The 42,479-nt window shown below is 57.0% G+C and carries 43 protein-coding genes and 1 tRNA gene (1 of these 44 only partly in view); 20 read left to right on the top strand and 24 right to left on the bottom strand.

All coding sequences use genetic code 11. From position 1 onward, the window contains the following. Positions 1-57: 57 nt before the first annotated feature. The gene (locus BN1117_RS04525; protein WP_040095178.1) at positions 58-1,950 is read right to left on the bottom strand and encodes a methyl-accepting chemotaxis protein; all 1,893 of its coding nucleotides are present in this window, start codon (positions 1,948-1,950) and stop codon (positions 58-60) included. A gap of 246 nt (positions 1,951-2,196) precedes the next feature. Continuing rightward, positions 2,197-2,273, bottom strand: a tRNA-Trp gene (locus tag BN1117_RS04520). 201 nt (positions 2,274-2,474) lie between these two features. Here BN1117_RS04520 and BN1117_RS04515 point away from each other — a divergent pair. From BN1117_RS04515 to BN1117_RS04500, 5 genes are all read left to right on the top strand, one after another. Beyond that, positions 2,475-3,017 (top strand): hypothetical protein, encoded by a 543-nt coding sequence (locus tag BN1117_RS04515; RefSeq protein ID WP_040095177.1) that lies wholly within the window; start codon positions 2,475-2,477, stop codon positions 3,015-3,017. Between the two features lie 99 nt (positions 3,018-3,116). Then, complete coding sequence (locus BN1117_RS19620) at positions 3,117-3,314, top strand: hypothetical protein (RefSeq protein WP_167334813.1); 198 nt, start codon at positions 3,117-3,119, stop codon at positions 3,312-3,314. Beyond that, positions 3,295-4,215, top strand: coding sequence for an aspartate carbamoyltransferase (gene pyrB, locus BN1117_RS04510; protein ID WP_040095175.1), 921 nt, complete (start codon positions 3,295-3,297; stop codon positions 4,213-4,215). Before BN1117_RS19620 ends, pyrB begins: the two co-directional genes overlap by 20 nt. Positions 4,216-4,231: 16 nt before the next feature. Further along, the gene (gene pyrI, locus BN1117_RS04505) at positions 4,232-4,696 is read left to right on the top strand and encodes an aspartate carbamoyltransferase regulatory subunit (protein ID WP_040095173.1); all 465 of its coding nucleotides are present in this window, start codon (positions 4,232-4,234) and stop codon (positions 4,694-4,696) included. 217 nt (positions 4,697-4,913) lie between these two features. Further along, a complete protein-coding gene (locus tag BN1117_RS04500) occupies positions 4,914-5,405 on the top strand; it encodes an arginine repressor (RefSeq protein WP_040095172.1) in 492 nt (163 codons plus the stop codon). Positions 5,406-5,535: 130 nt separating this feature from the next. Here the strand turns inward: BN1117_RS04500 and BN1117_RS04495 are convergent, their stop codons facing one another. The 4 genes from BN1117_RS04495 to arcA form a co-directional block, all read right to left on the bottom strand. Beyond that, positions 5,536-6,942: a YfcC family protein gene (locus tag BN1117_RS04495; RefSeq protein ID WP_040095170.1), complete on the bottom strand. Its 1,407-nt coding sequence runs from the start codon at positions 6,940-6,942 to the stop codon at positions 5,536-5,538. Between the two features lie 122 nt (positions 6,943-7,064). Then, positions 7,065-8,069, bottom strand: a complete 1,005-nt coding sequence (argF, locus tag BN1117_RS04490) for an ornithine carbamoyltransferase (protein ID WP_040095168.1) — start codon at positions 8,067-8,069, stop codon at positions 7,065-7,067. Between the two features lie 79 nt (positions 8,070-8,148). Continuing rightward, positions 8,149-9,075 carry a carbamate kinase gene (gene arcC, locus BN1117_RS04485; protein ID WP_040095166.1) on the bottom strand — a complete coding sequence of 309 codons (927 nt, stop codon included), beginning with the start codon at positions 9,073-9,075 and terminating at the stop codon, positions 8,149-8,151. Positions 9,076-9,137: 62 nt separating this feature from the next. Further along, positions 9,138-10,358, bottom strand: coding sequence for an arginine deiminase (gene arcA / locus BN1117_RS04480; protein WP_040095164.1), 1,221 nt, complete (start codon positions 10,356-10,358; stop codon positions 9,138-9,140). A gap of 747 nt (positions 10,359-11,105) precedes the next feature. Here arcA and BN1117_RS19615 point away from each other — a divergent pair. The 3 genes from BN1117_RS19615 to BN1117_RS04470 all read left to right on the top strand — a co-directional run bounded on the left by BN1117_RS19615 (position 11,106) and on the right by BN1117_RS04470 (position 12,397). Further along, positions 11,106-11,279 (top strand): hypothetical protein, encoded by a 174-nt coding sequence (locus tag BN1117_RS19615; protein ID WP_167334812.1) that lies wholly within the window; start codon positions 11,106-11,108, stop codon positions 11,277-11,279. Between the two features lie 100 nt (positions 11,280-11,379). Then, a complete protein-coding gene (locus BN1117_RS04475; protein ID WP_040095162.1) occupies positions 11,380-12,027 on the top strand; it encodes a nucleotide-binding protein in 648 nt (215 codons plus the stop codon). A gap of 1 nt (position 12,028) precedes the next feature. Further along, entirely contained in the window at positions 12,029-12,397 is a 369-nt protein-coding gene (locus tag BN1117_RS04470) for a hypothetical protein (protein ID WP_040095160.1), read from the top strand. A 721-nt stretch (positions 12,398-13,118) separates the two neighbouring features. Here the strand turns inward: BN1117_RS04470 and hemN are convergent. The 4 genes from hemN to BN1117_RS04450 form a co-directional block, all read right to left on the bottom strand. Then, entirely contained in the window at positions 13,119-14,492 is a 1,374-nt protein-coding gene (gene hemN, locus BN1117_RS04465; protein ID WP_040095158.1) for an oxygen-independent coproporphyrinogen III oxidase, read from the bottom strand. A 31-nt stretch (positions 14,493-14,523) separates the two neighbouring features. Then, a complete protein-coding gene (locus tag BN1117_RS04460; RefSeq protein ID WP_040095157.1) occupies positions 14,524-14,964 on the bottom strand; it encodes a DUF2489 domain-containing protein in 441 nt (146 codons plus the stop codon). Positions 14,965-14,975: 11 nt separating this feature from the next. Beyond that, positions 14,976-15,563 (bottom strand): Der GTPase-activating protein YihI, encoded by a 588-nt coding sequence (yihI, locus tag BN1117_RS04455; RefSeq protein WP_040095155.1) that lies wholly within the window; start codon positions 15,561-15,563, stop codon positions 14,976-14,978. An 837-nt stretch (positions 15,564-16,400) separates the two neighbouring features. Then, a complete protein-coding gene (locus BN1117_RS04450) occupies positions 16,401-17,018 on the bottom strand; it encodes a c-type cytochrome (RefSeq protein WP_040095153.1) in 618 nt (205 codons plus the stop codon). 142 nt (positions 17,019-17,160) lie between these two features. Here BN1117_RS04450 and yihA point away from each other — a divergent pair, with 142 nt between their 5' ends. Further along, positions 17,161-17,817, top strand: coding sequence for a ribosome biogenesis GTP-binding protein YihA/YsxC (gene yihA / locus BN1117_RS04445; RefSeq protein ID WP_040095151.1), 657 nt, complete (start codon positions 17,161-17,163; stop codon positions 17,815-17,817). 484 nt (positions 17,818-18,301) lie between these two features. On the opposite strand, the gene spfP is transcribed toward yihA, so the two are convergent. The 9 genes from spfP to BN1117_RS04405 all read right to left on the bottom strand — a co-directional run bounded on the left by spfP (position 18,302) and on the right by BN1117_RS04405 (position 24,690). After that, complete coding sequence (gene spfP / locus BN1117_RS20045; protein ID WP_462101308.1) at positions 18,302-18,349, bottom strand: small protein SpfP; 48 nt, start codon at positions 18,347-18,349, stop codon at positions 18,302-18,304. A gap of 243 nt (positions 18,350-18,592) precedes the next feature. Further along, complete coding sequence (locus BN1117_RS04440) at positions 18,593-18,853, bottom strand: DUF1488 family protein (protein WP_040095149.1); 261 nt, start codon at positions 18,851-18,853, stop codon at positions 18,593-18,595. Beyond that, positions 18,850-19,671 (bottom strand): shikimate dehydrogenase, encoded by an 822-nt coding sequence (gene aroE / locus BN1117_RS04435; protein ID WP_040095147.1) that lies wholly within the window; start codon positions 19,669-19,671, stop codon positions 18,850-18,852. Before aroE ends, BN1117_RS04440 begins: the two co-directional genes overlap by 4 nt. A 103-nt stretch (positions 19,672-19,774) precedes the next feature. Further along, entirely contained in the window at positions 19,775-20,683 is a 909-nt protein-coding gene (gene hemF, locus BN1117_RS04430; RefSeq protein ID WP_040095145.1) for an oxygen-dependent coproporphyrinogen oxidase, read from the bottom strand. 112 nt (positions 20,684-20,795) lie between these two features. Continuing rightward, the gene (gene tsaC / locus BN1117_RS04425) at positions 20,796-21,356 is read right to left on the bottom strand and encodes an L-threonylcarbamoyladenylate synthase type 1 TsaC (RefSeq protein ID WP_040095143.1); all 561 of its coding nucleotides are present in this window, start codon (positions 21,354-21,356) and stop codon (positions 20,796-20,798) included. Positions 21,357-21,405: 49 nt separating this feature from the next. Next, positions 21,406-21,963, bottom strand: coding sequence for a DNA topoisomerase family protein (locus BN1117_RS04420; protein WP_040095141.1), 558 nt, complete (start codon positions 21,961-21,963; stop codon positions 21,406-21,408). A gap of 55 nt (positions 21,964-22,018) precedes the next feature. Continuing rightward, positions 22,019-22,492: a DUF494 family protein gene (locus BN1117_RS04415; RefSeq protein ID WP_040095140.1), complete on the bottom strand. Its 474-nt coding sequence runs from the start codon at positions 22,490-22,492 to the stop codon at positions 22,019-22,021. Continuing rightward, positions 22,485-23,600, bottom strand: a complete 1,116-nt coding sequence (gene dprA, locus BN1117_RS04410; RefSeq protein ID WP_040095138.1) for a DNA-processing protein DprA — start codon at positions 23,598-23,600, stop codon at positions 22,485-22,487. Before dprA ends, BN1117_RS04415 begins: the two co-directional genes overlap by 8 nt. A gap of 1 nt (position 23,601) precedes the next feature. After that, the gene (locus BN1117_RS04405) at positions 23,602-24,690 is read right to left on the bottom strand and encodes a LysM peptidoglycan-binding domain-containing protein (RefSeq protein ID WP_040095136.1); all 1,089 of its coding nucleotides are present in this window, start codon (positions 24,688-24,690) and stop codon (positions 23,602-23,604) included. A gap of 107 nt (positions 24,691-24,797) precedes the next feature. Here BN1117_RS04405 and def point away from each other — a divergent pair, with 107 nt between their 5' ends. The 5 genes from def (at position 24,798) to BN1117_RS04380 (ending at position 30,623) form a co-directional block, all read left to right on the top strand. Next, positions 24,798-25,310 carry a peptide deformylase gene (def, locus tag BN1117_RS04400; RefSeq protein ID WP_040095134.1) on the top strand — a complete coding sequence of 171 codons (513 nt, stop codon included), beginning with the start codon at positions 24,798-24,800 and terminating at the stop codon, positions 25,308-25,310. A gap of 12 nt (positions 25,311-25,322) precedes the next feature. Next, the gene (gene fmt / locus BN1117_RS04395; protein ID WP_040095132.1) at positions 25,323-26,267 is read left to right on the top strand and encodes a methionyl-tRNA formyltransferase; all 945 of its coding nucleotides are present in this window, start codon (positions 25,323-25,325) and stop codon (positions 26,265-26,267) included. A 60-nt stretch (positions 26,268-26,327) separates the two neighbouring features. Next, positions 26,328-27,620 (top strand): 16S rRNA (cytosine(967)-C(5))-methyltransferase RsmB, encoded by a 1,293-nt coding sequence (rsmB, locus tag BN1117_RS04390; RefSeq protein WP_040095130.1) that lies wholly within the window; start codon positions 26,328-26,330, stop codon positions 27,618-27,620. 87 nt (positions 27,621-27,707) lie between these two features. Then, on the top strand, positions 27,708-29,084 hold the full coding sequence (trkA, locus tag BN1117_RS04385; RefSeq protein ID WP_040095128.1) for a Trk system potassium transporter TrkA: 1,377 nt from the start codon (positions 27,708-27,710) through the stop codon (positions 29,082-29,084). Between the two features lie 96 nt (positions 29,085-29,180). Continuing rightward, positions 29,181-30,623, top strand: coding sequence for a TrkH family potassium uptake protein (locus tag BN1117_RS04380; RefSeq protein WP_040095126.1), 1,443 nt, complete (start codon positions 29,181-29,183; stop codon positions 30,621-30,623). A gap of 224 nt (positions 30,624-30,847) precedes the next feature. Here the strand turns inward: BN1117_RS04380 and typA are convergent, their stop codons facing one another. After that, a complete protein-coding gene (gene typA, locus BN1117_RS04375) occupies positions 30,848-32,659 on the bottom strand; it encodes a translational GTPase TypA (RefSeq protein WP_040095124.1) in 1,812 nt (603 codons plus the stop codon). Positions 32,660-33,010: 351 nt separating this feature from the next. On the opposite strand from typA, the gene glnA reads away from it, so the two are divergent. The 5 genes from glnA to add all read left to right on the top strand — a co-directional run bounded on the left by glnA (position 33,011) and on the right by add (position 38,827). Next, a complete protein-coding gene (gene glnA, locus BN1117_RS04370) occupies positions 33,011-34,420 on the top strand; it encodes a glutamate--ammonia ligase (protein ID WP_040095122.1) in 1,410 nt (469 codons plus the stop codon). A gap of 115 nt (positions 34,421-34,535) precedes the next feature. Then, the gene (locus BN1117_RS04365; RefSeq protein WP_040095120.1) at positions 34,536-35,120 is read left to right on the top strand and encodes a DUF4124 domain-containing protein; all 585 of its coding nucleotides are present in this window, start codon (positions 34,536-34,538) and stop codon (positions 35,118-35,120) included. A gap of 80 nt (positions 35,121-35,200) precedes the next feature. After that, positions 35,201-36,256: a nitrogen regulation protein NR(II) gene (glnL, locus tag BN1117_RS04360; protein WP_040095117.1), complete on the top strand. Its 1,056-nt coding sequence runs from the start codon at positions 35,201-35,203 to the stop codon at positions 36,254-36,256. A 9-nt stretch (positions 36,257-36,265) separates the two neighbouring features. Further along, complete coding sequence (glnG, locus tag BN1117_RS04355; RefSeq protein ID WP_040095115.1) at positions 36,266-37,684, top strand: nitrogen regulation protein NR(I); 1,419 nt, start codon at positions 36,266-36,268, stop codon at positions 37,682-37,684. 141 nt (positions 37,685-37,825) lie between these two features. Further along, positions 37,826-38,827 (top strand): adenosine deaminase, encoded by a 1,002-nt coding sequence (gene add, locus BN1117_RS04350; RefSeq protein ID WP_040095114.1) that lies wholly within the window; start codon positions 37,826-37,828, stop codon positions 38,825-38,827. Positions 38,828-38,918: 91 nt separating this feature from the next. Here the strand turns inward: add and BN1117_RS04345 are convergent, their stop codons facing one another. From BN1117_RS04345 to BN1117_RS04335, 3 genes are all read right to left on the bottom strand, one after another. Beyond that, positions 38,919-39,953, bottom strand: coding sequence for a virulence RhuM family protein (locus BN1117_RS04345; RefSeq protein ID WP_040095112.1), 1,035 nt, complete (start codon positions 39,951-39,953; stop codon positions 38,919-38,921). A 205-nt stretch (positions 39,954-40,158) separates the two neighbouring features. Further along, positions 40,159-41,499, bottom strand: a complete 1,341-nt coding sequence (gene rmuC / locus BN1117_RS04340) for a DNA recombination protein RmuC (protein WP_052441411.1) — start codon at positions 41,497-41,499, stop codon at positions 40,159-40,161. After that, positions 41,496-41,711, bottom strand: coding sequence for a hypothetical protein (locus BN1117_RS04335; RefSeq protein ID WP_040095111.1), 216 nt, complete (start codon positions 41,709-41,711; stop codon positions 41,496-41,498). The genes rmuC and BN1117_RS04335 overlap by 4 nt, the downstream gene beginning before the upstream one ends. 140 nt (positions 41,712-41,851) lie before the next feature. Here BN1117_RS04335 and BN1117_RS04330 point away from each other — a divergent pair, with 140 nt between their 5' ends. Further along, positions 41,852-42,373 carry a ferredoxin-type protein NapF gene (locus BN1117_RS04330; protein ID WP_040095108.1) on the top strand — a complete coding sequence of 174 codons (522 nt, stop codon included), beginning with the start codon at positions 41,852-41,854 and terminating at the stop codon, positions 42,371-42,373. 72 nt (positions 42,374-42,445) lie between these two features. Here BN1117_RS04330 and BN1117_RS04325 read toward each other — a convergent pair whose 3' ends face one another. Next, positions 42,446-42,479, bottom strand: the end of a protein-coding gene (locus BN1117_RS04325; protein ID WP_040095107.1) for an Rrf2 family transcriptional regulator. Its footprint extends 419 nt past the window's final position; the window shows 34 of its 453 coding nt (coding positions 420-453); its start codon lies beyond the right edge, outside the window — the gene reads right to left on this strand; the stop codon is at positions 42,446-42,448.

Below are 42,479 nucleotides of genomic sequence, written 5' to 3'. Positions count from 1 at the left end.
GTTTGTCAGCAGTCTGAGCCCGCGGGCTGCCCTTTCTGTTGCCGGTGTGGCGGGATGTCAGAGCCGGAAGCGGCCGATCTCCTGCTCCAGCCGCTCGGTCAGCGACTTGAGTTCGGCCGCCTGCGCCGCCTCGTTGCCCGCCTGCTCGGCCAGCTCTTGGGAGACGTGGCGGATATTCTCGGTATTGCGGCTGATCTCGCCGGTCACCGAGGTCTGCTCTTCGGCCGCCGCCGCGATCTGGGTCGCCATGTCGCTGATGGCACCGATCGCTTCGTTGATCCGGGCCAGGCTCTGGTTGGCCGCTTCCGCATCTTCGACGCTGGTACCCGCCAGCTGACGACTGGTTTCCATGCCGCTCACCGCGCGGCGGGTGGTCTGCTGCAGGGTCTCGATCATCTGCTGGATCTCGTCAGTGGAGTCGTGAGTGCGGCGCGACAGCACCCGCACCTCGTCCGCCACTACCGCGAAACCACGGCCCTGCTCACCGGCCCGCGCCGCCTCGATGGCGGCGTTGAGCGCCAGCAGGTTGGTCTGCTCGGCGATGCCGCTGATGGTGGCCAGAATGCCGCTGATCTTCTGGGCGTGGGCATCCAGCTCCACAATGATCTGGCTGGCATCAGCCACCTCGTCTGCCAGCCCTGTGATGCTGTGCTGACTCTGGCCAACCTGGGATTGACCGGCGACTGCCAGTGCGACCGCATCGGTGGCTGTAGTGGCGGCAAACTCGGCATTGCCGGCGATCTCCTGGGTGGCAGAGGCCATTTCGGTCACCGCCGTCGCCACCATCACGATCTCGTCCTGTTGCTGGCGTACCCGCTGACTGCGTGAGTGGGCCCCGGCCGCCTGGGCACGGGACTGGGCCGCCAGCTCGACGGTCACATCCCGCAACCGACTGACGATGCCATGCAACCGCGCCACGAACTGGTTGAAGCTCTGGGCCAACTGACCCACCTCATCCTTGCTGTGGGTATTGATATGCACGGTGAGATCTCCCTCGCCGTGGGCAATGTCGTGCAGCGCGCCAGCCACCCGACCGAGATCGGCAAACAGGAACTTGAACATGGCGGTGAGCAGGGCGCTGAACACCAGCAGCAGCACCAGGGTCAGTCCCACCAGCTGCCACAGCAGGGAAGCGAGCGGCGCCTCCAGCACGTCGCGATACATCACCATGGCCAGCAGCCAGTCGGTGCCCGGCACTGGTTGCACCGCCAGCAGCACATCCCGCCCGTCGAGGGTGGCGGCGTGCAGCTCGCTGTTTTCGCGGCCCCACTGCTGGAAGGTGGCGGCAGAGAGTCCCGGCGCCAGCTCGGCGATGGGCTTGAGTGCCAGATCCTTTTGCGGGTGACCGACGATGAGGCCACTGCTGTCGAGCAGCATGGCGTAGCCCTCACCCTGCACCTTCATCGCCAGCACTTCGTCGATCAGCTTGTCGAGGGCCAGGTTGGCCCCCACGGCGCCAACCAGCTGACCCTGATGCCGCACCGGCTCGGAGAGCGTAACAACCAACTTCTGCATGGTGACGCTGACATAGGGAGCGGTAACGATCAGCTGCCCCGCTTTCACCGCATCCTGGTACCAGGGGCGCTCGCGCGGGTCATAGTTGCCGGTGTTGAGGGAGGGATCCTGGCGGGTCATCACCCCCTGCGCGGAGCCAAAATAGGTGAGCCCGAAGCCACCCGAGGTATAAGCCTGCTTGAGGTGCGGCACCAGCTCTGCCTGCGGATTGTCGGCAATCAAGTTGACCAGCGCATGCACTGCGTTCTTGCGGTCCGCCATCCAGTCACCGATAGCCGACGAATAAGCGTGACCATAGTTGACCGCCTCGCTCTGGATGGCGCTCATAGTGCGAGATTTGAGGGTGTGAAAGGCAACGATGCCAAGCAGTGATGCCATCAGCAGCACCACGCCAAGACTGGTGGCCAGCAGCTTGCCGCGTAAAGAGAGGGTCATGACGACGAATCCTTGTTGTTGTGACGGGGCAGGGAAAGACCCTAGTCTAGCAAAGGCTATCGGCCGCAAGATGAACAGACTTTAGTGAATCTGTATATTTTCCCATCGCACAACAACAGAACGCGCTATTAGTGTGAACCAGATCGCTATTCCATGCTATCCAACGGCGGAGTGATCAAAGAGAAGGAGAAATGGCGAACGCCGGAAATGCGAAAGGCCAGCTCAATGAGCTGGCCTTTCTAAAAATGGCAGGGGCGGCAGGACTCGAACCCGCAACCATCGGTTTTGGAGACCGCTGTTCTACCAATTGGAACTACGCCCCTGCAACAAACGAGGCGTAGTATACAAAGTGGAGATCAAAGGTAAAGGTTTTTTTTACGCTTTCGATGCGATTGCACAAATCCCGAACAAGTCGCGATTATTTGTGCAGCAAAGCGGGATAACTTGCTGTATTTGCAGCCCTGCCGGGGTAGGAATGGGACATAAATGGGGGTAGGGTGAAATCAGGTACCGGGAGGCCACTTATGCTCAATTACCGATTGCTCCAACAACTGGCGCCCCTCAATTTCAGGGATGAACGCAAAACAGAGCCCCTGCCCGCCTATCTTGAACGGGTCGCGCCGCTGGTGCCCTTTATTCCTGAAAATGTGCTCTCCCAGTGGATTTACCGTCATTGGCGCGGATTTGAGTCCAACTGGAGCTTTATCGATCTCGCCAGCCATCAGTTCACCTGTGAAAGCTGGCCCACCGCGCAGATTATCGGGCAGATCGACTCCCGCCATATAGAGGTGATCGAACGCTGGGGGGAGATGCTGCGCAGCAATCGCTATGTACGCCGCTCCTGGCTCGGCGAGAAAATGCTGAACGACGGCACCTGGCCGGAACCTGTCATCGTACTGGCACCGGAAGAAGGTGCCAGCTACCCGAACGGCCATCCCCTGCCGCAACCCTACTGCCTGCTGGAAGGGCACCACAGACTCGGTTATTTGCGGGCCATGGCTCGCGATGGGGAATCACTGCAAGAGACGCACAAGGTATGGATTTGTCGTCCTGTTCACATCATTTAAACGTTTTTCATGCTGAAATTGGCATCGGAAATAAAATTTTGACAATTAAAAAAGCGGCCCTATAATCTGTCCGGTTTTGAAAAAGGTCGGGATGAAACGATGCAGTTTTTGATTCAGAAAACAGCCTTTCAAACGGGTGGTACGCACCAGAGCGGCCCCGTTGTTTCCGGTTCCCACCTCAAAGATCTCCAGTTTTTTTTAAAAAAAGCCCCTGTTTCAGGGGCTTTTTTTTGTGCCCGAAAAACCTCCAATAATGATGTCAAAGGGAATGCAGACGATGACCAATCCACTCTATAAGAAACATGTCATCTCCATTTCGGACCTGACCCGGTCAGAAATGGAACTGGTAGTCTCAACCGCACAACGGTTGAAGGCTGAACCTGACACCAGCCTGTTGAAAGACAAGCTGGTTGCCAGCTGCTTCTTCGAAGCCTCCACCCGCACCCGCCTCTCGTTCGAGACCGCGGTCCAGCGCCTTGGCGGCAACATCATCGGCTTCGCCGACGGTGGCAACACCAGCGCCAAGAAGGGCGAGACGCTGGCTGACTCCATCAAGATCATCGGCTCCTACTCCGATGCTGTGGTGATGCGCCACCCGAAAGAGGGTGCCGCCCGTCTGGCCTCCGAGTTCTCCCGGGTACCGGTCATCAACGGCGGCGACGGCTCCAACCAGCATCCGACCCAAACCCTGCTCGACCTCTTCTCCATCCGGGAGACACAAGGCAGGCTGGACAACCTCAACGTCGCCTTCGTCGGTGATCTCAAGTACGGCCGCACCGTCCACTCGCTGGCCCAGGCTCTGAGCCTGTTCAACTGCCGCTTCTTCTTCATCTCCCCGGAAGCGCTGGCGATGCCGGACTACATCTGTGAAGAGCTGGAAGAGAAGGGCATCCAGTTCAGCGTGCATGAGACCATGGAAGAGGTGATGCCGGAGCTGGACATCCTCTACATGACCCGGGTCCAGAAAGAGCGCTTCGATGAGACCGAATACAAGCACATGGCTGCCAAGTTCGTACTGGAGTTGGCCACTCTGGAAGGGGCCAAGCCCAGCATGAAGATCCTGCATCCCCTGCCCCGCGTTGACGAGATCGATGTGGCGGTCGACAAGACCCAACATGCCTACTACTTCCAGCAGGCGGAAAACGGGGTCTATGCACGCCAGGCGCTGCTGGCACTGGTACTGAACGAAACTGTTTAAGGGAAAGGGGAATAACATGTCTGACAAGAACCAACTGCAAGTCGAAGCCATCCATCACGGCTCGGTCATCGACCACATCCCCGCCGGCCAGGGCATCAAGATCCTCAAGCTGTTCCAGCTGGTCGAAACCCAGGAGCGGATAACCGTCGGCTTCAACCTGAAATCCGGCGCGCTGGGCAAGAAGGATCTCATCAAGATTGAGAACACCCGCCTGACCGAGCAGCAGGCCAACCAGCTGGCGCTGTTCGCCCCGAAAGCGACCGTCAACATCATCGAAGACTTCAATGTGGTGAAGAAGCACCAACTGGAGCTGCCAGAGTTCATCGCCGGGGTGTTCCACTGCCCCAACTCCAACTGCATCTCCCACAACGAGCCGGTAGACAGCTACTTCCGGGTGCGCGAAGTGAAAGGGGTGGTGCGGATGAAGTGCAAATATTGCGAAAAGTCTTTCACTCAGGAGATCGTCAGCGAACGCTACTGATTTTCAGACACAAAGGAAATCCAAATGGGCCCCTCTGGGCCCATTTTTGAACCCTGTCACATCACCGAATTTCCAGTCAGCTATAATTTGCCATCCCAAGATGGTAATACCCGTTCATTGCCTGCATATAGATGGATTGTCAGTGTTTCTAGCTGATAACCGACCACTATGGCAGATATCGCGCGATTGCCGTCGATCATCATCAAAGGAATTCGCCGTGGTCAAAACCCTCAGTCGTCCCGTTGCCCAAGAGCCCGATCTGGCCCAGCTGGATGCCTGTCGCCAGATCATCGGTCAGCACTGCTACAGCACCCAGGAAGAGATCCGCCGCGAGCTGTCAGAACGCGGCTTTGCCGACATCAGCCAGTCCACCATCTCCCGCCTGCTGCGCCGCCTCGGCGTCGCCAAGGCCCAGAATGCCAACGGCAAGAAGGTCTACACCCTGGTCGACGAGCAGCTGGAACCCGCCGGCAGTACCCGCTCGATCCACGACATGGTGCGCGAAGTGGTACACAACCAGCAGATGGTGCTGATCCACACCACCCCGGGAGCAGCGACCGTGGTGGCCCGCCTGCTGGATCGCAACGCCCATCCGGAGGTCATGGGTGCCGTTGCGGGCAATGACGTGGTGCTGGTCGCGCCGCGCCATATCAGCCGCACCCGCCAAGCTCACGCCGCCGTGGTGCGCACCCTGGCGCAGGCCCGCTAACCCTCCCCCAAATGCATCGAGGCGACCCGCGGGTCGCCTTTTTGTTGCCTGCGATTTCCTACCCATCACTTCTTGCGTCCATAAAAAAACGGGAGCCTGCAGGCTCCCGCTTCATCTTGCTTGTTATACCTCAGGAGAGCAAAGCCCCCAGGCTCAAGCTGACCACGATCAGCACGGTCAGGATACCGAGCAGCGGGGCTACCCACTTCAGCCAGCGTACATAAGGCACTTTGGCGATAGCCAGACCTCCCATGACCACGGCGGAGGTTGGGGTCACCAGATTCACCAGACCGGAGGCAGACTGGTAAGCAGTCACCACCAGGTCGCGGCCCACGTTGGCGAAGTCGGCCAGCGGCGCCATGATTGGCATGGTCAACACGGCCAGACCGGAAGAGGAGGGCACCAGGAAGGAGAGCACCACTTCCAGCACGAACATCACGTTGATAAACACCACGGTGGAGAGGCCGGTCACGATCCCTTCTGCGCTGTGCAGTATGGTGTGGGTGATCATGCCGTTATCCATTACCACCACGATACCGCGGGCGATACCGATGATCAGCGCCACCCCCAGCAGGTCGCGGGCACCATCGATAAAGTTGGAGGTCAGCTCCTCTTCGCTCATGCGGGAGATAAGACCGACGATGATGGCGGCAGCCAGGAACACGCCGGAGATCTGCGCCATCCACCAGCCCAGCACGGCCACCCCGTAGATCATCACGGCGAAGGCAGCGACGAAGATACCCAGCACGATTTTACGGGTCAGGGTGAACTCCAGCATCTGGTCGCTCTTGTTGCCAAGGAAGTGGGCACGGTTCTCTTCCCACTTATCAGCCACCAGGGATTTGCTCGGATCGTTGCGCACCATCTTGGCGTAACGCATGACATAAGCCACACAGAGCAGCCAACCGGCGACCAGCATGGCGACGCGCAGCCAGATACCATCGGTGAAGGAGATACCGGCCGCGTTGGCCGCAATCACAGTCGCAAACGGGTTGATGGTGGAACCGAGAGTACCGATACCGGCGCCCAGCAACACGGTTGCCGCCGCCACCACAGGGTCGAAACGGGCGGCCATCATCACCGGTACCAACAGGGTGTAGAAGGGCAGCGACTCTTCAGCCATGCCGTAGATGGTGCCGCCTGCGGCGAACAGCGCCATCAGGATCGGGATCATCCACTCTTCCCGGCCACGCAGACGGTCGGTAACACGTTCAATACCGGCATCGATAGCGCCAGTCTTGGTCACAATGCCAAGAAAACCACCGATGATCAGGATAAAGAGGGAGACGTCAATGGCGCCCGCCTCGTAGGTCTCGTGATTGTAGAGGCCATCGATAGGTGCCAGCAGCACGTCGACAATCCCCTGGGGATTGGCCTCTACCTGCTTATAGGTCCCTGCCACCGGCACTTCTTTGCCGAGGGCTTCGTTCATGGTCATTTCGTATTTGCCGGCCGGCACTATCCAGCTCAGGGCGGCCACCAGGGCGATCAGCACAAACAGTATCGTGTAGGCTGACGGGAACTTGAATTTGGTCATGGTCCAGCTTCCTTCTGTGGGGTGGTATCCATGCAGGCTGCGGGTTGTAGGGTTGGAGGTATTATGCCGCTGTCACATGGTCGAAAAGCCGGGAGTCGCCCCCCGGCACCACTACTGCGACCTTAGTCGCCCAGCGTAGCAACCATCACTGCCTTGATGGTGTGCATCCGGTTTTCGGCCTCATCGAACACGATGCTGTGCTCGGATTCGAACACGTCCTCGGTCACTTCCAGGCCTTTCATGCCATATTTGTCAGCCACTTCCTTGCCCATGGTGGTCTCGTCGTTGTGGAACGCCGGCAGGCAGTGCATGAACTTCACATCCGGGTTCTTGGTGGCGTTGATGACATCCATGTTGACCTGATACGGGGTCATCAGTTTGACACGCTGATCCCAGGCTTCTTTCGCCTCACCCATGGATACCCAGACGTCGGTGTAGAGGAAGTCAGCACCCAGCACACCCTCTTTCACATCTTCGGTCAGGGTGATGCGTGCGCCGGTCTCTTCGGCGATCAGGCGGCACTTGGCAACCAGCTCCTCTTCCGGCCAGAAGGCTTTCGGCGCGACCAGACGGATATCCATGCCCATTTTGGCGGCGCCGACCATCAGGGAGTTACCCATGTTGTTGCGGGCATCACCCAGGTAGGCGAACTTGATTTGATCCAGACGCTTGCCCTTGCCGTGCTCCAGCATGGTCATGAAGTCGGCCAGGATCTGGGTCGGGTGGAATTCGTTGGTCAGGCCGTTCCAGACCGGAACACCGGCGTAGGCACCCAGCTCTTCCACGATCTCCTGACCGTAGCCGCGGTATTCGATACCGTCATACATGCGACCCAGCACACGGGCGGTGTCCTTCATAGACTCCTTATGACCGATTTGGGAACCGCTTGGGCCAAGGTAGGAGACTTGTGCCCCCTGGTCGAAGGCCGCCACTTCAAATGCACAACGGGTGCGGGTAGAGGTCTTCTCGAAAATCAGGGCGATGTTTTTGCCGGTCAGGTGTTTGCGCTCATAGCCACCGTATTTGGCTTTCTTCAGGTCGATGGCCAGGTCAATCATGTATTGGATTTCGCGCGGGGTGAAGTCCAGCAGTTTCAGGAAGTTACGGTTACGCAGATTAAAAGCCATGATGAGTTCTCTCTATATATGTTGCAGACCAATTTAGGCAGTAGTGTTGACTACGCATTCTCAGTACAGATATCGGTAATTACGCATGTACGGTGCGGGTAGCGACGATATTGGTGCCAGCTTCCCCCTTGAGGATGGCGAGACCATCTTCCAGCGAGCCGATGCCGACCATGCCGCCGGTCGCTTTGACAAATTCACAGGAGGCTTCGACTTTCGGCCCCATGGAGCCGGCATCGAACTTGACCCCGGCCAGCTCGTCCGGGCTGGTGATCCGCAGCGGGTGCTGGGTCGGTTTGCCCCAATCCAGATAGACGGCATCAGCGTCGGTCAGGATCAGCAGGGCGTCGGCCTTGATCTGCTTGGCCAGATAGGCGGCAGACATGTCTTTGTCGATGACGGCTTCGATGCCGGTCAGGCTCTGACCATCCCAAGTCACAGGGATGCCGCCACCACCGGTACAGATGATGAGGTGGCCCTGGGCAATCAGGGTTTCGATAGCATCACCCTCAACGATGCGCTGGGGCAGCGGGGAGGGCACGACGCGGCGGAAGAACTTGCCGTCAGCCTTGACCGCCCACTGTTTCTCGGCCGCCAGAGCGCGGGCTTCCGCCTCTTCATAGACGGGACCGATAAATTTGGTCGGGTTGGCGAAGGCAGGATCTTGCGGGTCGACCTGCACCTGAGTCAGCAGTGCGGTGACATTGCGACTCGGCATCAGGTTTTTCAGCTCCTGGATCAGCATGTAGCCGATCATGCCCTGAGACTCGGCACCCAGCACATCCAGCGGATAGGGGGATACCTTGGTGTAGGCGCTGTTTTGCAGAGCCAGCAAGCCGACCTGCGGGCCGTTGCCGTGTACCAGCACCACGTTGTAATCCTCCGCAATCCGGGCGATGGTCTTGGCGGCAGTTGCGATGTTCTTGCGCTGGATATCCGCCTCAAGGGGCTCACCACGACGGAGCAGAGCATTGCCACCCAGAGCGACGACGACAGTTGGTTTTTTCATAGTGGTTAATCTCGAGTTTGTTTCTGTGTGGCGCCAGCCTCTGCCGGCGCCACGCCCTGTTATCAGATGCCGTCACGTTCCATCGGGCAGCTCATGCAGCGGGCACCGCCGCGGCCGCGGCCCAGCTCTTCGCCCGGGATAGGCAGCACTGTGATACCGGCCTTGTCGTACTTCTCGTTGGTGTAGGTATTGCGCTCGTAACCCACCACCACACCGGGACGTACGGTCAGCACGTTGTTGGCGTCGTTCCACTGCTCCCGTTCGGCCTCGAAGCTGTCACCACCTGTGGTGATAAGCTTGAGCTGATCCACACCCAGTGCCTTCTCGATGGCGGTAACGAAGTAGCCCTCTTCCTTGATGTTCATACCGGTTGCGCCGCCCGGGGTCAGGCTCCAGCAGTTCACATCTTTGCGAATGACCTCCGGATAGACAGAGAAGGTGTCTATATCCATGTGAGTCATAACGGTATCCAGGTGCATGCAGCTGCGGTGCTTCGGCAGTTGCATGGCGATGACCTGCTTGGCCTGACCGTGTTTGAACAGACCGCGAGCCAGGTGCTCGACACCTTGCGGGGTGGTGCGCTCGGACATACCGATCAGCACGGCACCGCGGCCGATAACCAGGACGTCGCCCCCCTCGATGGTGGAGTTGTCGTAGTCACGCTCCTCGTCACCGAAGTACTTGATGAAGTCCTGACCGGCAAACTGCGGGTGCCAGCGGTAGATGGCCTTCACATGGTTGGTTTCGCGACGACGGGCCTGTTTGGCCATCGGGTTGATGGAGACGCCACCGTAGACCCAGCAGGAGGTGTCACGAGTGAAGAGATGGTTGGGCAGCGGCTCGATGATGAAGTCGGTCGGCGCATGCATGCCGACGACCATGTTGACGCCGCTGTAAGGCATTTCGGAGTAGGTCAGGCCGCCGGAGAGAATGCGCGCCAGCTCGCGGTGCGGCATGTCTGCCAGGAAGCAGCGCACGTCGTTGGCAAAAGAAGTACCGAGGCGATAATCAGAAACCTGATTTTGCAGCAGCCAGGCCTTGGCTTCCGGCACGTCGAGGGTCTCGGCCAACAGATTGGTCAGCAGGAAAACTTCGACATTTTGATCGCGCAGAACTTGAGCGAATTTGTCATGCTCCTGACCGGCACGTTCAACGGACAGGACGTCATCAAACAGCAGATCCTGACAGTTGGAAGGAGTCAGACGCTTCAGACTGAGGTTGGGGCGGTGCAACATGACGCGGCGCAATTGGCCAACTTCAGAACCTACATAAAATTTGCTCATGATTATATTCCGTCTAGCAGTGGTCCCTGCGAGTGATTGAATAGATTCCTTCTATTCATGCTCATGGCTAAGGCGGGATATTCTTTATGTAGGGTACTCAGCTTGTGTTCTATCCTGCCCTTGCCTTTCGAGACCGAGGTTAGACCTGCCAACCAACGAAAACCTAGATATTGATCACATTCACTCAGAACTGAATATATTCACCATTCAATCTATGACTCCAGTAGCAATTTACGCATTTCCACCCCAGCAAACCCTGAATATCCATGCAAAACGACCCCGATATGTTTCAGGTTGATTCAACTTTTATTCATGTAAGCTCACTGGCAAGATTAAATGCAAAAATAAAAAACACTTAAAAATCAAAATTATATATGCATCTCAAAATGAGATCTGAATATTGCGCCCTGCTTATTGAATACATCATCGTAACGAGAGGAACGCCAGGGGAATAAATACTCATATTGACCACATGCACTGCATAAATCTTTTCTTGTCCCAGATCATGGCATTGATGCCAACCCCATCAGGCCCAGCCTCATCAGCTACCACCTCTTTGTGCGGTTCAATTTAATATGCACAAAGTCCGCATCAAGGCTGGCAACCCGCCTCGTTCATCAGCACAACGCCTCTTGATACTTTTTTCATTAATTGAATTTATTCGTCTTACCTTGTGCTGCTGCCAACCTCGGCTTAACTCAGAAAGTGATCCAGATCACACAGGAATAGCACTACCAAGGAGTTGTTATGAAGATGAAACCCATGCTGTTGCTCGCGACTTTGCTGCTCTCTGCGCTTCCCACCCTCAGTCAGGCTGAAGGAGCCCCGGCCATACCCATGGTGGTATGCCATGTCGACAAGGCCCCTCAAATGCTGATGCCTGAGTATGTCTGCCGCTGGCAGGGAGGCCACGTTCATTAGTTGTTGAAGCGGCGAGAGGAGCGGCACTCCTCTCGCCTTGTGATGAGACTGGCCCCTCCTATACTGGAGTAAGCAGTTTTCTTATGGATAGGGGAACGTCATGATCTTGCTGGTCGGTGGAGAGAAGGGGGGAAGTGGCAAGAGCTGCCTGGCACAAAATCTGGCGGTCTACCTCAGATCCCGCTTTCAGGGGGAGGTATTACTGGTCGACTGCGATCCACAGCGTACCACCTCCGACTGGATCCAGGAGCGCAATGACAACCCGGACCTGCCCCAGATAAATTGCGTGCAGCTCTACGGCAATATCCGCAACGACCTGATCAGTCTGAAAAACCGCTACGACTACGTCATCGTCGATTGCGGCGGTCAAGATAACCGGGCACTGCGCTCCACCATGGCTGTCGCCACCCACGCCCTGATCCCGCTTCGCCCGAAACGGCGGGATCTCAAAACCCTGCCCCATATGGAAGATCTCATCACCACCTGCAAGATGGTCAATCCTACGCTCAATGCAGCAGTGGTGCTGACCCAGTGCCCCGCCCTGCCCAATCAGGTAAAACGCATTCTGGAGGCTAAAGAGGTCTGCTCCTCGTTCGGTGTCGATGTCCTGAATGCCATCACCTATGGCCGCAACATCTACGACGACAGCGAAGAGAAGGGGTTGTCGGTGATGGAGATCGAGCCGGATGGCAAATCCGCCGAAGAGATCCGGGCCATCGCCAAAGAGTTCCTGCAAGTGGGGGTGTGAGATGGGTCTGGCGGATCTGAAGAAAAAGCATCAGCTGCATCACCAGAAGAAGTTTACCGTTGACGAATTTATCGAAGATGCGGAGTTCTATGCCAAGGGCACACCCAAGGTGGTCAGCCTTGAGTTAAGTCTTCATAGGGATGAGTCCTTGTCGGCGCTAGCCTTTATCGAGAGTGGCGAGCACCTGAAGCCCAGCTTTAAAAAAGCGACCTTCTCCATGAGTACGGCCGCTATCGATGAGCTGGGTAATCTGACTCAGCAAGATGGCATGAACAAGTCCCTGTTGCTGCGCCTCTTTACCCACTACTTCTCTTCTCTCACCCCGGAAGAGCGCCAGACCATCTATGAACGCCTCAATCAGCGCTCATAGTCTCTCCATTCAGCCGCTCTTTTCCACCTCGCCCACCTACTCCGATTGACCATCATCAGAGCACTAAATTTGTTTCCAAAGCAACCAACATGCTACGTAAGAGATCTGCCATTCAATGTGTAAGCAAACAACCTGAAAGACCTCCGAGATAATCGGAAGATAAGGTCTTAAAATATGAAGGTGGTTCACTTAATGCCATGTTTATAAATGAATAAATCGAAACACACCACTTTCGAAACAGCTAATAAAAAAAACGTTTTCCAATCTGGCATTGTCGCCAGTTAGAAAATCCTTATAGTTACTCATGCACGGACGCAATGAAGTCGGTCAGGAAGACTGGCTGCCAGGGTTGGGCAAATGGACTCACCACAGGATGTGGTAAAGGACACCTCCCGGGATGGAGAAAGTGCGACGGGACAGGATGACTCGTCAGGCCAAGATGGCTAAAGGACACCCCAAAGGATTGGGAAGGGGAAACCTAAAGGAAGAGGTAAAAAGTCAGGGATTGCAGGGAGCAACTTCGTTCAAGGACCTGAGCGATATGACTACCGGGGGCGACGCAAGTCGCCCCCATCTTTTTATCTCCGCTTCACCACCTCATTGCTTGTCTCAGCCCCGCACCTTCTCGCCAGAATCTTACCGCCCGCGGCTTAAGCAAAAATAGATATGAAAAGGGCGCCAATATGACGCCCTTTGCAATTTCTACCGAGATAAACATCACTTATATCACGCGTGAGAACTGCTGCTGGCGCGCCTTGTTGCGCAGATAGACATCGAAGCACATGCAGATATTGCGGATCAGCAGCTGCCCCGTGGAGGAGACCTCCAGACCATCCTCCCTCATGCGCACCAGCCCATCGCTGATGAAGGTCTGCAGCAGCTTGAGATCCTCAGCGAAGTACTCTTTGAAGTTCAGACCAAATGCCTGCTCTATGGTCGTAAAATTCAAACGGAAATCACAGATAAGTCGCTTGATCACCTCACGGCGGATCAGATCATCCTGATTGAGCGAGCAGCCTTTCCACTGGGCATGACCCAGCTCTGCAACCTGTGCGTAGTAGGTCTTGAGCTCTTTCTGGTTCTGGGAGTAGGCATCACCAATCATGCTGATGGAGGAGACCCCCAGCCCCAGCAGATCACAATCTCCCTGAGTGGTGTAGCCCTGGAAGTTGCGGTGCAGCTTGCCCTCGCGCTGCGCCACCGCCAGTTCGTCATCGGGTTTGGCAAAATGGTCCATGCCGATGAACTGGTAGCCCTGACCGGTGAGGAAGGCGATAGTATCCTGCAGCATGGCCAGCTTCTCCTGCGGAGCAGGCATGTCGTCTTCTTTCAACTTGCGCTGGGCGGCAAAACGACTCGGCAGATGGGCATAGTTGAAGATGGAGAGCCGCGCCGGATCCATCTTGAGCACCTCTTCCAGCGTATGGTGGAAGCTGGCACGATCCTGATGCGGCAAACCGTAGATAAGGTCAAGGTTGGTCGATCGAAAGCCAAGGGCGCGGGCCCGCTCCAACATGGCTTTAATAAAGTCATTGTCCTGCTCGCGGTTAACCGCAACCTGCACATCCTTGTTGAAGTCCTGCACCCCGAGGCTGATGCGGTTAAAACCGACATCTCGCAGCACATCCAGCATGGTCATGGCGATCTCGCGCGGATCGACCTCGATGCTGAACTCCCCCTCTTCGGCGAAATGGAAGTGCTCACGCAGCATAGCCATCAAACGGCGCGTTTGTGCTTCATCCAGATAGGTGGGTGTACCGCCACCCCAGTGCAGCTGGGTGACCAGACGATGCTTGAAGAGCGGAGCCTGCGCCTTGACCTCCTGCTCAAGATAGTCGAGGTACTCGTCAGCCTTGTGCTGATGGCGGGTAATGACCTTGTTGCAGCCGCAGTAGTAGCAGAGCTTGTGACAGAAAGGGATATGTACATAGAGCGACAGATTGCGCTCGGGATACTGGCCGGTAGCGCGGACAAAATCCGGATAGCCGAAGCACTCGTTGAACTCCAGCGCAGTGGGATAGGAGGTGTATCGCGGGCCACTATAGTTATATTTCTCGATCAGGGCCTGATCCCACACAATCTGTTCTGCTTGCACGCTCGCTTCCTCTCTGGTTGTTATTGTTGGCTCACCGACCTAACTGAAAACCCTTAAGTTGGGCTACATCCTTGAGGATCTGTGCTTCCAGCTCCGCCTCGTAACCGCTGCGTTCGAGATCCATCTTCATCACTTCATTGCGCTTGAGGGCGCGCCTGGCCTCATGAGTCGGCATATCTTTCACCTTCTCATACAACCCGTACAGACCCGGAAACTCGGTAGCGAACGCCCGCCCTCCTTTGATCTGCAATGCATTTAGCAGATTGGTCAGCCGAATGGCACCTTCGGAGTAGTCACACTGCCCCTCCTGCACCGCATGGGCAATAACCCGCACACTCTCCAGAATGCGTTCATTGCGATCGGTTATCGCCTGCCACTGCATCGCTTGCTGTCGTCTCAGTCTGGCCAACAGCATGCCTGCGTAGATGGCCAACCCTGTCACAATCAGGCCGCCCAACAGGGCGGCCAGCATCCATCCACTCATCACTTTTTCTTCGGCTCAGGCTTGGGTTCAGGTTTGAAATCGACCTGGTTGAAACGATCCCACAACTCCTCTTCGGAGGCCGGTTTCTGCTCGTCAAACTCGGCGTCATCGCTATCATCAAACGGCAGCTCGTCATCTTCATCATCGTCGTTGTCGATGATGCCCAGCTCATCCATCAGCTCCTGATAACGGTCGACGCGCTGATCAACCCAGGCCTGCTCGGCCGCTTCCAGGGTTTCACCGGCATCGAGACGATCCAGCAGATCATTCAAGCGGTCATCGTTTTCGATAGAGGCCAGCTCCTGCTCTGGCGTCATCACCAGCTTCTTCTCTTTCACTGCCTTGGGTACGGCTGGCTTCTTCTGTGTGTCATCTACCACCAGAACTACCGGTTTGCGAGAACCGATACGCGGATCTTTAGACTGGCTGTTACCAGACTTGTTCTTCGGTTGTTCAACTTGCTGACGAGAACCCGCCTTCAGGCCCTTGCGCTTGGCAGCCCGTTTACGCTCACGACCTTCCTGAGCACTGACATCAGATTCTTTGCGCTTGCCAGTAGGCTTGCGAGTGGGTTGTTTAGCAGACATGAATGGCTAACTCCGAAAAATAACTGGATTGACCCGTACCCGGGATGATCTCACCCGGTGGGATACGATACGAGGAACAGTAAGGCTGGAACAAGAGCTGGATCCCGCACCAATTCAGCCCAATCAGGCCACTGAACACCGCAGGATCGGTATCCTCTGGGCATGTTGCTGGTATTTTGACACAGAATGGCTAATCGGGTTAATGACCCAAAAGAAAAAAGGCAGCCGAAGCTGCCTTGATATGTTCATGCGTGCGCCATCCTGAATGGCAAAACAATCTGTTTCGTCCTCTCCGTGACAACTTGTCGCCGCATCATATCGTTGTGTGGTCATCCTGACCTTTATTGGTCGTTCCTGAATGTGCGTGTGCCTGTTTGACCCGTCTAGACCGCATCCTGCCATCGTGCCGGGGAGTCTGCATCCCGCAACCCCATCCCACTCCCGAGATGGTCACCATCCTGATCCTTCAATCCTTTGCCAGCTCATCCGAGCCCATGGCATCCCACCATGCCTGCCATCCTCTGCTCACAACACCCTGTCGTGAAACCGTTACCCAATCCGTGGCTGAATCCATTGAGACTACTCTATCAACTCTATAAGATCGCTCAATCCCCCCAAAATCTTCTCAACATACCAAAAAACATCAGAGCGAATATAAGCGACTGATAATAAAGATCTTTTTTGTTTTTATATGCAATTTTATGAGCCTTGGCCTGCCTTGATAATGGAAGATCTCTTACAGAGCGGGGGGATTAAACCGAGAATGTGTCGAAAACAATAAAAGCAACGGGAAGCCACAGCTTCCCGTTTTTAATTCCAATCGAGCGTATCGAGGTATCAGTGCAAGCCAGCCACATATTTGGAAAGGGCTTCGATATCCTGATCAGTCAGCTTCTTGGCAACGTCCCGCATCATGCCATTCGGATCGTTGTCACGAGCCCCTGCTCTGAATGCAACAAGCTGCTCCTTGATATAGGTGGGATGTTGGCCGGACAGGCTCGGATATTTCGCCTGCTCGACACCCGAGCCACGTGGACCATGGCAAGCAGCGCAGGCCGCCAGACCGCGGCTCATATCACCGCCCATGTAGAGTGCTTTGCCGACCTCGACTACATCGTCAGGGACCGCGATGGGCGTCACCTTCAGGCCGGAGAAATACGCCGCCAGGTCATCCATGTCCTGTTCCGACAAAGGTAACGCCATCGGCCCCATCACTGGCGCAACCCGGCCAATTTGACCAGAAGCGGCAGCCTTCAGTTCAACTAACTGCTTTTTGATATATGATGCGTGTTGACCAGCAATTTTGGGGTACATATCAACCAGGCTGTTTCCGTCCGGTCCATGACAAGCCGCACAAACGGCAGCCTTGGTCTGTCCCGCAGCGGCATCGCCCTTGGCTTGTGCCATCCCCGTTACGCCAACCATCAGAGCAAGAGTAATGACTAGGTTCTTCATGGCGTTCCAACTTTTCGTTATTAGGCTTCCAGATCCCATGCCGCTGAAGGCATGTTAAAATAAACGCGTTTAAGCGACGCTATTTTACACCACTTTACAAAAAAGTAACTCTATAACCCTCTATCTCCATGGGGAATTTACGTTGGATACACAAACTCTGAATTTCAATAAGGTGCATTTTGTGACCAGCGCACCCGACATCCGCCACCTGCCAAATGATGGGGGTGTCGAGATCGCGTTTGCCGGCCGCTCCAACGCCGGTAAGTCATCTGCATTGAACACCTTAACCAAACATAAGAACCTGGCGCGTACCAGTAAAACTCCTGGTCGTACTCAGCTGATCAACTTGTTTGAACTGGAACCAGGCAAGCGTCTGGTCGACTTGCCGGGTTATGGTTATGCCCAAGTTCCGCTAGAAATGAAACTCAAGTGGCAAAAGTCACTGGCGGAGTATCTGCAGCGCCGTGAGTCATTGAAAGGTCTGGTGATCTTGATGGACATCCGCCACCCGCTCAAAGATACCGACATGAACATGCTGGAGTGGAGCTCGCACCGTCAGCTGCCCGTCATGCTGCTGCTGACCAAGGCCGACAAACTGAGCCCCGGCCCGCGCAATAACCAGGTGATCAAGGTTCGCCAGGCCGTTGCCAACCTCGGTTCCCAGATCCAGGTTGAAGCATTCTCCTCCCTCACCAATATCGGTGTGGAGAAACTGGCACAAACCCTGACCGAATGGTACGTCAGTGGTGACGATACCGAGCTGCTGGACACTGACGAACAGCAACCTGTTGAGGAGTAATCTACTCCTCACTCTCTTTGCAATTGGCGGAGCACTCCTCCGCTGATTGAAAGAGTTTCAGATTACCACTTTCACCGGCCTCACGACAAATACCCCGCCCCCCCTCTCCAGCTATATCCATTACCGCATACAGTTCATATGGATAGACCATTTATTTATGCCGAAAATTAACTTTAGAGGGTATTGATAGCGTTTTCAGGATCGCTCTTTCAAGGCGAAAAATAATTACAAAAAGATTCAAAAATGAAATTTAATTACATGATGTGACTGAAAAGGATAAAAATGAGGCCGGACGACAGTGATGCCATCCAGCCTGAAATAATAAGTTCAAAAAATTGGGAAGAAGCTGAATCTTGAGTACCAGACGACAGGTATTCCTCAAGAAGCAGCTTCATTCTATCAAATGCCTCACCAATTTAAAGCATTTACTCTAAATGACACGCATAAAAAAACACCCCGACGAGAACCTCATCGGGGCAGCTATTCAGCCACATTCAATTACGTGAAATAAAAGGTCTGAAAGATAGAACATCTTACCTCTGTACCCTACGCAGACAACTGTACAGCAAAGCAGCAGAAAGTGAAAGTAATTTATGTAATTTAGTTTCACAACTTACAACTTGAGAAAAAACCTTTTATTTTCATAAAGATAAAAAAATCCCCAGTACGTATACCGGGGAGTTATAAAGGTGACTAGCTAGCACTTCCTCAACTATCTAGTTAGTCAGTGCCACTTCAAAGTAGTTCCGCTACAAAACAAAAAAACTTTTAAAAATCAGAGATAGATGGCGCCATCTTCCGCAAACTCTTGTTCTTCAATGAGTTTTTCAGCCAGGTCTTCGATATCAAAGCGCACGCTTTCGAAGGCTCTGACGATATCATCCTCCCTTGTCAGCACCAGACCGGTCATTTTCTCCAGTCGCCGCTGACTGATGTAACAATCTATCAGCGCCCCCATCTGCTGGGCAGGAAAGCGAACCCGCTGTTCGGCAGCCTGCCACTCCATCAGGTCGGGAAACAAAATACCCTGGTTCATATCACCCCCAAGTTACGCTTCAACTCTCTCAATACCTGTTTAGTCCCGGGACGAATTCCGCGCCACACGGTAAAGGCTTCGGCGGCCTGTTCCACCAGCATGCCGAGTCCATCCATGGTTTGACGGGCCCCATGCTGTTTGGCCCAACGGATAAACGCCGTATCCGAGGCGCCATACATCATGTCGTAGATAGCAATATCCGTGTGGATCAGGGCGGGGGCCAACGGCGGCAGCTCCCCTTGCAGGCTGGCGGAGGTAGAGTTGATGACGAGATCGAATGACCCTGCCAACTGCTCATAGGTCTGGGCAGTCACATGCCCCAGATCGCAGAATTCGGCAGCCAACTGTTGCGCTTTTGCGTGGGTGCGGTTGGCGATCACCAGCTCGCTCGGCGGCTCTGCCAGCAGCGGCGCCAATGCACCACGAGCCGCGCCGCCGGCACCCAGCAGCAGGATCCGGCTATCCGCCAGCATCACGCCGTGGGACTTGAGATCGGCAACCAGACCGGCGCCATCGGTGTTATCCCCCAACAACACGCCATCATCGGTCAGCTTGATGGTATTGACCGCGCCCGCCCGCTTGGCCCTTGGGCTCAAGCGATCGACCAGAGTGAATGCCTGCTCCTTGAAGGGAACAGTGACATTGCATCCCTTGCCCCCTTGGTCAAAGAAGGTGCGCAGGGCTTGGGCAAACTCATCCACGGCGGGTTCAGCCAGCCCATACTCCAGCTCTTGCTGGGTTTGTCTGGCAAACAGGGTGTGAATGAAGGGGGACTTGCTGTGGCGCACCGGGTGGCCAAAAACCAGATAACGATCCATCAAAGAGTTCCATCAGAGGGCAATATTCCGATTTAACGGGTTTTCGCACTCGGGAACAAGCCGAATATCGGCCAGTAAAAAGGGGCCATCATGGCCCCTCGGTTCACAGCCATTTTCGCGGCGTGAGGTAATCGCTGTATAGCACAGCTTCAGGAGTGCCCGTCTGTGGCTGCCAGTCATACTCCCAACGTGCCAGCGGTGGCATCGACATCAGGATCGACTCGGTACGTCCGCCTGTCTGCAACCCGAACAGGGTGCCACGGTCATACACCAGATTGAACTCCACATAACGGCCGCGACGATAGAGCTGGAACTCCCGCTCCCGCTCGCCATAGGGCAGCGCCTTGCGTCGTTCGATGATCGGCAGGTAGGCATCGAGATAACCCCGACCTACCGCCTGCATAAAGGCAAAGCAGTCAGCAAAGGGCCAGCGATTCAGATCGTCGAAGAAGAGACCGCCCACCCCTCGCGTCTCGTTGCGGTGTTTGAGGAAGAAGTAGCGATCGCACCAGGATTTGAACTCGGGGTAGATCTCATCACCAAAGGGCTGGCAGAGATCATGGGAGACCTGATGCCAGTGCTGGACATCCTCGGCAAACGGGTAGAAGGGCGTCAAATCGAAGCCACCGCCAAACCACCAAATAGGCTCTTCACCCTCTTTCTCGGCGATGAAGAAACGGACATTGGCGTGGCTGGTCGGCACATAGGGGTTGTGCGGATGGATCACCAGCGACACGCCCATCGCCTCGAACTTACGACCGGCCAACTCTGGCCGATGGGCCGTAGCAGAGGCAGGCATGGCATCGCCATAGACATGGGAGAAGTTGACGCCCCCCTGCTCGATCACCGCGCCGTGGCGCAACACGCGGGTGCGACCACCGCCACCGCCTTCACGGCACCAGGCATCTTCCACAAAGTGTCCACTGCCGTCGGCCAATTCCAGACCACGGCAGATCTCGTCCTGCAACTGCAACAGGAAGGCCTTGACCTGGGCCACATCCGGTTTGCTCATCTTGTCTCCAGTCAGGCAGGATCGTGAACGCCCTGTCCATTCTTATCGTTGAATCAATCCGATGAGCTCACCGCTCAGCGGATTGATAGCAAATCATGACGTATCCGCCAGCTCAGGAAGGGCGAATAATGGCGCCGGTTCGGGCGTCCTTGATCTCGGAGGGGTTGGCTTGACCGCCCACTTCACCAGGCAGGATATAGGCTAACTTGCTTGCCAGCCGCTCACCGATATCGGCTACCCGACGGGCAGGCTCCTCACCGGTCAGGTTGGCGCTGGTAGAGACCAGCGGCTTACCAAAGGCACGGCACAACGCCTGCACCTGAGGATGAGCCGTTACACGTACCGCCAGGGTCTCGAACTGCCCGGTAAGCCAGGCCGGCGTAGTCGCTCGAGCCGGCATAATCCAGGTAAAGGGGCCAGGCCAGCTGGCTTCAACCCGAGCCAGTTGCTCACCGCTAAGCTGGCTCAGATCGATGTAATCCTGCAACTGCGCCACGTCGGCAGCAATCAGGATCAACCCCTTCTCCACCGGCCGCTGTTTGATGGCCAGCAGTCGCTGCACCGCAACTTCGGAGTCGGGATCACAACCAAGACCAAACACGGCCTCGGTCGCATAGGCAATGACTTGCTGGTTATTCAGGGCGGCAACTGCCTCTTCAAACTCTGGTCTCATGGCTCACTCCGGCACGCTCGTGGCGGCCTGATCTATCAGGGAGGCTGGATTATATCTGCTCACTCTGGTGGCCGCATTTCTTTTGCGGACAGGCCCAACGCAGAGTTCCCCTCACTTTTTTTTCTACCATGATACCCCAGCCACACTGCGGACAAGGCATGGGTACCGGTTTGTCATTGAGCACATACTTGCACTGCGGATAAGCATCACAGGAGTAAAACTGCTTGCCGTAGCGGGAGGTACGGCTAACCAGATGACCCTTGCCACACTCGGGGCAGAGGATCTGGGTATCGTCACGCTCCTGCAGGGATTCGATGTGCTGACAGCCCGGATACTGGGTACAACCGACAAACAGACCGTAACGCCCCTTCTTGATCGCCAGCGGCTCTCCGCAATCGGGACAGGCAGAGCCTTCGAGCACCTTTTCGATGTCGCGGCCGGATGGCGTCAGGGAGCGGATGTAATCACAGGCAGGATAGGCAGAACAGCCGAGAAAGGGACCATGTTTGCCCTGGCGGATCACCAGCTCGGCCCCGCACTGCGGGCACGGCTCGCGCTCGAAGGCATGTTCGTGGGCTGAAAAGAGGTGATGATCGATTTTTGACATGGGCCGCGCCTTGAAATCCAGATGGCCTGAATTCTACCAGCGCGGCACCGGACTGTCAGTGAATGACGCCGTCTGACTCATCAAACACCAGCTCTTCCATCTGCTGGTAGGCATTTTCACTGCCTGGTACGTTGAACAGCACCATCATGACGACCCACTTCAGGTCATCCAGCTCGATATCCGGCTTGTCCAGCTCGAGCAGGCGCTCGATACAGATCTCGCGGGTTTCGGCATTAAGCACCTGGGCCTGCTCCAGAAACAGCAGGAAGCCGCGGCACTCGGTGCTCAGGCGTGCCAGCTCTTGTGGGGCATAGATACGCATCGAGCCCTGTGCGCTGGCGGCGACATAGACCTCCCGCTCACTGTCATGCAGATTGGCCAACCGTTCCAGCCAGTCGAGCGCCTTATCGATCTCCTCCTTGTCAAAACCAGCGCGGCTCAGTTCATCGGTGAGTTCGTTCTGTTCGACCGTCACATCTGCATCACTGTGGATGTAGGTCTCGAAAAGGTACATCAATACATCAAACATGATTCGCCCTCCTCGCTCTGACGTATCCACCGGCTACCGCTATCACTGCACCGGCCAGCTCCAGCTCTACCAACCTGCCCAATACCACTTCGACAGGAAGCTGGGCCCGTTCGGCAACGGTATCCACGCTTGTGGTCTCGTAATCTACGTTATCCAACAAATCGGCATAAGGCAATTCGCTATTATGCGGTTGCTCAGATGGTATGACCGACGGATGTGGCCGTGCGACCCACTCTGGCAGCTCTTCCACTATATCGGCCGCACTCAGCACAAGTTTGGCCCCCTGCTGAATTAATCTATTGCACCCTATCGCCTGGGCGTTTTGCGGGGCGCCGGGCACCGCAAACACTTCACGCCCCTGCTCCAGTGCATAACGCGCGGTGATCAGCGAACCGCTCTGCTCGGTCGCCTCCACCACCAGGGTGCCCAGCGACAGACCACTAATAATACGGTTGCGACGAGGAAAATGTTCAGCCAGCGGCCCTTTATCCGGCGCCAGCTCGGAGATAAGCAAACCACCGTTTTCCAGAATCTGGTCTGCCAACCCCATATGCCGCTTGGGATAGAGAGTGTCGAGACCCGACCCCAACACAGCGAGGGTAATGCCGCCAGAAGCCAGCGCCTGCTGATGGCACACACCATCGATACCCAGCGCCAGGCCCGAGGTAATGGCCAACCCGCTGCCGACCAGCTCGCCACAGAGACGGGACGCATTATCTTTGCCTGCATAGGTTGGATGGCGTGTTCCCACCATCGCCAGCTGGGGCAGTGACAGCGCAGCAAGAGCTCCACGACAATAGATCAACAGGGGGGCTGCGGGGATTTCCAACAACAAGGGTGGATAAAACGGGTGGTCTTGCGGAATAACGACATTGTCAGGCAAGGTGGCCCAAGCCAGGCTCTGCTCAACCACAGGCGAGGGCCAGCGCAGCTGCTTGATCTGCTCTGACGACAGACCCACACCACGCAGTTGCGCCTCATCGCTCTGAAACAGGAGATCAATGCTTCCACCGACCCGCTCCAGCAGGCGCGCGGCAGTCACCGGACCGATACCGGTGACCGCATCAAGGGTTAGCCAGAGCGCAAGGCGCGCGTCAGGGTAGTTCACGTCAGAAGTGAGTGACCTGATAACCGGTACTCACCATGTCTTTACTCTGCATGATGAGGCCATAACTCACCTTGTCATACACCTTGAACAACATGATGCGGGCAATAGCTTCCGAAGGTAGCGGCGCTTTATTACTGCTGTAAAACACCCGATCGTAGATTGAAGAGAGCTCCTTGTACTGTACCTTGCCGTTCTTGTTAGCCAGCGCAGTGCCTGGCCTACGGACATCCAGTACATCCCCGGCGACCAGTTGATCACGGGCACCCCGGTTGATCAATACAACATCAAATTTGCCACCACCCCGGGTCTTGTTCGGCAAATCAATGATATAGCCCGGCGTAATGGCGGGGGCTGCCTTGGGAATAAAGAGTGCGGGCAGGTAATCCTGGGCAGGCAGCGCCATCACCTTGTCACCCTGTAGCACTTCACGCTGGTTATGGGTCAGGGTCACTTCGGTCCGATCGCCATCAAGACGCGCTACAGCACGTATCACACCGGCGAAAATGGCCTCTTGTCCAAGTTGTTCACCGGTTTCGCGATCTTTATAGACCGCGCCGGGGTGATAGACGCCATACATCTCACCCGGGATAAGGGAACCCTGCACGTAGAGGGTGTCCCCCTCCAGCATACCGATATGTTTCTGATCCGAGCCCAGTAGATAAGGCAGGGCCTTCTGCTGCTGGCTGTCTGCCAGAATATGGTCGGTTTGCAAGAAAGCACCAATCTCGCTGATCGGCAGGGTCGGTATAGGGTTGGCCTTGTTTTCGTAGCGCGCCTTGGGGCTCAGGCGGATTACTGGCTTGCCCCCTTGCATCGCCTTGCCGAGCCGGGGCTCCCCATTGACCCAGCTCAGTTGCAGCACATCACCGGGGTAGATCCAGTGAGGATTGGCGATCTGCGGATTGATATTCCACAGACGGGGCCACAGCCAAGGCTCGGAGAGATATTTGCCGGAGATATCCCACAGCGTGTCGCCTTTTTGCACTACATAGCTTTCGGGATAACCCGCTTTCAACCTCAGCTGATCAGCCAGAGCACCTTGGCTCACAGTCACCATCAGGCAGGCGAGGATGGTTTGCTTCAGATACATAACACTCCCTGTTACTTCTGCACGCAAAGTGTTGCTGTTTTTTGTCGACGTAAATGACTAGAATTACGCCAATATTGACTGCAATTATACGAAACTAAAGAAAAACTATGGCCATTCTAGATGTATTGCGTTTTCCCGATGAACGCCTGCGCACTGTAGCAGCTCCTGTCGAGACCTTTACACCCGAGTTACAACAGATTGTAGATGATATGTTCGACACCATGTACGCGGAGGAAGGCATTGGCCTGGCCGCGACTCAGGTCGACATTCACCAACGCATCATAGTGATCGATGTCTCTGAAAACCGTGAAGATCCTCTGGTATTGATCAATCCGGAGATCATTGAGCAGTGCGGCAGCACCGGTATCGAAGAAGGTTGCCTCTCAGTCCCCGGCAGCCGTGCTCTGGTGCCGCGCGCCGAACAGCTCAAGATCCGCGCACTGGATCGCCACGGCAAACCGTTCGAACTGGAAGCCGATGATCTGCTCGCCATCTGCATCCAGCATGAGATGGATCACTTGGTCGGCAAGCTGTTTGTGGATTACTTGTCTCCACTCAAGCGCCAGCGCATTCGCCAGAAGCTGGAAAAAATGGCCCGAGAAGATCGCAAAGTCCTCTGAGGATCTGCCCCATTGAATAAGCTGAAACTGATTTTTGCCGGTACTCCCGACTTCGCCGCCCGTCACCTGGCGGCGTTGTTGTCTTCCGACCACGAGGTCGTTGCCGTTTATACCCAGCCTGACAAACCCGCAGGCCGTGGTCAGAAGCTCACTGCCAGCCCGGTCAAAGAGCTGGCGCTGGCCCACAATCTGCCGGTTTACCAACCCGCCACCCTGCGCAAGGAAGAGGCGCAAGCCGAGCTTGCTGCACTGGGTGCCGACCTGATGGTGGTGGTGGCCTATGGCCTGATCCTGCCCAAAGTGGTACTCGATACCCCGCGTCTGGGCTGCATCAACGTCCATGGCTCTCTGCTGCCCCGCTGGCGTGGCGCGGCACCGATCCAGCGTGCCATCTGGGCGGGCGATAGCGAAACCGGCGTCACCATCATGCAGATGGATGTGGGGCTGGATACCGGTGCAATGATCCGCAAGGTGAGCTGCCCCATCGCCGCCGATGAGACCTCCGCCAGCCTCTATGACAAACTGGCCGAGCTGGGCCCGCAGGCACTGGTCGACACCATCAATGCCATGGCCGCCGATGAAACCGCTGCCGAAGCGCAAGATGATGCGCAGGCAAACTACGCCGAAAAGCTCTCCAAGGAAGAGGCCCGCATCGACTGGTCGATGGAAGCCGCCGCCATCGAACGCTGCATCCGCTCGTTCAACCCCTGGCCCATCAGCTGGTTTGAAGTTGCTGACCAGACCGTCAAGGTATGGCAAGCCGCCGTCATTGACAGCGACCACGGCCAACCCGCCGGCACCCTGCTCAAGGCCGACAAGCTGGGGATCGATATCGCCACCGGCAAAGGGGTTCTGCGCCTGCTAACTCTGCAACCACCGGGCAAGAAGGCCATGTCCGTCTCGGACCTACTCAACTCTCGCCGCGACTGGTTTGAACCCGGCACGCAATTGAATTGAACTGGATTGAATTGACACAAGCGGGGCCCAGGCCCCGACTTGTGCATCTAAGGTAACGCTATGAAAACACGTGCACAGGCCGCTCTCGTTATTCAACAGGTGCTGGATCAGGGCCAATCCCTCTCCGCTGTTCTGCCTGCTGCCCAGGAGAAGGTTGCACCTCGCGATCGCGCACTCCTGCAAGAACTCTGCTACGGCACGCTACGCTGGCTACCCCGCCTCGATGCGGCAGTCAACGAGATGATGGACAAGCCGCTCAAGAACAAGAGCCGCATTTTCCACTACCTCATCCTGGTCGGTCTCTATCAGCTCATCTACACCCGCATTCCGGCTCACGCCGCGGTGGCCGAGACCGTCAACGCCGTCAAACTGCTCAAGGGCACCTCCCTGCGCGGCCTCATCAACGGCGTGCTACGCAACTTCCAGCGCAGCGCCGAAGTCATTCTGCTACGCATCGACCGGGTTCCCAGCATTCGCCTCGGTCATCCGGAGTGGCTCACCAAGCGCCTGCGGCAGGCCTATCCGAATGAGTGGGAATTTATCATGGAGGCCAACAACCAGCGCCCTCCAATGTGGATCCGCAACAACAGCCAGCGCCAGAGCCGTGATGCCATGTTGGTTCGCATGGCCGAAGCTGGCATCAATGCCGTGGCCGGTGAAGAGGGCGAGGATTGCATCCTGCTGGAGCGTCCTTGCGATGTGACCAAGCTGCCCGGCTTCGAAATGGGTGACTGCTCGGTACAGGATGGTGCCGCACAACAAGCTGCGGCACTGCTCGACCCGCAACCGGGCGAGTGGGTGCTGGATGCCTGCGCGGCCCCCGGCGGCAAGACCGCCCACTTGCTGGAGCGTCAGCCCAAGCTGGCTGGCGTGGTTGCCGTCGATGCCGACGATAACCGCCTCAAGCGGGTTCAGGAGAACCTGGACCGCATCGGTCTGACCGCCAGGGTGATCCACGGCGATGCTGCGGCACCGGAACAGTGGTGGCCAGAGGGTCAGTTCGACCGCATTCTGCTGGATGCCCCCTGCTCCGCCACCGGCGTGATCCGGCGCCATCCCGACATCAAGTGGTTGCGCCGGGATCAGGATATTCGTGAGCTGGCCGAGCTGCAGCGTCGCATTCTCCAGGCGCTCTGGGGCAAGCTGAAAAGCGGCGGCACCCTGCTCTACGCCACCTGCTCCGTCCTGCCGGAAGAGAACCGCGAACAGATCCGCGCCTTCCTTGCCGTGACCAAAGATGCCAAATTGGTGCCATTGCACGAACAGGACACCCCGGACTGCCCGGGTCGCCAGTTCCTGCCGGGCGAAGCCGAGATGGATGGCTTCTACTACGCCAAACTGGTCAAGCTCTGAGCCGGGCATGACCAACCTCATTCGGGAGAGCCGCCAGACTCGTTCTGGCGCGCCCCTTTACTGCATCAACATGGGTAGACGTTCCCTATGAAGATCATCATTTTGGGAGCCGGCCAGGTCGGCGGCACCCTGGCCGAGAACCTGGCCGGGGAGAACAATGACATCACCATTGTCGACACCGATAGCGAGCGGCTGCGCGAACTACAGGACAAGTTTGACCTGCGGGTGGTCAACGGCCATGGCGCGCACCCCAAGGTGCTGCGTGAAGCAGGGGCTCAGGATGCCGACATGCTGGTCGCCGTCACCAACAGTGACGAAACCAACATGATCGCCTGTCAGGTGGCCTACTCCCTGTTCAACACCCCGAACAAGGTGGCTCGGATCCGCTCACCCGCCTATCTGACCGAGCGGGATCGGCTGTTTCTGCCGGAATCGGTACCTGTGGATCACCTGATCGCCCCGGAGCAGTTGGTCACCGACTATGTACGTCGCCTGATTGAATACCCAGGCGCACTTCAAGTTGTTGATTTTGCAGGAGGACGTGTGGGTCTGGTGGCGGTCAAGGCCTACTACGGCGGCCCACTGGTGGGCAATGCCCTCTCCACCCTGCGTGATCACATGCCCAATATCGAGACCCGGGTAGCGGCCATCTTCCGTCAGGGTCGCCCGATCCGTCCGCAAGGCACCACTATCATTGAAGCGGATGACGAGGTGTTCTTCGTCGCCGCTGCGGGCCATATCCGTGCCGTGATGTCGGAGCTGCAGCGCCTCGAGAGCCCCTACCGTCGCATCATGATCGTCGGTGGCGGCAACATCGGTGCAGGTCTCGCCCGCCAATTGGAGAAGCGTTACAGTGTCAAGCTGATCGAGCGCAACCTGCCCCGGGCGGAGCAGCTCTCCGAACAGCTGGAGAACACCATCGTCTTCTGTGGTGACGCGGCAGATCAGGAGCTGCTGGCCGAGGAGCATATCGATCAGATCGACGTCTTCATCGCCGTGACCAACGAGGATGAGGCCAACATCATGTCGGCGCTGCTCGCCAAGAAGATGGGGGCCAAGAAAACCATGGTGCTGATCCAGCGCGGTGCTTACGTCGATCTGGTGCAAGGCGGCTCCATCGATATCGCCATCTCGCCCCAGCAGGCCACCATCTCTGCCTTGCTGACCCACGTGCGCCGGGCCGATATCGCCAACGTTTATAGCCTGCGACGCGGTGCTGCCGAGGCGATCGAAGCGATCGCCCATGGCGATGAGAATACCTCCAAGGTCGTTGGCAGGTCAGTGGGTGAGCTCAAGCTGCCACCGGGCACAACCATCGGGGCTGTGGTACGGGGAGATGAAGTCCTGATCGCTCACGATCGCACCAAAATCCAGCAGGATGACCACGTCGTCATGTTCCTGGTAGACAAAAAGTACATTCCGGAAGTGGAGCGGCTGTTCCAGCCAAGCCCTTTCTTCCTGTAACGACGTCATGTGCACAGGCTGTCAAACCAGACCCGGCTCAGCTCCCCCCAAGGGATGGTCCGGGTCTTTTGTTAATCACTGACCAGGTTATCGAGCATGATCAAGCTGCGTCCCATTATCTTCACCCTTGGACTGGTGCTCTCCAAACTGGCACTCTTCATGTGGTTACCCACTTTGCTGGCGCTACTGACCGGTTCTGAAGGCTTTGTCGAATTTCTGCAGTCAGTGCTGATCACCCACGGTGCAGCCCTGCTCTGTCTCCACTACGGTCGTAAAGCGGAGTTTCAGCTGGGGGTGCGGGAGATGTTCCTGCTCACCACCTCGGTCTGGGTGGTGGCCTGTATCTTCGGCGCCCTGCCCTTTGTCTTCATCAATCACATCGGTTTTGCCGATGCCTATTTCGAAACCATGTCTGGAGTCACGACTACCGGCTCCACCGTACTGTCGGGATTGGATAATATGGCCCACAGCATCCTGTTATGGCGCTCCATCCTGCAGTGGCTGGGCGGGGTCGGCTTTATCGTAATGGCAGTCGCTGTGCTGCCCTACCTCAACGTCGGTGGCATGAAGCTGTTCCAGACCGAGAGCTCGGACTGGTCAGACAAAAGTGCCCCCCGAGCCAAGACGGTGGCCAACAACATAGTGGTGGTCTATCTGGTGCTCTCCATGCTCTGCTTTATGGCCTACTGGGCCAGTGGCATGACTCTGTTCGAGGCGATCAATCACGCCATGACCACCCTCAGTACTGGCGGCTATTCCACTTCCGATCAATCCATGTCCCACTTCTCCAATTCGGCACACTGGATTGGTACCCTGTTCATGTTTCTCGGTGGCCTGCCCTTCCTGCTCTATGTCCAGAGCCTCAGCCATAGAGACTACAGCCTGCTCAAAGATGCGCAGGTTCAGGGCTTCTTCTGGCTAATCCTCTGGGTTACCGCCGTGGTCACACTGTACCTGTGGAGCAGGGGCATCTACGGTTTTCTGGATGCCCTGCGTATCAGCTGTTTCAATATTGTCTCGGTGATCACCACCACCGGATATGGCCTCGGCGACTTCGGCACCTGGGGCCCTCTCACCAGTGTCATTTTTATCTTCATCATGCTGCTCGGTGCCTGCTCCGGTTCAACATCCGGTGGCCTCAAGATCTTTCGCATACAGGTGGCATTCGCCCTGTTTCGCAAGCAGATGCGCCAGCTGATGCACCCCTCAGGGGTGTTCCCGCAAAAATACAATGGCCGCCCGGTCAATGACGCCATCATCCGCTCGATGATCTCCTTCGTACTGGCTTACTTCGCCATCATACTGCTGATCGCAGCCCTGTTAGCCACCATAGGCCTGGATCCACTCACTGCCATCTCGGGCTCCATCACCGCGGTTGCCAACGTAGGACCAGGGATGGGGCCCATCATTGGACCCAGCGGCAACTTCGCCAGCCAGCCTGACATGGCAAAGTGGATCCTGTCATTCGGCATGCTGCTGGGCCGCCTGGAGATACTGACCGTTGCAGTGATCTTCTTTCCCTCTTTCTGGCGCCAGTAACGCTTCACCGCAAGCCAATAAAAAGCCGCAGCATCTCAACGCTGCGGCTTTTTAATCTCAAACCTCTTCACCATGTATCAGCAGATTGAGCCCGTATTGCCAAATGACATGAACGACCTCATCTAAATCACAGGTATAAAAAACGGGCCCAAACCAGAGGGTTGGGCCCGTTTATCAGTGAACCGTCAGCGGCCGCGAGGGCTGCCGAGACTCAGCACATGGCATTAACCACGGCCGGCGCGCTTGCGATCCAGCTCGGTCAGCAGCTTCTTGCGAATGCGGATGGCCTTGGGGGTGATCTCAACCAGCTCATCGTTGTCGATGAACTCGAGCGCCTGCTCCAGGGTCATGCGGATCGGCGGAGTCAGCACCTGGGCTTCGTCGGTACCGGAGGCACGCATGTTGGTCAGCTGTTTGCCCTTCAGGCAGTTAACCGTCAGATCGTTGGAACGGGAGTGGATCCCGATCACCTGGCCTTCGTATACCTCGGTCGCGTGACCGATAAACAGACGACCGCGGTCTTGCAGGCCGAACAGGGCGAAGGTCAGCGCCTTACCGGTGGCGTTGGAGATCAGCACGCCATTCTGACGCTCACCGATGCTGCCACCCTTGTGCGGACCGTAGTGATCGAAGGTGTGGTAGAGCAGACCGGTACCGGAGGTCATGGTCAGGAACTCGGTCTGGAAACCGATCAGACCACGACTCGGGATCATGAAGTCCAGGCGGACACGACCCTTGCCATCCGGGGTCATGTTGGTCATTTCACCTTTACGCAGACCCAGTTGCTCCATCACGGAACCCTGGTGCGCTTCTTCAACGTCCACAGTGACGGTTTCGAACGGTTCTTGCAGTTCGCCATCGACGGTACGCAGGATTACTTCCGGACGGGATACCGCCAGCTCGTAACCTTCGCGACGCATGTTTTCGATCAGGATGGAGAGGTGCAGTTCACCACGGCCGGATACACGGAACTTGTCCGGATCTTCGGTCTCTTCCACACGCAGGGCCACGTTGTGGACCAGCTCCTGGTTCAGACGCTCCAGAATGTTACGGGAGGTGACGAACTTGCCCTCTTTACCGGCAAACGGTGAAGTATTGACCTGGAAGGTCATGTTCACGGTCGGCTCGTCAACGGAGAGCGGCGGCAGCGCTTCAACAGCATTGTTGTCACAGATGGTATCGGAGATTTTCAGCTCACCCAGACCGGTGATGGCGATGATGTCACCCGCTTGCGCGTCAGTCACTTCGGTACGGGACAGACCCAGGTAACCCAGCACCTGACCGACTTTACCGGTACGGTTCTTGCCGTTGGCGCCCACGATGGTGACCTGCTGGTTGGTCTTGACGCGACCACGGGTGATACGGCCGATACCGATAACACCCACGTAGGAGTTGTAGTCCAGCTGGGAGATCTGCATCTGGAAACCACCTTCGGCATCAGCCTTCGGCGCTTCAACGTTGTCAACGATAGCCTGGAACAGCGGCTCCATGTTCTCGGACTCGACGTCCTGATCCATGGTGGCCCAACCGTTCAGTGCAGAGGCGTAAACAACCTTGAAATCCAGCTGTTCGTCAGTCGCGCCCAGGTTGTCGAACAGGTCGAATACCTGATCCATTACCCAGTCAGGACGCGCACCCGGACGGTCAACCTTGTTGATGACCACGATCGGCTTCAGACCCTGAGCGAACGCTTTCTGGGTCACGAAACGGGTTTGCGGCATCGGACCGTCTACGGCGTCAACCAGCAGCAGCACGGAGTCAACCATGGACAGTACGCGCTCTACTTCACCACCGAAGTCGGCGTGACCCGGGGTATCAACGATGTTGATGCGGTAGTCATTCCAGCGGATCGCAGTGTTCTTGGCGAGAATGGTGATGCCACGTTCCCGTTCCAGATCATTGGAGTCCATGATCCGTTCCTGGCCTTCCGTGGAGCGGTCCAGGGTGCCGGACTGCTGCAGCAGCTTATCAACCAGAGTCGTTTTGCCGTGGTCAACGTGCGCAATAATCGCAATATTGCGTAAATTCTCTAACATTCTCGCCTCAATCACCGGGTAAAATTGGGCGCTAATTGTACTCTTGCCTTTGTGATCTGCCTAGCAGAATTGCAGTACATTCGCGCATAACAACGGATCTGGATCATAGACCTCTCTGACAAACCCTGCTTAGATGGGCAGTGACCGTATTTCGCGCACCATTACAGTGCACCAAAACGATCCACCATCGCACTAAATTGATGCAACGTGCGTCGAGATCGCCTGATTTTGGGGAGCCTCTTCAGCGAGATTGCCCTGAAATCAAGCTGTCACAAACTTGGCACGATACTGGCTTATGTGAATACGACGACGCATTCACCCAGAGAGTTTTAACACCGGAGGTTACTTAGCATGTCAGCCCAGAACGTTTTGGCCCTGATCCAGGAACACGAAGTCAAGTTTGTTGATCTGCGCTTTACCGACACCAAGGGTAAAGAGCAGCATGTATCCATCCCTGCTCACCAGGTTGATGAAGATTTCTTCGAAGACGGCAAGATGTTCGATGGTTCCTCCATCGGCGGCTGGAAGGGCATCAACGAATCCGACATGGTACTGATGCCGGACCCGGCCTCCGCCAAGCTGGACCCGTTCACCGAAGAGACCACCCTGAACATCGTTTGTGACGTACTGGAGCCTGCCACCATGCAGGGCTACGACCGCGATCCGCGCTCCATCGCCAAGCGTGCAGAAGATTTCCTGAAGTCCAGCGGCATCGCTGACACCGTGCTGTTCGGGCCGGAGCCGGAATTCTTCATGTTCGACAACATCACCTTCTCCAACACCATGGGCCACAGCTTCGTGAAAATCGAATCTGAAGAAGCCGCATGGAACTCCGGTACTGCCTATGAGCATGGCAACAAGGGTCACCGCCCGTTCGTGAAAGGCGGTTACTTCCCGGTTGCACCGGTCGACTCCTCCCAGGATATCCGTGCCGCCATGTGTCTGGTGCTGGAAGAGATGGGCCAGGTCGTTGAAGCTCACCACCACGAAGTGGCCACTGCCGGTCAGAACGAGATCGCTACCCGCTTCAATACTCTTACCCTGAAAGCTGACGAAGTACAGGTACTGAAGTACGTGATCCACAACGTGGCCCACGCCTACAACAAGACTGTCACCTTCATGCCGAAACCCATGTTCGGTGACAACGGCTCCGGTATGCACTGCCACCAGTCTCTGGCCAAGAACGGCGTCAACCTGTTCGCGGGCGACCTGTACGGCGGCCTGTCCGAGATGGCGCTGCACTACATCGGCGGTATCATCAAGCACGCCAAGGCCATCAACGCCTTCGCCAACCCGACCACCAACTCCTACAAGCGTCTGGTTCCGGGTTATGAAGCACCGGTCATGCTGGCCTACTCTGCCCGCAACCGCTCTGCCTCCATCCGTATCCCGGTAGTGCCGAGCCCGAAAGCTCGCCGTATCGAAGTGCGCTTCCCGGATCCGGCTGCCAACCCGTACCTGGCCTTCGCCGCCCAGCTGATGGCCGGTCTGGACGGTATCATCAACAAGATCCATCCGGGCGATGCCATGGACAAGAACCTGTATGACCTGCCGCCGGAAGAAGCCGCAGAAGTGCCGACCGTTGCCGGTTCTCTGGACGAAGCCCTGGCCGCTCTGGATGCAGATCGCGAGTTCCTGACCCGTGGCGGTGTGTTCAGCGATGACTTCATCAACTCCTATCTGGAACTGAAACAGCAGGATGTTGACCGTGTGCGCATGACCCCGCACCCGCTGGAGTTTGAACTCTACTACTCCGTCTAAATCGCAGCAGAGTGCCCGTTTAAATCTGGTCAGCTTGCTTAATCGTGACAAAACCCGCCATCTGGCGGGTTTTTTCTCTGATAGGATTAAGCAAAATACCGTCAAGGAGAGATGGATGAACAACAAGCATGGCATGGGGGTGATCACCCTGCTGTTACTGACCTCGTTTGGTACGGATGCGGCCAAGGTCTACTCCTGGGTCGATGGCAATGGCGTGACCCACTACTCGGATGCGCCACCCCCCGGCAAAAACGCCAAAGAGGTCGATCTGCGGGTCGCCCCGCTGCTCGGCAGCAGCACCCCCAGATCAGTGCAGGTGGACAACTTCAACAGTCTGACTGGCGCCGATGCCAAGAAGGAGCAGGAGGCTGCCAAACTGGTGATCGAACTGATCTCCCCGGAACAGGGCAGCACCCTGCGCGACAACACCGGCAACATTGTCTTTCAGGGCGCTATCAGCCCCAAACCCCCAATCCAGTATGATGTGCGGCTGACTCTGGATGGCAAAGCCGCCCCCATCGTCAGCAACAGCCTGTCGATCCGCGTTGAAAACCTTGATCGCGGCGCCCACGAGGCTCAACTCGAACTACTCGCCAAAGACGGTACGATCCTTGCTAAATCCAATGTAGTCACCTTTTACCTGCATAGAGCGAGCGTGAAACCGGCTCCCAAACCCACCCCCAAGGCCAACCAGGGGTGATATAGCGCCCCAATGCAGGTAAACTCCATGCACCATATTGGTGCATAACAGGTGTGTAGCACCGTTTTAGGGAGAAACCTGTGCCAACCCGCTCGGACAACGCCAAAACACTCTTGGATAATTTGCTGACCGCTGTGCTCCTGATGGACGAGCGGCTCTGCATCCAGTTCGTCAACCCGGCAGCCGAACAGCTGCTCTCCCTCAGTGAACGACGGCTGATCGGCATCGAACTGCCCCATCTGCTGGAACATATCTCCCTCGACTTGCAGCGGCTCAAGCAGTGCCTCGTATCAGGGCAAGGCTTTACCGACAGCGAAGTGACCCTGGTGGTGGAAGGAGAACCGCGACTGGTGGAGTTGAGCGCCACCCCCATGGCCGATCACGAACAGCGCCTGTTGGTGGTGGAGCTGCGCAAAATCGACCAGCAGAAGAAGATCAGCCAGGAGCAGCAGCAACATGCCCAGCAGCTGGCAGCCAAGGAGCTGGTGCGCGGCCTGGCCCACGAAATCAAGAATCCCCTCGGCGGCCTGCGCGGCGCAGCCCAGCTGCTGCAAAAAGAGCTGCCGGATCCTGCGCTGCGCGAATATACCGGCATCATCATCGAACAGGCTGACCGACTGCGGGTGCTGGTCGATCGACTGCTCGGCCCCCAGCGCCCCGGCCGTCAGCAGATGCACAATGTCCATTCGGTGCTGGAGCAGGTACGCCGACTGGTGGAGCTCGAACTCCCTCCCTCTGTTCGCATCGAGCGGGATTACGATCCCAGCATTCCTGAATTCGAGATGGAGCCGGATCAACTGCAGCAGGCGTTTCTCAACATAGTGCGCAATGCCGCCGAAGCACTCGGCGATCAGACCGGGCTTATCCGTATCAAGACCCGCACCGCGTTCCAGATCACCATCCACGGCCAGCGTTACCGGCTAGCGGCGGAGATCAAGATCATCGACAACGGCCCCGGCATTCCCGATGCCATTCGCGACACCCTGTTTTATCCCATGATCACCGGCAAGGAGGGGGGAACCGGGCTTGGCCTCTCCATCGCCCAGAACCTGATCGACCAGCACAAGGGCAAGATCGACTGCATCAGCTGGCCGGGTCACACCGAATTCACCATTTTTCTACCGCTTCGCAAGTAAGGGAACCCCATGACCGCCAAAGTGTGGATCGTCGATGACGACAGCTCTATCCGCTGGGTGCTGGAGCGCACTCTCGGCAGCGAAGGCTTCAACTGCGAAAGTTTTGCCGATGGCGAAGCGCTGCTGCATGCCCTTGAGCTGCGCTCGCCCGATGTGATCCTCTCCGATATCCGGATGCCCGGCATCGATGGCCTGAGCCTGCTGGAGCAGATCCACCGCCGTCAGGCCGATCTGCCCATCATCATCATGACCGCCCACTCGGATCTCGACAGCGCAGTCAACGCCTACCAGCGCGGCGCCTTCGAGTACCTGCCCAAACCGTTCGACATCGACGAAGCGGTGACCCTGGTGCGCCGGGCCGAAAATCACCTCAAGGAGCAACGCACCAAGCGCAAGTCTCGTCAGCAAGAGGCCACCGCCACCCCGGAGATCATCGGCGAGGCCCCCGCCATGCAGGAGGTATTCCGTGCCATCGGCCGTCTCTCGCGTTCCAGCATCTCAGTACTGATCAATGGTCAGAGCGGTACCGGCAAGGAGCTGGTCGCCCACGCCCTGCACAAACACAGTCCCCGTGCCCACAAGAACTTCATCGCCCTCAATATGGCGGCCATCCCAAAAGACCTTATCGAATCCGAGCTGTTCGGTCATGAGAAGGGGGCCTTCACCGGCGCCAACAACATCCGCCATGGCCGCTTCGAGCAGGCCGACGGCGGCACCCTGTTTCTCGACGAGATTGGCGACATGCCGCTGGATGTGCAGACCCGGCTGCTGCGGGTGCTGGCCGATGGCCAGTTCTACCGGGTCGGTGGCCATCAGCCGGTGCAGGTGGATGTGCGGATCATCGCCGCCACTCACCAGAATCTGGAGAAGCGAGTCGCAGATGGCGAGTTTCGCGAGGATCTGTTCCACCGCCTCAACGTCATCCGCATCCACATTCCCGCCCTCAAGGAGCGGCGAGAAGATATTCCCCAGCTGGCCCAGCACTTCCTGCTGAGAGCCGCCAAGGAGCTGAATGTTGAGGCCAAGAGCCTGCACCCGGATACCCAGGCCTATATCAGCCGCCTGCCCTGGCCGGGTAACGTGCGTCAGCTGGAAAACGTCTGCCGCTGGCTCACCGTGATGGCCTCGGGGCAGGAGGTGTTAGTGGGTGACTTGCCTGCCGAGTTGCTCACCCCCATCAGTAACAGTGCCGAGCCGGGTCAACCGGCAATGCCCGGCTGCTGGCAGCAGCAGTTGCAGGAGTGGGTGGCCAGCAAGCTGGCGCTGGGAGAGACAGACATCCTGGCCGATGCCATGCCCCAGTTCGAGCGGATCATGCTGGAGACGGCGCTAGAGCATACCCACGGCCACAAGCAGGAGGCAGCGCGTTTACTCGGTTGGGGTCGCAACACCCTGACCCGCAAGCTAAAGGAGCTCGATATCTCCTGAGTCCCGGGGAAAAACGATTCCCATCACGCCTTGATAAATCGCTGACCAATATGACCCCGTTTGCCTGCAAACGGGGTATCTTTTTTGAAAGCCCCGCCTAGAATGGCAGGCTTTCAAACCTGACTCGACGAGGGCGCCCCCATGATTGACAGATCTCTCCCCCTGACCGACCTGCACCGCCATCTGGACGGCAATATCCGCCCGCAAACCATCCTCGAGCTGGGTCGCCAACACAATATCCAGTTGCCAGCCTTCGAGCTGGAGGCGCTGCGCCCCCATGTGCAGATCGTCGAAAACGAGCCGAGCCTGGTCGCCTTCCTGAAGAAGCTGGACTGGGGCGTGGCCGTGCTGGCCGACTACGATGCCTGCCACCGGGTCGCCTACGAGAACGTGGAAGATCTGCTGCACGCCGGTATCGACTATGCCGAGCTGCGCTTCAGCCCGGCCTATATGGCGATGGCCCACAAGCTGCACCCGCAGGGCGTGGTGGAAGCGATCATCGACGGCGTGGCCGCGGGCAGCCGCGATTTCGGCATCAAGGCCAATCTGATCGGCATCATGAGTCGCACCTTCGGCACCGAGCAGTGCAATCAGGAGCTGGCCGCCTGTCTGGCCCACCGCGACAAGCTGGTGGCCATCGATCTGGCGGGTGACGAGCTGGGCTTCCCGGGGGAACTCTTTGTCGACCACTTCCGCAAGGTGCGCGATGCAGGCATGCGCGTCACCGTACACGCCGGTGAAGCCGCTGGCCCCGAGAGCATGTGGCAAGCCATTCGCGAGCTGGGTGCCGAGCGTATCGGCCACGGCGTCAAAGCGATTCAGGATCCGGCCCTGATGGCCTATCTGGCCGAGCACCGCATCGGCATCGAATCCTGCCTCACCTCCAACGTCCAGACCACCACGGTCGCGAGCCTGACCGAACACCCGATCCGCCAGTTCCTGGCTGCCGGCGTGCTGGCCTGCCTCAACACCGACGATCCGGCGGTGGAAGGGATCGACCTGCCCCACGAATATGAGGTGGCCGCTCCGGCTGCCGGCATGACGGCGAGCGAAATCCGCACCGCCCAGCAGAATGGCCTGACCCTGGCCTTCCTGAGCGATAGCGAGAAAGCCGAGCTGAGCGCCCGCGCCGCCAGCCGCTGATCCACACCGGCACTGCAAATGAAAACGGCCCACTTCGGTGGGCCGTTGTTATTCTACGTAGGCAGATACGTGGACCAGACCCTTCGGGTCGCTATTTCTCTTTTTTGAACATAGCTCTTAAGGCGGCAATATTGGACAAAGCCCCTTCAGCTTCTTTCAAGCGTCGGCGTTGTTCTGCGAAGCGATCAAATTCCAATCTTGCTTTCTCATCTGCCGTTTTTTTGGATATTTTCCCTGAGCCGCTCAACACATCTCGATCGTTAAAGCTCAAGAACTGATCGAGTTTCTCGGCCCAATCCTTTAGGAATACTTGTTTGCGGCGCAGTGCTTGGTCTTCGGCAAAATCTAGCCACATGTTAACAATGCGATTGAGTTCTTTGATTTCATCTTCACGCAGATAGTTTTTAGCGATAGTGACATCCGTCTTACGTACTTCATCGCCTTTATAGCTGGTCAGGCCCATATCAGGCTTATTGGCATCAACACGACTGGCGATAAGCTCTGCCGCAGTCATATGTGTGCAGGCATAATGCAGTTTATTCTGGATAGTTTGAAAAAATCGATTTGTCTCCTGGTTTGATGGCTCGTAATCAGCGGCCATGGTAAAGATCTCTTTTACCCGCAAATATACACGGCGCTCGCTGGCTCGGATATCGCGAATACGTTCCAGCATTTCATCAAAATAATCTGGTACCGCAGAGTTACCTACCGGCGGGTTTTTTAGGCGTTCATCATCCATAACGAAGCCCTTAATCAGATACTCTTTTAATGTCTGGGTTGCCCATTGACGAAATTGTGTGCCACGTAGTGAACGGACTCTGTATCCCACAGCCAGAATTGCATCGAGATTATAGTGGTCGATTTCACGAGATACTTGGCGGGTTCCTTCTAATCGAACTATCCGGAATTTCCGGATGGTTGCATTTTGTACAAGCTCACCTTCATGGTAGATATTGATCAGGTGCTCATTGATAGTACGAACATCCTTGTCATAAAGTTCTGCCATCGCGGCTTGAGAGAGCCACAAAGTGTCTGATTCAAAGCGGCATTCGACGCGAGTGTGACCATCCGCACTGGTAAAAAGCACAAACTCACCTTGAGGGGCCTGAGGGATGTTATCTGCCATTCAATCAACCTCTCTGCGTTATGGGGCATCGTTATTACACCGCTTCATTATGTCAAAAATCAGCTCGATGTAACTTGCCATCGCCTATGGTGACGTTCAGCAAAATTGGGGGGATGTCACCTTCGTTCAGTAGCGTATTAACCACATCCTGTTTCACTGCTTACGGAACCACGTTGGTAGTTGAGCAGCAGCGTCATCTGGCTAACTACTCCCGCTCCTGGTCGCGCTCCAGCGCCCGTTCCACCAGCGGCTCGGGCAGGCTCTTGGTCACCTCCACCCCCAGCTCGCGGAAACGCTCGACCTGGGCAATCAGGTTGCCACGGCCGTTGACCAGCCGTCCCATCGCCTTGTCGTAGCTCTCCTGCGCCTTGTGCAGGCTGCCCCCCATCTGCTGCATCTCCTCCACAAACAGCCGCAGCTTTTCGTAGAGGCGACCGGCCCGTTCGGCAATCTGGCGGGCATTCTGGTTCTGCCGCTCGTAACGCCACAGGTTCTCGATGGTGCGCAGCGCCACCATCAGGTTGGTGGGGCTCACCAGCAGGATATTGTTGTCGAGACCGTAACGCACCAGCGAGGGATCCGCTTCCATCGCCGTGAGGAAGGCGGGCTCCACCGCGACAAACATCAGCACATAGTCGAGGGTGCGCACCCCGGGCAACTGCTGGTAATCCTTGCGGCCCAGCTCGCGGATGTGGTTGCGCACCGAGGCGACGTGCTCCTTGAGTGCCACCGCCTTCTCCAGCTCGTCTTCGGCGTTGTACCAGCGTTCGTAGGCGGTCAGCGACACCTTGGCGTCGATGATGATGTCCTTCTCCTGCGGCAGGTGGACGATCACATCGGGCTGGTAACGCTTGCCCTTCTCCACCTCGATATTGACCTGGGTGTGGTACTCGTGGCCCTCGCGCAGACCGCATTCGCTGAGGATCCGCGCCAGCACCACTTCACCCCAGTTGCCCTGCTGCTTGCTGTCACCCTTGAGGGCGCGGGTCAGCGCCGCCGCCTCTTCGGTCATGCGGGCATTGAGCTCGGCGAGGCGCTCCAGTTCGAACTTGAGGCTGTGGCGCTGGGCCGTCTCCTGAGCGTGAGTCTCGCCTACCTGACGGCGGAAGCCCTCCAGCTGCTCCTTGAGCGGCGTGAGCAGCAGATCGAGGCTGTTCTGGTTCAATTCGCGGAAGTTACCCGAGTTTTGCTCGAAGATCCGGTTGGCGAGATTCTCGAACTGCTGGCTGAGGCGCTGCTCTGCCTCCTGTTGCAGTTGCAGCTTCTCGGCGGCGGCCAGCCGTTCGCTGCGCAGGGTCGCTTCCGCATCCTTGAGGCGGGCGGTGAGCTTGATGAGCAGGGTCTGCTGCTGCTCCAGCTTCTGCTGGCCCTGCATCCGCTCATCCTGCAACTCATCGAAGCGATCCTGTAGCGCTTGATAGCGCTCCTGCACCAGCATCAGCTCCTGAGCTTGCGCCGTGGCGGCCCGTCGCCCAATCAGCCAGCCAAGCCCGAGGACCAACACGGCGGCGGGCAACAAAATCCCCCAGAACCCGGGGTCGATCATTGGCGCCCCCGCTGGCGCAGAAAGAGTTCAAGATAGCGGTTAACCAAAATCCAGAGCACCACATAGATCAGGTAGGCGGCCAGTACCACCCACTTATGGGAATTCACCCCGGTATCGAGCTCGGCGAACTCGATATCCTGGATACGGCAGTAGGCCCATATCAAGAGAGGGAAGACATAGAGCAGGGACGCACGCCAGAGAAATAGCCACATATGTTTTGATTCAACCACGTAAAAAGACCCGTCTAGCTTACACAAGGGCAACTGCGCTTGCGATCCTGACGGCCGCTATTCTCTGGCCTGCTTCCCGAAACTTCGATAAAATTAACCCCTAATAGGTATCAGGGGCGAGCATGACTCACTATTTCCTGCGTTGGCTGACACAAGGTTGGCAAGCTTCCCGCAAACCCGCCGTGGTTTGTCATGAAGCGCGCCCGCCGTGGGCCATCGAGGAGTCCCAGTACCTCTCCCTCTGCACCCGCTGTGGCGAATGTTTCAAGGCCTGCCCGCGCGGTCTGCTCAAACCGGCCACCCAGCAGGAGTACGAGGGGAGTCCCATCGCTGGTACGCCAGTGCTCGATCTCGCCTGCGGCCAGTGCAGCTACTGCGGCAGCTGCGCCAGAGCCTGTCCCACCGGCGCCCTCGACCTGCAACTGGGTCGTCAGGTGCAGACCAGGGTGCAGATTGAAGAGAGCTGTCAGGCACGGCAGGGATTCTACTGCCTGCTCTGTGAAGATGCCTGCCCGCAACAGGCGATCAAGGCAACAACCGATGGCATCAACGTCAATATGGATGCCTGCAATGGCTGCGGTGCCTGCGGCCTCGCCTGCCTGCACGGTGCCATCACCCTGATCCGCCAGCCAGGCAGTCGCTAAAAACCACCTGCGTACAAAAGCAAAAGGGGCCATCAGGCCCCTTTCACATCTTGTTCGTTATTCCGCGCCCCGTCAGGCCATGGTCACAATAGTCTCTTGCTCGATA

The organism is Aeromonas australiensis, assembly GCF_000819725.1.
In the GTDB taxonomy this organism is placed as follows: Bacteria; Pseudomonadota; Gammaproteobacteria; order Enterobacterales; family Aeromonadaceae; genus Aeromonas; species Aeromonas australiensis.
The sequence above is the reverse complement of the archived record's forward strand: the minus strand, read 5'-3'. Positions and strand labels throughout refer to the sequence as shown.

What these genes read in the sequence shown, in the direction of transcription:
- BN1117_RS04525 (WP_040095178.1), bottom strand. Translation starts at nt 1,950, where the DNA reads ATGACCCTCTCTTTACGCGGCAAGCTGCTGGCCACCAGTCTTGGCGTG.
- BN1117_RS04515 (WP_040095177.1), top strand. Translation starts at nt 2,475, where the DNA reads ATGCTCAATTACCGATTGCTCCAACAACTGGCGCCCCTCAATTTCAGG.
- BN1117_RS19620 (WP_167334813.1), top strand. Translation starts at nt 3,117, where the DNA reads ATGCAGTTTTTGATTCAGAAAACAGCCTTTCAAACGGGTGGTACGCAC.
- pyrB (WP_040095175.1), top strand. Translation starts at nt 3,295, where the DNA reads ATGACCAATCCACTCTATAAGAAACATGTCATCTCCATTTCGGACCTG.
- pyrI (WP_040095173.1), top strand. Translation starts at nt 4,232, where the DNA reads ATGTCTGACAAGAACCAACTGCAAGTCGAAGCCATCCATCACGGCTCG.
- BN1117_RS04495 (WP_040095170.1), bottom strand. Translation starts at nt 6,942, where the DNA reads ATGACCAAATTCAAGTTCCCGTCAGCCTACACGATACTGTTTGTGCTG.
- argF (WP_040095168.1), bottom strand. Translation starts at nt 8,069, where the DNA reads ATGGCTTTTAATCTGCGTAACCGTAACTTCCTGAAACTGCTGGACTTC.
- arcC (WP_040095166.1), bottom strand. Translation starts at nt 9,075, where the DNA reads ATGAAAAAACCAACTGTCGTCGTCGCTCTGGGTGGCAATGCTCTGCTC.
- arcA (WP_040095164.1), bottom strand. Translation starts at nt 10,358, where the DNA reads ATGAGCAAATTTTATGTAGGTTCTGAAGTTGGCCAATTGCGCCGCGTC.
- BN1117_RS19615 (WP_167334812.1), top strand. Translation starts at nt 11,106, where the DNA reads ATGAAGATGAAACCCATGCTGTTGCTCGCGACTTTGCTGCTCTCTGCG.
- BN1117_RS04475 (WP_040095162.1), top strand. Translation starts at nt 11,380, where the DNA reads ATGATCTTGCTGGTCGGTGGAGAGAAGGGGGGAAGTGGCAAGAGCTGC.
- BN1117_RS04470 (WP_040095160.1), top strand. Translation starts at nt 12,029, where the DNA reads ATGGGTCTGGCGGATCTGAAGAAAAAGCATCAGCTGCATCACCAGAAG.
- BN1117_RS04460 (WP_040095157.1), bottom strand. Translation starts at nt 14,964, where the DNA reads ATGCTGGCCGCCCTGTTGGGCGGCCTGATTGTGACAGGGTTGGCCATC.
- yihI (WP_040095155.1), bottom strand. Translation starts at nt 15,563, where the DNA reads ATGTCTGCTAAACAACCCACTCGCAAGCCTACTGGCAAGCGCAAAGAA.
- BN1117_RS04450 (WP_040095153.1), bottom strand. Translation starts at nt 17,018, where the DNA reads ATGAAGAACCTAGTCATTACTCTTGCTCTGATGGTTGGCGTAACGGGG.
- BN1117_RS04440 (WP_040095149.1), bottom strand. Translation starts at nt 18,853, where the DNA reads ATGAACCAGGGTATTTTGTTTCCCGACCTGATGGAGTGGCAGGCTGCC.
- aroE (WP_040095147.1), bottom strand. Translation starts at nt 19,671, where the DNA reads ATGGATCGTTATCTGGTTTTTGGCCACCCGGTGCGCCACAGCAAGTCC.
- hemF (WP_040095145.1), bottom strand. Translation starts at nt 20,683, where the DNA reads ATGAGCAAACCGGATGTGGCCCAGGTCAAGGCCTTCCTGTTGCAGTTG.
- tsaC (WP_040095143.1), bottom strand. Translation starts at nt 21,356, where the DNA reads ATGAGACCAGAGTTTGAAGAGGCAGTTGCCGCCCTGAATAACCAGCAA.
- BN1117_RS04420 (WP_040095141.1), bottom strand. Translation starts at nt 21,963, where the DNA reads ATGTCAAAAATCGATCATCACCTCTTTTCAGCCCACGAACATGCCTTC.
- BN1117_RS04415 (WP_040095140.1), bottom strand. Translation starts at nt 22,492, where the DNA reads ATGTTTGATGTATTGATGTACCTTTTCGAGACCTACATCCACAGTGAT.
- BN1117_RS04405 (WP_040095136.1), bottom strand. Translation starts at nt 24,690, where the DNA reads ATGTATCTGAAGCAAACCATCCTCGCCTGCCTGATGGTGACTGTGAGC.
- def (WP_040095134.1), top strand. Translation starts at nt 24,798, where the DNA reads ATGGCCATTCTAGATGTATTGCGTTTTCCCGATGAACGCCTGCGCACT.
- rsmB (WP_040095130.1), top strand. Translation starts at nt 26,328, where the DNA reads ATGAAAACACGTGCACAGGCCGCTCTCGTTATTCAACAGGTGCTGGAT.
- trkA (WP_040095128.1), top strand. Translation starts at nt 27,708, where the DNA reads ATGAAGATCATCATTTTGGGAGCCGGCCAGGTCGGCGGCACCCTGGCC.
- BN1117_RS04380 (WP_040095126.1), top strand. Translation starts at nt 29,181, where the DNA reads ATGATCAAGCTGCGTCCCATTATCTTCACCCTTGGACTGGTGCTCTCC.
- typA (WP_040095124.1), bottom strand. Translation starts at nt 32,659, where the DNA reads ATGTTAGAGAATTTACGCAATATTGCGATTATTGCGCACGTTGACCAC.
- glnA (WP_040095122.1), top strand. Translation starts at nt 33,011, where the DNA reads ATGTCAGCCCAGAACGTTTTGGCCCTGATCCAGGAACACGAAGTCAAG.
- BN1117_RS04365 (WP_040095120.1), top strand. Translation starts at nt 34,536, where the DNA reads ATGAACAACAAGCATGGCATGGGGGTGATCACCCTGCTGTTACTGACC.
- glnG (WP_040095115.1), top strand. Translation starts at nt 36,266, where the DNA reads ATGACCGCCAAAGTGTGGATCGTCGATGACGACAGCTCTATCCGCTGG.
- add (WP_040095114.1), top strand. Translation starts at nt 37,826, where the DNA reads ATGATTGACAGATCTCTCCCCCTGACCGACCTGCACCGCCATCTGGAC.
- BN1117_RS04345 (WP_040095112.1), bottom strand. Translation starts at nt 39,953, where the DNA reads ATGGCAGATAACATCCCTCAGGCCCCTCAAGGTGAGTTTGTGCTTTTT.
- rmuC (WP_052441411.1), bottom strand. Translation starts at nt 41,499, where the DNA reads ATGATCGACCCCGGGTTCTGGGGGATTTTGTTGCCCGCCGCCGTGTTG.
- BN1117_RS04335 (WP_040095111.1), bottom strand. Translation starts at nt 41,711, where the DNA reads ATGTGGCTATTTCTCTGGCGTGCGTCCCTGCTCTATGTCTTCCCTCTC.
- BN1117_RS04330 (WP_040095108.1), top strand. Translation starts at nt 41,852, where the DNA reads ATGACTCACTATTTCCTGCGTTGGCTGACACAAGGTTGGCAAGCTTCC.